This window comes from Bartonella sp. Raccoon60 (genome assembly GCF_002022585.1).
Classification (GTDB): domain Bacteria; phylum Pseudomonadota; class Alphaproteobacteria; order Rhizobiales; family Rhizobiaceae; genus Bartonella; species Bartonella rochalimae.
Genome location: NZ_CP019786.1, coordinates 576,717 through 634,387 on the forward strand (window position 1 = coordinate 576,717; position 57,671 = coordinate 634,387).

Sequence of the window (57,671 nt, forward strand, 5' to 3'; positions counted from 1 at the left end):
AATATTTCTCAAATGGAATTTGCTTTAACTTATCCAGTATCAGTGCGCTCATTACCTACAAAAGGAATAAAAGTTCATATTTGTGCAGATCAGCAGGAATGTGCATCTTTAGCTAAGAATCACGGTTTAGTTGATGTAAAATTTTTTGAGGGAGAATTTTGTATTTTACCATGGAAAAAACGTGGAGTACGTGTAAAAGGTTTATTACAAGCACATATAATACAATCGTGCGTTATTACATTAGAGCCGCTGGAAGATATTATTCGTGAAAATATTAACATTGTTTTTGTTCCTGAAGACTCGAATTTAGTTAAGCCTAAAATATCAGAGGGTACGGGTGAATTATTTTTAGATGTGGAAGGATCAGATATACCAGAAGTGTTTTGTGGAGATAAAATTGATATTGGTGCAGTTATGGAAGAATTTTTAGAATTATCAATTAATCAATATCCACGTAAAAAAGGCGTTAATCTAGATACGATCAAAAATTTAGAAAAAATTAAACAAAATTCGTCACCATTTTTTGTTTTAAAAGAGTGGAAGTGATTGTAAACATATAAATTATCTGTTGTATACTTGTATAAAAACAGTATCTTCTGGAAAGAAATTGTAGCGATGATTTTTATAATTGTTTAATAGCAAACCGTCGCAATTTAAATTTAAAGATATAGGGTAAGCAAGCGTGATTAAAATTGCTGTGGATGTAATGGGTGGTGATTATGGTCCAGAAATTACTCTTGCAGGAGCTGCAATTGCTCAGAAATATTTGCCAAATATTCATTTTTTGTTTTATGGGATAGATAAAGTTGTTGAACCGATTTTAAAAAAATACCCTCATTTGGTTGCTGTGTCCTGTTTTTATCCTACGGAAGGTTATACGCGTATGGATGAAAAACCTAGCCAAGCACTTCGTAATGGGCGTGGGAAATCATCAATGTGGCATGCGATTGAGTCCGTAAAAAATGGCAAAGCTGATGCTTGCGTTTCCGCTGGTAATACTGGTGCTCTCATGGCAATGTCTTATTTTTGTTTAAAAATGATGGCAGAAGCTGAACGTCCTGGTATTGCTGGTATTTGGCCAACTCTTCGTAGTGAAAGTATTGTTTTGGACATTGGCGCAACAATTGGAGCATCTGCTAGTCAATTGGTTGATTTAGCAGTTATGGGTGCTGGAATGTTCCGTGCTTTATATCATATTGAAAAGCCAAGCGTTGGTTTATTAAATGTGGGGGTTGAAGAAGTCAAAGGCTTGGATGCAATAAAAAAAGCGGGGATGATGTTACGTAAAGTACAATTAGATAGCTTAGAATATAAGGGATTTGTTGAAGGAAATGATATTGGAAAAGGAATCGTTGATGTTGTTGTCACTGAGGGATTTTCCGGTAATATTGCTTTAAAAGTTGCAGAAGGAACTGCTCGGCAGATGGCTGAAACCTTAAATATTGCTATGCGTAGTTCTATTTTTTCATATATTGGGTATTTTTTATCACGAAGTGCTTTTCGTAAATTAAAACATAAAATGAATCCATATAGGGTTAATGGTGGTGTCCTTTTAGGTTTAAATGGTGTTGTTATCAAAAGCCATGGTGGTGCTAATGCTAACGGTTTCGCTTCTGCTATTCGTGTTGGTTATGAAATGGTAAGTAATGGGATCTTAAAAGAAATAGCTACAGATTTACGCCTCTTTCATGAAAGCAAAGAATTATTTTTAGGTAATGAAGATGAAGCTGGGACAAATATGGAGGTAGTATGATAGATATTTGCAGTATAGAGGAGAAGGTTAAGGCAACATGATTCGATCAGTTCTGTGTAGTGTGGGAAGTGCCTTACCAAAAAAAAACGTATCGAATGATGAGATTACAAAGTTGGTTGAAACATCTGATTCGTGGATTGTTCAACGCACAGGAATTCATCAACGTTATATTGCTGATAGTAATGAAACTACTGTTTCTTTAGGAGTACAAGCTGCACAAGACGCTTTGAAAAATGCTGGTATGACGGTGAAGGATATTGATTGTATTATTTTAGCAACTTCAACACCTAACCGTACTTTTCCTGCTTCTGCTGTTGAAATTCAGCATGCTTTGGGAATGAAACATGGCTTTGCTTTTGATATTCAAGCTGTTTGTTCTGGTTTTATTTTTGCATTGGTAACGGGAGATGCTTATTTGCGCTGTGGAGTAGCAAAAAGGATTTTGGTGATTGGATCTGACACATTTTCTCGAATTTTAGATTGGCAAGATCGTACAACATGTGTTTTATTTGGCGATGGTTCAGGTGCAGCTATTTTAGAAGCGCAAGAATTTGAAGGCACTTCCGCTGATTCTGGTATATTATCGGCTAAATTGCGTTCTGATGGTGAATATGCAGATAAGTTGTATGTTGATGGTGGCCCTTCAACAACACAAACAACAGGTTATTTACGCATGGATGGACGGGAAGTTTTTAAACATGCAGTTAGTATGATAACTGATGTAGTTGATGATTGTTTTGCAGCAGTTGGGATGAAACCTTCTCAATTAGATTGGTTTGTACCTCATCAAGCTAATAGACGTATTATTGAAGCATCAGCTAAAAAGCTAGGAATCACCAAAGATCAGATTGTTATTACTATTGATCAGCATGGTAATACATCTGCAGGATCGGTACCGTTAGCTTTAGCGACTGCTGTTCAAGATGGAAGGATTAAAAAAGGAGATCTTATTATGCTAGAGGCTATGGGTGGAGGTTTTACATGGGGAGCAATTCTTATCCGCTGGTAAGCTATAGCAGCTTGACGATATTTAAATAAAACGTATAAATTTCTTCGTAATTTTTAATATTTAATAGGTGAATAATGACAAGTAAGACAGTAACACGTGCAGATTTGGCTGGCGCGGTTTGCAGAAAAGTAGGCTTGTCACATACTGAATCAGCCGATTTAGTTGAGTTAGTCTTGGATGAAATATGCAATTCACTCGTCAGAGGTGAAATGGTTAAATTATCTTCTTTTGCAACTTTTCAAGTTCGTGATAAAAGTGAACGAGTTGGACGCAATCCAAAAACAGGCGTTGAAGCATCGATTCCACCACGGCGTGTGGTAACATTCAAGGCTGCAAATGTGCTCAAGAAAAGAATTTTGGATACGCATCGCGCAAAGAAAAAATAATTTTATATTAATAGACAATATTAAGATGTTTGTTCTTTGTTAAAGAGTTTTACATTTATTAGACTCTTTTCTCTTATATTTTAAGCGAAGAGTTTCTTATTGGAGAGATTTTATATTGTGATTAGTCTCAGTATGAAGTTGATCAGTAACTGTAAAATATTGATATAATTTTAGGTGAGGTATTATAAAATGGATAAAAGCCCCGATGCTTTTCGCACAATTAGTGAAGTAGCTGATTTATTGGGGATTCCACAGCATGTATTAAGATTCTGGGAAACAAGGTTTCCTCAGATTAAACCATTGAAGCGTGGGGGGAGGCGTCGTTATTATCGCCCTAATGATATCGATTTGCTCAATGGTATAAAACAATTACTTTACGGACAAGGTTATACTATAAAAGGTGTGCAACGTATTTTAAAAGAGAAGGGGGCTTCTTTTGTTGTTGACCTTGGCAAAGGTGATCTTAATGCTATGAATATTTTAATAGAAAAAAAATGTGCAGAACAAGAATCTGAATCTGTGCCAGCTAAGCCAAAAAAAATAGCATTTGGGCTTTTGGGTTTTATGAAGAATGAGGGAGAAGCTACTTTGGGGACTATAAATAATTACCGAGATAAAACTGATAAAGCCTTATTACAGGAAGTGCTCTTTGAGTTAATTGAGTGCAAACGTATTCTTGACAAAGCTCGATAATAACAACCTATTATATAGTATTTTTATTTTATGATATTAAGCGTTGATTAACAACGTAAATCTGGTGGTGTTGCTTCATCTAGCAATTGCGCAAATACTTTTTCTACAGGTAAAAAGGTTTGCTCTATACTTCCTAAACGGCGCATATTAACACTATTTGTTTGAGCTTCCTGTTTGCCACATACCAAAATTACAGGAACTTTTTGTAAAGAGTGTTCGCGTATTTTGTAGTTAATTTTCTCGTTGCGGGAATCTAGTTTTGCTAAAAGACCAAGAGCTTTGAGTTTTTTTGTTATTTTTTTTGCATATTCATTCGCATCGGACGTAATCGTCGCCACAACAATCTGTTGAGGTGCAAGCCAGAATGGTATGTGACCAGCAAAGTTCTCAATTAATATACCTAGAAAACGCTCCATTGAACCAAAAATAGCTCGGTGGATCATAACAGGTTGGCGTTTTTCTGAATCCTTATCAATGTAAAATGCTCCAAAGCGTTCAGGTAGATTAAAATCTACTTGTGTCGTTCCACATTGCCACTCGCGGCCAATAGCATCTGTTAGTGTATATTCAAATTTGGGTCCATAAAATGCACCTTCACCAGGAAGAATGCTTATTTTAACACATCCTGAAGATTTTTCTTCAATAGTTTTAAGAACAGATGTCATGATATTTTCAGCATGGTCCCATAATTCATCTGAGCCAACACGTTTTTCTGGTCGCGTTGAGAGCTTAAGACTGATTTCTTTAAAACCAAAATCTGCGTAGGTTGATAAAATCAAATCATTGATACTAAGGCATTCATCAGCTAATTGTTCTTCAGTACAAAAAATATGTGCATCATCTTGTGTAAAGCTACGTACTCGCATAAGTCCATGTAAAGAACCTGAAGGCTCGTAACGATGAACAAGGCCAAATTCAGCTAGTCTAACGGGTAAATCACGATAGGATTTTAAACCGTGTTTAAAGATCTGTACATGGCCGGGACAATTCATTGGTTTTAGAGCGTAAGTATATTCATCATTCCAGTCATCGGCAGCTGGAATTGTTTTAAACATATTTTCTTTATACCATCCCCAGTGACCTGATATTTCCCAGAGTGACTTATCAAGAACTTGTGGTGCCTGAACTTCAGCATATTTATGATTGTCGAGACGACGACGCATGTAACTGATCAAATTTTGGAACATTTTCCAACCTTTTGGGTGCCAAAAAATCATTCCTGGGCTTTCTTCCTGAAAGTGGAATAAATCCATTTCTCGTCCTAAACGGCGATGATCCCGTTTTTCGGCTTCTTCTAGCATATGAAGATAGGCTTTTAAGTCATTTTCATTAGTAAATGCTGTACCATAAATTCTCGTTAACATAGGATTATTGGCATCACCACGCCAATAAGCGCCTGCAACTTTCATCAATTTAAATGCATTACCAATTTGGCCAGTAGATTGCATATGGGGGCCACGGCAAAGATCAAACCAGTCGCCCTGATAATAGACTTTCAAATCTTGATCATCAGGGATAGCATCAATAAGCTCGACTTTATAGAGTTCATTTTTTTCAGAAAAGATCTTTTTAGCTTTTTCACGAGACCAAATTTCTTTTCTAAAAGGTTTATTGCGTTGAATAATTTCACGCATTTTTTTTTCAATAGTAATCAGATCATCTAATGTAAAAGGTTGTTTACGTGCAAAATCATAATAAAAACCATTTTCAATAACAGGGCCGATTGTCACTTGTGTTTCCGGAAAAAGCTCTTGTACTGCTTCAGCTAAAACATGCGCGCAATCGTGGCGTATTAATTCAAGAGCGCGTGGATCATCGCGGGTGATGATTTCTACTTGTCCAGATTGTTCTAATGGGTCTGAAAGATCTCTAATAACTCCATTAAGACTATAAGCAACTGCTTTTTTTGCAAGAGACTTAGAAATAGATTCAGCTAATTCTAAACCAGTTGTTTCTGTTTGGTAATCGCGCTTTGAGCCATCAGGAAAAGAAAGAGAAATAGAGCGAGACATAAAGAACCCTTTTAATCCAATTCTGCTAACGAATGCAGATGGTTTCGTGAACATTTAGCAATAATCAATTAAAGCTAATAAGCTGATTCATCAATTCTTTTTTATGCATTATGCGTTAAAAAAGAAAGAATTATTTATTACGTTTAATAGAAATTTTCCAATAGTACCAAGGCTTGTAGGAATTTTCAATAGAGGTTGGTACTGGATCAAAGCCAGTTGTTCCAAAAGGACAACAACGTATAAGACGAAAAAGTCCCATCCATGCGCCTGCCCATAAACCATGGCGCGCAATTGCTTCGTAGGTATATTCTGAACAGGTTGGTCTGTGACGACAATGAATACCTATAAAGCTAGATAGAGTTATTTGGTAAAAACGTATGAGTCCAATACCAAGTAATCGTCCAGGTGTTTTCTGCCAAGGTCCTGTATAGTTTCTTGTGTGTTTTTTATTTGTTTTGACGTGTTGTTTAGCCATTCATTTTTTCTTCAATTTGTTTAATACAATCTATAACTGCATCAAAAGTAAGCATTACCGATGCATGACGTGTTTGATAGTTTTTAATAGGTTTTAAACAGGCAAATTCCTCAAATGGAGGTGAAGGGGGAGAGCCATCCTTTATTAACATATGCTGAATAATTTCATATAATATTTTAAGATCTTGCGTTTTTTGACCAATGATATGATTTGCGAGAATAGAAGATGAAGCTTGTCCAAGTACACATGCGCATATCTCATGAGAAAAATCTATGATGGTGCTATTTTCTACTTTTAGGTCTACGGTAACAGTCGATCCACAAAAGCGTGCATATTTTTTTGATGTTGCATCTGGATTGTTAAGGCGACCAATTCTGCTTATATGTGCAGCATGTTCAAGTATTTTATTACTATATATGTTGTCAATCATAAGTTATTATCTGACTTTCAAGAGTTATTGCTATTTAAACTTTTAATTCATTTATATAAAGATTATAAAAATGCATATGTACATATATATGTCTTACTACGTAATAAGTTGGAGTTTTTAAATGTGTGATATCATAAAAGGAGGAGCAACTAATTCATTTTTCTCTGAGCAAAAAAAGCCTAGTGTTGAAGAAGTGGAAATGGCAATTCACACATTACTGTTATGGATAGGAGAAAATCCAAATCGAGAAGGGCTATTAGATACTCCAAGTCGTGTTGCTAAAGCATATCGTGAGCTTTTTAGTGGTTATAACGAATCAGTTAAAGAAATTTTGGCTACAGTTTTTGAAGAAGTCTCAGGATATAGTGAACCAGTTATATTGAAGAATATCTCTTTTTATTCACATTGTGAACACCATATGCTTCCAATTATTGGTAAAGCTCATGTTGCTTATCTTCCTGATAAAAAAGTTGTTGGGCTTTCAAAAATTGCGCGTATTGTAGATGTTTTTTCTCGTCGTTTACAAACACAAGAAACCATGACAGCTCAAATAGTTGATGCTTTAAAGACACATCTAAAGCCTCGTGGTATTGCTGTAGTGATTGAGGCTGAACATATGTGCATGGGTATGAGAGGAATACGAAAGCAAGGTGCTACGACTATTACAACAAGTTTTCATGGGTATTATCAAACTAATCAAATGGCACAAGATAGTTTTATGTCATTGATACGCTAGGTAATATAGAAAATATGCATTTTAAGGATTTGCATTGTTAAATTGAAGTAGTGTAAAATAAATTACGGTGATATAAAAATAAACTTGTACCCTATTGTATGATTTGTTAAATGCGAAGACTGATGTATTTTCTTCTGTCGTGTGCGGTCGTGGCGGAATTGGTAGACGCGCAGCGTTGAGGTCGCTGTGGGGCAACTCGTGGAAGTTCGAGTCTTCTCGACCGCACCATTTATATCTTTTATGATTGGTATTTAAAGTAAGATAAAAGCTGTAATAGTAGGCATTCAATGCTTGTTTGCACATTTTAAAAATGTTTTATATAATAATTCCCTTTTTGCAGGTTATTAGAAACTGTATCTTATGTTATCATTATAGGTACGAAATATGAGTTCTTGTTTATCTGATAAGATTAGGTAGTGTTGCAGTGAGAAGTATGTTACTGTTGAGGCATTTAGTTCTTTTTATTTGTGCTATTTTGTTGGTTGCATGCGGTAGCTCGCGTGCTGTACTTTGGCATGGAATACATGCGACACCGTCTATGGTTGCTACACAGCGAAAGGTTGAAGGGCAAATTCTTCCGAAAGCTATTATCCCAGTGTACGTTGCTACAAGTCGTATGATGCAGGATAATTATTCTCAACCTTATGGAGCAGAACGATCAAATACAGTACATTACAATCGTGTTGATGTAGGAATTCCTCAACAACATGTGAAAGGTATGGTTGAAACAAATGCCTATAAGCCTAGTCATGATAAATATTTTGCAGCAGTCGCTTTGCAAAAATATGATAATAAAGAACAGTTTAAACAGCAATTAAATGTTGCGTTAGCAAAAAAAGCAAAAGGAAAAAAAGAAATTTTCCTTTTTATTCATGGTTACAATAACAATTTTGCGGATGGCACATTCCGTACTGCTCAATTTGCTTACGATTATTCCTTGAATGTTGTTAATGTGCACTATTCATGGCCTTCGGCTGGTGCAATACCTCTTTATATTTATGATCGTGATAGCGCTAATTTTGCGCGTGATGGACTGATAGAACTTTTGATTACTATCAGTGAAACAGATGCTGAGAAGGTTTCAATTATAGCTCACTCTATGGGTAATTTCGTTACGATGGAAGCATTTAGAACTCTAGCGTTACAAGGAAAATATAAAATCATTCAACGTAATACGAGTTTTTTAATGGCAGCACCTGATATTGACCTTGATGTATTTGAGCGTCAACTTAATGATATTAAAATATTACCTCAGCCAACAGCCATTTTGGTATCTCGTAAGGATAAAGCTCTTGCTGTTTCAAGTCGTCTTACAGGTGGACATCCTCGTGTAGGAGATGGTTCAAATATTGAAATATTGCGGAAGAATGGAATAGCTATTCTTGATTTATCTAATGTTGATGGTGGGACGCATAATGTATTTGCATCTTCTCCAACATTAATGGCTCTATCTCGAGAAGGATCTTTAGCTTCAACAATTATGCAAGAAACAGAATTATCACCTAGTGAGGCGATTCTTGCTGATGGTAACAATATTTTAAAGAAAACAGCGAGTTTTATTCTTTATACGCCTATACGCCTCTTATCTCCATTAACTAATTATTAAATATAAAAGATCAAATATAATAATTTAATATTAATAAATTAGAAAAGAGATTTTTTTAGCACTTTTTTTAGAATAACTCTATAGGATTTGAAATGAATAGTGGAATAAATGTATACAACTAATCATTAGGTAGAGTTATAATGGTTCAACGAAAATACTATACTAAAACACTTACATTAGTTGATTATTTGTCTTATTCTGCTGTTAGACTATTAAATATTTATGCTATGCTTTTGAAAATAAAAAAAGCTAATATAAATGGAGCACCGGATTTATTGCATAAAATTGATTCCACTAAACAGCAGTTAGATGAAATAAGTTATGCTCTTGTTTTAGAATATCGCAAACGTCAAGAAAACGAGCATTTTTTAAAACAAATTTTAATGTCAATTTCCGATCAAATTTTTTCACTTAATAATGGTTTTAAAGAAACTAGTCGCCTTTTATTTCAAGAAATACGAACGATTCAATCACAAATTCAGTATTTTTATGAAGGTGCGGAAAAACAAAATTCATTAACTGATAATCAGGAGATATCTTACTCTTCATCCAAAATTGATGATATTATTCAACGATTACAAAAAGCACGGCAGAATCTTGCTTTTGAGAATCCGCATCTCTTTGAAAAATAATAATGCAGTTCAAAATACAAGCTAAAATTATGGTAATTTATAAATTTTATAAGTGGATTAAATTAGATAACATCACTAAAAAAAGAGACATAGATTTTCTGTACTTATTGTTAAATAATTTCATAAAAAAGAAAGAACATTTCATTTAACAAAAATAAGTATTAGGAGTTGATATTGTCGAAAAAATAATTCTAAAAAGATATTATTACCTTCTATCATATTTAAAGGTATTTTAATTTGATTCTTTAATTATAAAAATTTGAGGAAAAATTTATTGGATCCTAGACGAAATCATTAATATGGCTAAAAGTCTAATTTAGGCTTGATTATGAAATCCAACTAAAATTTATATATTGGCTATTTTATATATTTAAAAGCTAAAAATATATTCAGTTTTTCTCTTTCTTTAAAATTCGCTTTAAGGCTAAATGAAATTCTTTATAATTATAAAGGATAAAAGGATTAGAAAAAAGCTTTTATCTATTCCTTTTATTTATTCTAAATTAGCAATATAAATAAGTTGTGATACTCATAAAATTAAAGTATATCACTTTAATCATTAAAGCTAATAATTCTATGAAGGCAAAAAATCTTCTGTAACAATCACATATATTTTAATTTAAACTAAGCTAAATTATTTTGATGGGAAATATTTTTCTACCAATGCGTAAATAATTGCTGCGGTCTCAATATCTAAAAGTCCATTATAGTTTTCTTGACGAAAATGGAGCTGGAACGCCATAATCAAATTTTTATACTCACTTTCAGTATTTGCACCTGAAGTATCGTATCCATACTTTTTCAGTTTAGCTATAACTTCTTCTTTTGCTTTTGCGAAAAATGAAGGATCTCTAGTAAACTCTTCTTGATAAAAATCTTTTTGTACGGCATCGTACCACGCTCCTATACCTGAATCATAAAGTTTTTTCCACGGAAAAGCTGCACCTGGATTCATTTTTCTCCCAGGAGCAATATCACTATGGCCAACAACATTAGTTGGTGAAATATCTGGATAACGTTGAAGAATGTTAAATGCAGGTTCTTTAATTGCATCAATTTGCTTTGGATGAAAAGGCGGGAATGTAAACTTCCCGTTGTTATCGGTTGCTAGATTAACTGTTTCAATTCCAATAGCTGTATCATTTAAATTATTACGTCCAGCCCATGAACTAATGCCAGCATGCCAGGCTCGCTCATTTTCATCAACCAAATAAAAATGCGCATATCTTTAAAACCTGCATCAATGTATGTCTGTTCTGAAGGATCAGGAACAAGATAATGGGCGCTGACTGAAGGTCCTGTGAGAGTTATAACAGATGATTTAAAGTTGGCTGCAGTGTAATGCATTACTAGAAAGCGAACCCGACGATTAAAACCCTTTACAGTACGATAGCTATTATAATCGATTTTATGCATAATACCCCCCTTTATTTAATTTTAATTATAGTATAACGATATTATATATTATTACAATAATTAATTTTATTTATTATAAAAATAATAACCAAGACATATTATCTAATTAATAGAAAAAAGAAGAATACGATAGAAGTAATTTAATAATTATTTTTTAAAATATACTTATAATTGTCCAATATAATTATTAAAAATAAATCTTTTTTATTGCTATTATATACATTAAAAATCCATATGATAATATAGTTCATATTCATTTTGAGATCTAGAAAGTTCAGTTATTCTCTTTAGCAATATGTGTTTTAATTAGGAGGAGATCAAAAATAAGAATATTTATGGTACTGATGTTGTTTGTATTTGATTTGGGAGTTATCTATAGAAGTCAACAGGTTGTTCACTTTCGAGATATTTGCGGATTAGGGATATTGGATGTAACAGGAGATATAGCCTTAAACGCTTATACCTGTTTATTAACTAACGTAAGGCTTTATAGTGGTTAACATATAAGTATAAGCTAATTTATTGAGACTAAATATTTCTGGTAAATTGCATTGTAATATTTAAGTTATATAAAATTAATAATTATTTTTATTGTAAATTATTACTACATATTATTCTTGATATCGCTTAATAAAACAAGATTTTAGATCATTTCAATAGAATATAAATTTCACTGATACAATAATCACTTCTTTTTCTAAAAGATTTATAAATACTCTTATCATAAAATTACAAGATATATATAATATTCTAATTTATCAGCAGTTATTTTTACACTAGCTGCTATAAGTACCATAATGAGAAACGCTATCGAAGTGATCAATGAGATTTGAAATTAGAATAAATTGAATGATACAAGTTATTATAGAAATATTTAATTATAAAAATTTTTTATAAGATCATCAAAATTCAGGTATAAAATTTTATATAATCTAAAGAGAGATATTCTTTAATCCATTTTCTTTTTTACCTTCTATATATTTAGCAAGAGCATCAGTTTCTTGTTTAGTAAAAAAAAGGCCAAGTTTTGAACGGCGCCATAATATGTCTTCACATGTTTTTGCCCATTCTTTTTCCATTAACCATTTCACTTCTATTTCATAAAGCCCATGTCCAAAATATTTCCCTTTATCCACATTCCCATTCGCAAATATTATAAATGTTTCTGAACCATAGGAACAAGCAAGCCTACGGCAAGTAAAAGCATCTAGATCTGGAAGTAAAACAGAAATTCTGTTTTCAATCATATCTAATCTATTATATGGAAAATCGCCTCCAGGAAGAACAGAGTTCAGTGTCCATGGTCCTTTCTTAGGACCAAGCGCTTTTTCAATAAATTTCATTACATCTTCAGCCAATGTGCGATAAGTCGTTATTTTTCCACCATACAAATTAAGAATTTTAGGTGTATTCTCTGTTCCTATTTCTTTGAGGACATAATCACGTGTTATTTCTTGAGCCATTGAAGTACCATCATCATAAAGAGGACGAACACCCGAATAAGTCCATATAATGTTTTCACGCAATATCGGTTGTGTGAAATATTCGTTTGCTACTGCGCAAATATAATCGATTTCTTCATCACTAATAGATACATCAGTAGGATTACCTTGATAATCACAATCTGTTGTTCCGATTAATGTAAATTCTTCCTGATATGGAATAGCGAAAATAATACGATTATCATTATTTTGTAAAATATAAGCGCGATTATGCATATCAAGTTTTGGAATCAAAATATGGGATCCCTTAACAAGCCGCATTGGAGGAAGTTCTGTAGAGTTTAAAACATTTTTTAAAACATGATTAATCCAAGGACCAACCATATTCGCAATATAAGAAGCGGTAACGCAGTATTTTTTATCATTTAATTTATCATGAAGAGTAATAAGCCATTTGCTCCCTTCTATTTTTAAGGATAGAACTTCTGTTCGTACTTTTATATCGGCTCCCCATTTTTCTGCATCTCGCGCATTAGCAATGACCAAGCGAGCATCATCTACTATCGCATCAGAATATTCGAAACCTTTATGATAATTTTTTTTAAGAGAAGTACAAAAATTTTTTGAAAAATTAATCATTTTGGTACGCTGAAATATTTGATTCCAACCGCCAAGATAATCATAAATAAAAAGTCCTAAACGTAATATCCAAGAAGACCGTAATTTTTTATGATAAGGTAGGATAAAGCGCATAGGATGTACAATGTGCGGAGCCATACGCCAAATAATTTCGCGTTCTTTCAATGCTTTACGAACTAATCTAAATTCATAGTGTTCAAGATAACGAAGACCACCATGGATAAGCTTTGTTGATGCACTTGATGTACCGGATGCAAGATCATTCATTTCAGCTAAGCCAACATTAAATCCACGACCAGCTGCATCTCTGGCTACTCCGCACCCATTTATTCCACCACCAATAATAAATAGATCATAATGCACCATGGCTTTCATTGTTTTTTCTTTTTTCATATTAAGTTGGCCTACAGGAGTTAATGATGCCAATATTTGAGCGATTAAGGTAAATGCTTTATATCAAATATTTTGATATTTCTTTTAACAAAAAAATACGAAAATATGCATGAAAATATTCTGTTTATCAGATAATAGAGAACAGGTTATCTCCATAATTCGCTAAATTATATATTATAATTTAATTGGTTTGTTGCATAAATATGATACTTTATCATATAAGTTTATAAATACTTAAGCTAAATACAAAGACAGATAAATGATCGATCAAGCTCAACATTTAAAATTACCATTCATGAAAATTTTTTTAATGGTGTTTATTTTGAGCGTTTTTATGTATTTGTTTTTGTCATACGCGCAAACAAAAGAACAAACATCGAACCATCTAACCATAGAAAATCTTAAAATACAACTTTTAGAAGATTCTGATTTTTTGTCGAAGTTTAGCGAAAAAAGCACAAAAAGCATCAGTGATGATTATATTCGACAGATTATAAGAGACTATCTCCTTAATAATCCGGAGATTATGATTGAAATGCAATTTATCCTTCAAGAAAAATTTGAACAACGCCGTCAGCAGGAAGCTCAAAAACAATCTGAAATCATTAAGTTATTAGAAAAGGAAATTTTTCAATCTCCTCATGATGCTATTTTAGGAAATCCAAATGGAAAAATAGTGCTTGTTGAATTTTTTGATTATAATTGTAGGTATTGTAAACGTTCCTATTCAGATTTAATAAGTCTAATACAAGAATATCCAGATCTACGAATAGTTATCAAAGATTTACCAATTTTAGGGCCTGATTCCGTAGAAACACATATTATTGCTTATGTTTTTAGAAAACTCTTTCCAGAGAAGTATTTTCAGTTTCATAAAAAACTCTTAATGAGCCAAGGCCGTGCAAATGAAGCTAAAGCTATAAAAGTAGCAGTTTCTTTAGGAGCCAATGAAAAAGAGCTACGGAATGCAATCCAAAGCTCAAACTTACAGAAATTCTTTCAAGAAAATCTTAAAATCGCTTCTGCCTTGAATATTCTTGGTGCCCCCGCTTATATCATTGGAGATAAAATATTTAGTGGAGCTGTAGAAAAAAGTATTTTGCAAGCAGCAATAGAAGATGCACAATGAACTTTTCTTTTCTCAATGAGATTATTGAGAAATACACCAATATATTGATTCTTTGATTTTTTTGTTAACAGATTTATAAGTGTGGATTTGTATTGCAGTTTAATTTAATGACAATGTGAACACAATGATTAGGGGAAACTTCATTAAAATTTAAAAGATATTTAGTCATAAGGATAGTAAGTATTAGAAATTTTATCGGTCAAGGAGTTAGGAATAAAATGGCAATAAAAAAAACAGATACTCAGCAGTGTACTGGGATTGATACAGCAATTATCCGCGACCTTGCTGAAATTTTGAATGATACAAATTTGACCAATATTGAAATTGAACAAGACGGATTTCGCATTTGTGTAGCGCGCCAAAACACTTCTTCTTCTGCACAAACAATTTATGCACCTATGTCTGGCTCTATAGTAGGTCCTTCTTCACTTCCGACAACTGAAGATTCTATAAAAAAAGAAAAATCAAAAAATGAGGTAGTATCTCCAATGGTTGGTACAGCATATCTTGCTCCTGCGCCAGGTGCACAACCTTTTGTAAAAGTAGGGCAAAATGTTTCTAAAGGCCAAACTTTACTGATTATTGAAGCAATGAAAACGATGAATCAAATTTCATCACCGCATTCAGGTACTGTGACTGCTATTTTAGTTACAGATGGTCAACCAGTTGAATTTGATGAACCACTTATTATAGTGGAATAAAACGAGGGGCAGTCATGATACAAAAAATCCTCATTGCTAATCGAGGAGAAATTGCTCTTCGCATTCTGCGAGCGTGTAAAGAACTTGGAATTAAAACTGTAGCTATTCATTCAACTGCTGATGCTGATGCTATGCATGTTCGGCTTGCTGATGAAAGTGTGTGTATTGGTCCTCCACATTCTCGGGATTCTTATTTAAATATTTATCAAATTATTTCGGCGTGTGAAATTACAGGAGCGGATGCTGTTCATCCAGGTTATGGATTTCTCTCTGAAAATGCAAAGTTTGCAGATGTATTGGAAGCTCATAATATTACATTTATTGGTCCAACAGCAGCACATATTCGTATTATGGGTGATAAAATAGAAGCTAAAAAAACTGCTAAAAGCCTTGGTATTCCTGTCGTTCCAGGTTCTGATAACGCTATAGTTGAAGAAAAAGAAGCTCTGCGCATTGCTAATGAAATTGGCTATCCAGTTATTATTAAGGCTTCTGCAGGTGGTGGTGGACGGGGTATGAAAGTTGCTCATTCTGAGCAAAAACTTTTAGCAGCTTTCAAAACAGCACGTTCAGAAGCTAGTGCTGCTTTTAATGATGATTCAGTTTATATTGAAAAATATCTAGAAAAACCACGTCATATTGAAATTCAGATCATAGGTGATGGAGCTGGTAATGCTATACACTTAGGAGAACGTGATTGTTCACTTCAACGGCGCCACCAAAAAGTATGGGAAGAAGCGCATTCTCCTGTACTTAATGAAGCTGAGCGGAAAAAAATTGGTAATATTGTTGCAAATGCCTGTGCAAAACTTGGATACCGTGGGGCGGGTACCATTGAGTTTCTTTACGAAAATGGTGAATTCTATTTTATCGAGATGAATACACGTTTACAAGTTGAGCATCCTGTAACTGAAGCAATTACAGGTATAGATTTAGTTCATGAACAAATTCATATTGCATCTGGTTTAGGGCTTTCAGTTGCCCAAAAAGATATCCACTTTTCTGGCCATGCTATTGAATGCCGCATTAATGCTGAAGACCCAATTAATTTTACACCATCTCCAGGACTTATTACCCATTTTCATACACCTGGAGGGCTAGGAGTTCGTGTTGATTCAGGGGCTTATTCAGGCTATCGTATTCCTTCCTATTATGATAGCTTAATCGGAAAACTGATTGTTCATGGTCGTACACGTTTGGAATGTATGATGCGTTTACGGCGTGCTTTAAGTGAGTTTGTGGTTGATGGTATCAAAACTACATTACCTTTATTTTGTGATCTTATTGACAATAAAGATATTGCTAATGGTGATTATGATATTCATTGGTTGGAAAAATATCTTTCTGATAAATCAGTCTCTTTCGATTTATAAGGAGTAAATTTATAAACAATACTTGTTTATCAATATAGGCATTATAATACACATCCGATTAATTTGGCTTAGATATATCTTTCAATAGTAAATCACATTCATAATTTTTTATTTGCCTTTTTGTAAGTTTATGCTATTTCCAATATAATGTGCCCTTATAGCTCAGTTGGTAGAGCACCTGATTTGTAATCAGGGGGTCGGGAGTTCGAGTCTCTCTGGGGGCACCGTTTTTTGTATTTAACATATTGAAATATAATATTTTTTTTTGGAATGAATGCTAGAATTTTTTTTCCACACTACTTTATTTAATCTATATAGTTTTGATAATATCCTTTGGAGCATTGTGTTAGATATAAAAAGGCTTTTCATCAGCATAATTCTGGTTTTCATTTTGTATTTTATGATTTTACCTACCGTGCCAGTAAGCATATGAAAAAGTGATATTGGTGTGGTGGTGCTCTTTACATATTTTATATAAATAAAATTTTATGCATTATTAGATGTATCAAATTATAGATGTTTTCCAAAAAGTTAGATAGATTCTATTGAAAATAGTATTCTCAATTTTCACTTACAAAATCTTATAAATTAGAGATATTTTAAAATGCTATATATTTTATGAAATATGTTGAATCATAACATTGAATTTTACTATTTAAGATATATTAGTTGATTAATGAGAAAAACTAGATATGCGGATATATATAGATTCAAAAATTATTTTAGAAAAAAGATAAATCATCAAATAAGAAGTTATATGTTTTATTTTTTCAGCAATGAGAGAGAATAAAATATCTATATGAGGAGAAGAGGAAGGGGAGGTTATTTGTTTGCTTAATAAGATAATAATAGAGATATATGAATAATATTCCTATGACATTTTATCATTCTCCACCATTAGTAAAATTTGCTGTGGCACCAATGTTGGGTTGGACAGATCGGCATTGCAGATTTTTTTATCGTCTTTTGACGAAAAAGGCGTTGCTTTATACTGAAATGTTCGTAGCTGATACTGTGATTTACGGTATCCGTAAAAAATTATTGGCTTTCAGTGATGAAGAACATCCAATTGCAATACAATTAGGAGGATCAGATCCAAAAAAATTGGCAGAAGCTGCACGTATTGCCGAAGACTTTGGTTATGACGAAATTAACTTAAATGTTGGTTGTCCATCAGATCGTGTTCAGGCAGGTATATTTGGTGCTTGTTTAATGTTGCATCCTGATATTGTAGCGCGAGCTGTAGAAGAGATGAAACGAACTGTTACTATAGCTGTGACTGTTAAATGTCGTATTGGTGTAGATGATCAGGATGAAAAATTGGCTTTAGACTTTTTAGCTGATCGTGTATGGAATGCTGGCTGTGATGCGCTATGGGTACATGCACGCAAAGCGTGGTTAAAAGGATTAAGTCCAAAAGAAAATCGTGATATTCCACCACTTAATTATAAAAGGGTTTATAATTTAAAGCGTAAATATAAAAATAATTTTATTGGATTAAATGGTGGAATAAAATCAATTAGTGAAATTAAAGAGCACTTAAGATCATGTGATGCCGCTATGGTTGGACGACAAGTTTATCATAATCCTATTTGGCTGAACCTTATTGATTCTGAAATATATGGTGAACCGCAGAATAATCTTAGTGATTATGATCTTATTAATGCTATGTGTGATTACACCGCCAAACATATAGCTTCAGGAGGACGTCTTTCTCATATTACACGACATATGATTGGTTTGTTTCAAGGGCGTGATGGTGCACGACGATGGCGACAAATATTATCACATAATGCAACAAAGACGGATGCTAATGTGCATATTTTAAAAGAAGCTTTTGCTGCTATCAGTTAAGATAATTTGATCAATATTTTAATATTATATAATAAATTAAGTTATAATTTATGAATAATTATTAGAAAATTGCAGTTCTTCAAGAAAGAGATAAAATAAATATCTTAGTTGATCAGAGTTAATCTTTGTTAAAGGTTAAAAAATGTAAAAGTTTACTGCAATAATTGTATACAGCGATATATCAGTTTCATCTTTTAAAAGAGTTTCAACATTTGCTCTCTATCATCCTAGATACTTATTAAGTGGCGCATCTTACATTTGTAATATGAAAAAAAACAATAAATTATTTATATCCTATCTGTAAAAAAAGTTCTAATTATATATTGTAGATTCGAAAAGGTATTTTCATGATTGCTAGGCCATTTGATGATTTTCGTGCTTTATTAATAAATTTACCTATTGCTGATGAATTTACAATAACTTTAGCAAAAAAACGGCAGGCACAATTAGTGAAAACAAAGGGTGCACTAGGAAAATTGGAAGATATTGCAGTTTGGTATGCGGGTTGGAGAGGAGAAGAAAAACCAATTATAATGAAGCCTCTAGTTGCTATTTTTTCTGGCAATCATGGGGTTACTGATGAGGGTGTTACACCATTTCCACAATCTATAACACAACAGATGGTACAAAATTTTACAACAGGTTGTGCTGCGATCAATCAGATTTGTGTAGCTTATGATCTTGGATTGAAAATATATGATTTGGCATTAGAATATCCAACAATGAATATTACAAAAGATGCGGCAATGGATGAGCGCAGTGCAGCCGCAACAATGGCATTTGGAATGGAATCAATAGCCGGAGGAACAGATCTCTTATGTGTTGGAGAGATGGGAATAGGCAATACGACTATAGCTTCAGCTTTATGTCTTGCTTTGTTTGGTGGAGAAGCTGAGGAATGGGTCGGATCTGGTATGGGAGCTGTAGGAGAATTTTATCAGCGCAAGGTTATGGCTGTAAAAACAGCAGTCTCTTTACACAAGAACTATTTAAATGATCCTTTTGAAATTATGCGTCGCTTAGGAGGGCGTGAGATTGCTGCTATGGTAGGGGCTATTTTAGCTGCAAGAATGGAAAAAATTCCAGTTATTTTAGATGGGTTTATAGCGACAGCAGCAGCAGCAGTGCTGTATAAAATAAATCCAAGTTCTCTTGATCATACACTTGTTGGGCATGTTTCTTCTGAAACAGCTCATCGTAAACTTTTAGAAAAAATTGGGAAAGAACCACTTTTGGATTTAGACATGTGTCTTGGTGAGGGAACAGGTGCAGCTATAGCAGCTGGTATTGTTAAAGCGGCCGTCTTAGTTCATACGCAAATGGGACCGTCTGAGTAGAAAAACTGAGTATTAAAAAGTAAGAATGTGATCATAAATATTAAACAACTTTAAAAATATAATTTTCTAGAAAATAAAAACTTTATTAAACTATAAAATTCAAGTTTCCTAAAATCGTTCATTTTTTCGCATAATATTTTGATGGTATAATTTTTAAAAATCGATACCTCAGATTACTTTTTTCATTTGAGTTAGTTGATTTGATATTTTTCAGTTTTTAAAAAGGATATCAAGACTGAATTGCAGATTTTATGATATCTAAACTTAGAACGTATCAGTTGGAGTTTTAGTGATTATTAATTATTTCAACATATGCTGAGTATATTAGCTTTACTAGTGGCTATTAATACAATTAGGTAATAATCTTATAGGTTATAAATTTCAAATCTTCTTTTAGTGAATTCATATTTAAGATTAGATGCTATTCAAATTAAATAATAGCATTTTAGTTAAGTAGAGCTTTTATTAACAATTTCACTGGGATATTAGATGTTACAATATTAGATAAAGAATGCTGCTTTATGCATGGTGAACTCAGCTTTATATTATAAAGCTATCATGATTAATTTATTATATTTGATATTGATAATTCCTTACACTGTTTATAGGGGCTATAAACTTTGTTAAAGTTAACTAATTTGATAAAAAATTAATATACTATCAAATTCATAAGAATTTACGGACTAAACAGCGAAGATATACAATAAGCTCATCATTAAACCATGGGTGTTTTTTTAACCAAAAAGTATTTCGCCATGATGGGTGGGGTAAAGGCATAACATTATATCCTCGAGGTTGACGTATGGATAGTATGTTTTTCCAATCACTGACGGTTTCCGAGACAGTTTTATATTTTAGGTTTGTGATATGCCATTTGTGCGCATAACTTCCAACAGCAAGAACAAGTTTTATTTGCGGCATAGCCTGAAATACTTTTTCATGCCATATTTCTTGACATTCATTTCTTGGAGGCAAATCAGATTTATTTGGGGCATAGCCAGGAAAACAAAATCCCATAGGAACAATAGCAAATAGAGATCTATTGTAAAATTCATCACTGGTTACACCGAGCCAATTACGTAATCTTACGCCAGAACGATCATTGAAAGGGATCAAACTTTCATGCACACGCAATCCTGGTGCTTGACCTGCAATTGCAATAGAAGCAGTATTAGATAAATAGACAACAGGCCTTGGTTCATGGGGAAGGGGAGGAAGATAATGTGGATGTTTGATACAAACACGGCAAGAATGAATATCTTTTTCTAATTTTATAATATGCTCACATTGTTCTTTATTCATAATAAATAAGAAATTAAAAAGATATTTTTATGGAATAAAGAGATTACTTTATTTTTTTATGCGGGGATGAGTTTTACGCCATTCTTGCGGATTTTGAAAACTTAACTGCCATATTCCTTTTTTTTGTCTTTTAGCTTTTTGTTCTTCTTTAGGATAGTTATAAAAACTGACAGCCCAACCATTGCGTACCATCGCTGCGTTAATGCTATTAACTTTTTTTGTTCTACATATGGCAAGAATACGATGATAGTTGTCTTTTTTAGACCAGTAACATGTAACAGATTGATGAGCTATAAGTTTTTCTAATTTTTTTTTTGCTTGCAAGCCGCATGCGTAGCGTTCTTTTTTTATGCCGCAAAATTGATTGAGTTCAGGAGCATCGATTCCTGCAAGTCGAATTATGTTATCAGAAATCTTAATTGAATCACCATCAATGACCAATGCCTTACCTTTTATAGATTTTTGGGGAACAGAAATTATGTTATTGATTTGTGCTGCAGTACATCTCGAATAAATTGTTCCATGAATAAGAACAATATTTATTATAACAATACTGAAAATAATAAGTTTTTTGCTAAAAATATTCGGATTAGAAGGAGAATTATTTATTTTCATGAGATAAAAATTGTAACAATATATTTATGGGATGAGTTAAGATAAAATACTGGTAATTTGTAATAACTGTTTCATTTTGAAAAATATTCATTATGCTCTATCTATAAATAAATATATACAATAGCAAGATGGTAGGGAAGACAGGCTGTTGTTTCTCATCTATGAATTTTATCCTATAGAAAATTAATTAAATGATTATGTGATAGTAAAGGTGGAGTATTTGATAAAGTTTTATTTGTAGATCCAGCTCCTTTAAGCATAAATAAAAACTTATATAAGTCTTCTCTTGGGCATAAATATCAATCTGATCAGGTAGATTATTTATGTATTTTTGTTCATCGAACAAAGAGAAACAATTTGCGAATAGCGCAAATTTTACGTATATAGGCGCTTAAAATTCCTTCTGATAAAAGATCTAATATCATTTTCATCAGCCCATATACAATGTCCTTTTTTACCTATGATGATTGCTATTCTGATATATTGACATATAGAAAGAACTTCTTGAGAATATATTTGCCTTTAAGCAACAAATTTATCATTATAGGTAGCTTGAGGGTCTGAAAGAATACTTGCTAATTATTTTATATGACTGACACGTGGAAGATGATTGATATCGGAAAATGCAGCGTCAGTGAGAAGATTAAATAATTATTTTCCAATAATAATTAATTATGAGTACTTAGGTTTGTATTGATCAAGATAGTTTATATAACTAATACACTTAGTAATATATCACTCTTTGAGACTGCTGTGAGTAATGAATTTTTGCAAAATAAAGGTTGAGACTTTAGCTAGAAAAGCTAGACATTTATCTTAAAAGAATACAATCACATTCCCCTTTTTTATTAGGGGGTTAATAATAAAAGAGCTTTTGTAAAAAAGCCAAATTATCAAGAACACTGCAATATATTCTGCGTTTTTATTTACACGGCATTCTTAATTTTAATAATTTAAACGAAAGACTAATTATTTAATTTTTGTTTCTTTAAAATCAACATGCTTTTTAACAATTGGGTCATATTTACGTTTACTCATTTTATCTGTCATTGTGCGGCTATTTTTCTTTGTTACATAGAAAAAGCCAGTATCTGCAGTTGATAAAAGCTTAATCTTAATAGTTGCTGCCTTAGCCATAATAAGAGTCCTATTATAGTAAAATAATATTACTTCGCTATCAAAATTTATTTTTGATGCAATTACATTTTATATATGACACTACGGATGTTCTACAAAAAGTCAAGAGTTGTTTGATTTTCTCATTAATTGAATAAGCACTAAAATAATATATAAGCTAAAAAAACAGGCAATTGCCAAAGAAAAACCAAATGGTTTTAAAATATCCATTGTTTGACCAATAATAGCTGGTCCAATCAGTATACCAATTCCATAGCAAAAAATAAAAGCAGAATTAGCTGCAGCAAGCTCTTGTCCTTTAAGGCATTCACCAAGTTGTGCTAGGCCAATTGTATAAAGACCTGCTGGTATTCCACCAAGGAAGAAAAGATCAATCATCAAAATCAGTTTATGTTCTGCTATCTGCGGTATAATGAGAGTTCCAATCAATCCTAAAATAGCGCATCCTATAAGAGAATAGCGCTTATCTTTTAAATAATCACTTATGAGGCTGATAGGAATTAAAAGGAGAATATTACCAAGAGCAAGAATTTCCATAAAATGTATGGTTTCATTTGTATTATATCCAATTGATAAGCTAAAAGGTGTTATAAGTGTTAACGTTCCCATTTGTATAGCGCCATAAATAAGTGCTGCTATTGTTGAGGTAGGAATACGTAAAATATGTGAAAAAAACGCCGTATTTTCCTTACTCTGAAATTTGGGGCTCAATTTCCAGGCAAAGAGAAGGGGTATGATAGCAATTATAATAAGAAGGCAGCCGGCACCAAAAGGTATAAAATTTTGTGTTCCTATTTTTTCTAGCAGCATTGGGCCTAAAATAAATCCAAGACCTAAAGTAATAGCATAGATAGAAATTACTAAACTGCGTCTGTGAGGTGGAGATGCATTATTAATCCAGAATTCTGATAGAATAAATATAATTGTCATAGCGAAATGTAGTGTAAATCGCAAAATAAACCAAATCCATATTGATTCAAAAAAATAGAATCCTAAAAAACTTAGAGAACCAATAATCATCATAAGCAATATTGATTCGACGACACCGAAATATAAGGCGATTCGGGCAGTTAGAGCAGCTGCAATAATTGTTGCAATTCCTCCGACTCCTCCACTATAACCGATGATACTATTTGATAATCCTTTTTCAGTCATTAGCAACGAAATAAGTTGTGTTCCCATTCCTAATGCTACACCGACAGTACCAATGGTCGTAATCGAGGCAATAATTGCATGCAAAGAACTATTTGGGAAGTTGAAGGTTTTGTTCATCATGAGGGGAGTTTAATTAAAATTATAGTGTTATATTTGGATCATATGATTAGTAATAAATTTTGTTGAAAATAGAAAAAGAAAATTGCGATTAAAAAAATAGCATTTACAGCGTAGCACATAGTCTGTGGGGTAATTGTGTAGATTTTTAGATGATAAAAGGTAGATAAGTCTATATGTTGCATATTTTATGGTATATTTAATGTAAAATTTTTTGACCTTTTCTTAATCAAAAGAGAATCATAGAAATTTATCATATAGAGCTAAAAAAAGAAACAGTATGCATCAAATAATAATAAAATGACAAGAGATTTTTAAATAATCCATTACTTTAAAAATGTTGGCTATATAGTTCTTCTTAAATTAAGACATCTTTTTAAAAAGATATTAAAAATGAAGATTTTTCTTAAACAACTTTTTGTATAATAAGCTTAAAATATTTGATACTAATGTTATCAACAATCAATTAGTTTTTAAAATTAAATATTATTATGGATTTATCATAGCTTTTAATCTTTGTGTGCAGAGATATAATTCTAATTTTGCGATCTTTTATTGAAGGTTATCTTTTTTTATCAGAAACATAATTGCGTTTTTTCACTATAGATTTATTTTTGTGGTAGGAGATAGGTAAAGAAGTTATGAGACGAGGTTTTGTTAACATTTCAAAACATAAAGCACCAGAAAAAGGTTGGACTTCTAAAATTTTTACTTCGACTACATCACCAAGTTGATAACATTTACGGCTACGTTTTCCTATAAGGGTATGCTGTACTTCGTCAACATAGTAATAATCACTTTTAAGTGTAGAAATAGGCACAAAACCATCTGCATTTAATTTATCAAGTGCGATAAAAAGACCTGCTTTTGTAACTCCTGAAATACGGGCTGTAAATGAGTGTCCAATTTTATTAGCTAAATAATGTGCAACAAGTCGATCAACAGTTTCTCGTTCTGCCATCATTGCGCGGCGTTCGTATAAAGAAATTTGAGTGGCGATTTTTGCAAAATTTTTCTCTTGTTCATCTGTGAGCCCATCATTACCCAATTTCAGAGCTTTTATAAGCGCTCGGTGAATAATTAAATCAGCATAACGGCGAATTGGTGAGGTAAAATGTGTATAGTTAGGCAGATTTAAACCAAAGTGGCCTATATTTTTAGGACTATATTCGGCTTGAGATTGTGAGCGCAAAATAATCTGATTTACTAACTCCTCTTGTTGCGTATTCATAGTTTTTGTAAGAATATTATTAAGCTGTGCCGATGTAAGTTCAGCTCCTCGTGCAAGTGAAATTCCTAGACTTTGAAGAAAGTTCTGGAGCATTTCCTGTTGTGCAAGAGATGGCTTACTATGAATACGATAAATGAGAGGTTGATGATGTCCTTTTAATGTTTCAGCAGCTGCAACATTCGCTTGTATCATGAACTCTTCAATTAATCGATGTGCTTCTAGATGAGATAACATCACAACATCTTGAATGTATCCATTTTGATCAAGAATAATCTTTTTGTCTGGTATTTCTAATTCTAATGGTTGTCGGTGATTGCGCGCAATTTTAAGGCAGGAATAAGCACCCCATAATGGTTGTAAAATGTTTTCAAGTAAGGGAGCTGTTTTTTTATTTGTCTTTCCTTCAATTGCACATTGTACTTCTTGATAGGATAATTTGGCTGCCGTACGCATTACAATACGATGGAAACTATGTTTACGTTTGTTTCCATTCGCATCAAAAATCATACGAACAGCTAGTGCAGGTCTATCTTTTCCTTCGTGCAATGAACAGCGATCATTAGAAATACATTCTGGAAGCATTGGTACGACACGATCAGGAAAATAAACAGAGTTTCCTCGTTTTAATGCTTCCTGATCTAGAATACTTCCTGTTTGTATATAGCAAGAAACATCCGCAATTGCGACAATGATAATCCAACCTCCGCTATTGGCAGGACTTTCATCCTTTATTGCATAAACTGCATCATCATGGTCTTTTGCATCTGGGGGGTCAATTGTAATAAACGGTAATTGTCGCCAATCTTCGCGGTTAACAGCGTTATCAGGTTTTATATTTTCAGCTTGTTCAAGGACATCTGAGGGAAAAATATGAGGAATTTCTTTTGATATAAGGGCAATCATTGAAAGATTTGTTTCATTATCAATGTGCCCTAAAATATTTCTTACTTTTGCTTGTTTGAATCTGTAGTTAGTACTATTTTTAATTTCAATTTCGACAAGATCACCAGCTTTAATATCTATGTTCGTAGAAATATCAATAATAAGCTCGTTATTTTTACGTTCTATGGGATCTATATGCCATTCGCCATTTTCTAATTCTCTCACTATACCAAGCATATTTCTTTTTTTCTTATCAATCTTGCGGATGATTCGTCCTGTATAAGAAAGATTTTGCAAAACTTTATTTCGAAAAATTTTTACAAGGATGTGATCTCCAATACTAATGCTTGCTCCTCTTATGTGATGAGAAGAAGAAATTTGAATATTAGGCTTTGGATCATTGGGCCATTCAAGAGGTTCTGCAATAAAGTCACCATCTTTATCAAGAGCACTAACTTTGACTAAAGTAATTGATGGTAATCCCTTTTTGATGCTTAAATTTTTACGTTTTTTTGGTATTGCATAGTTATCTTTTAAGTTACGCAATATATCTTTTAACCACATATGAGAATCACTATTCAAGTTAAAAGCTTTAGCAACTTTTCGTTTACTCGATTGGTTCGGATTATGAGTGATAAAGGATAAAATTTCTGATTTACTAGGTAGCTTCTTAGTATTAGATAGTTGAAAATATTTTGTTTTTTTCTCGCTTTTAGCCAAAATTTATGCTTTCTTTTTGCGGGGTGAGGATTTTTTTGGTGTTGCCTTCTTTTTTGAAGTAGCTTTTTGTTTTGTTTTTTTTATCGATGCTTTAGCTAATATAAGTTCTAATGCTTCTGCAAGTGTGACTGTAGCTGGATCTTTATCCTTTGGTAAGGTAGCATTAATTTTATTCCAGTTAACATATGGACCATAAAGACCATTACGTATAGTAATTAGTCCACCTTCTGGGTGATCTCCTAGTGTTGCCAGCGTAGCAGGTGTTATTTTACGTCGGTTTGTTGTACTCTCTTTTTTTTCAGCAAGTATTGTAACAGCGCGATTAATGCCGATATCAAAGACTTCATCTGTACTAAAAAGATTTGTGTATTGTCCATCATGAGCAAGATAAGGACCATATCGTCCAATTGCGGCTGTAATTATTTTTCCTGTTTCAGGATGAATGCCAACTTCACGAGGTAAAGACAGCAAAGCTAAAGCTTTATCAAAATCAATATTTTCTATGTGCCACCCTTTAGGCAAACTTGCACGCTTAATTTCTTTACCTTCGCCAAGTTGAATATATGGACCAAAGCGGCCATGACGAAGGGAAATATCTTTCCCTGTTTCAGGATCAATACCGAGCATAACAGGTTCATCATTGTGCACCGCTTTGCTTTGTTCTTCTGTATCTGAACCTAATTGGCATGTATATTTACATTCAGGATAATTAGAGCAACCAACGAATGCACCATAGCGCCCTAATTTTAATGATAATTGGCCATTTGTACAAAGGGGACAAGAGCGGCAATCACTTCCGTCTTCACGTGTCGGGAAAGCAAGAGGAGCTAACGTTACGTTTAAAACATCAAGAACGTTCATTATGCGGAGTTCTTGGATACTCGTAATAGATGCATTAAATTCATCCCAAAAATCGCGTAAAACATCTTTCCAGGAAAGTTTTCCATCGGATATAAGATCTAATTTTTCTTCAAGAGCTGCTGTAAAACCATATTCTACATAGCGATTAAAAAAATTTTCAAGAAAGGCTGTAACAATACGTCCTTTAACATCAGGGATAAGTTTGCGTTTATCGGTTATGATATATCCACGATCACAAAGTGTGCTTAATGTAGATGCATAAGTTGAAGGCCTACCAATTCCCAATTCTTCAAGTTTTTTAATTAATGCAGATTCAGAATAACGAGGAGGTGGTTCTGTCGTATGTTTGACCGATTCAACTTTTTCTTTTGTAAGTGATTCTCCAACATTAATCTGCGGAAGATGTGTTGATTCATCCTCATCACTATTTTCTTCTTCTTTTGGATCCGTATAAGCAGAAATGAAGCCATCAAAACGAATAACAGAGCCTGTTGCGCGTAAATGAGCGTGATTTTCTTCTTGAGATGCTTCAATTTCGACAGTTGTACGTTCAATTTCAGCAGAACACATTTGGCTGGCAATTGCGCGTTTCCATATTAATTCATAGAGTTTTGCTTGATCACTATCGAGAAAATTGCACACTTGATTAGGATGACGTGTAAAATCTGTAGGACGAATAGCTTCATGTGCTTCTTGTGCATTCTTAGCTTTTGTTGAATAAAAACGTGGTTTTTCAGGAAGATAATTTCTTCCAAAAGAATCAATAATCGCTTTTCGTGCTGCATCAATAGCTTCTGAAACCATTTGCACTCCATCAGTACGCATATAAGTAATAAGTCCTGCTGTTTCACCATTGATTTCAACACCTTCATAAAGCTTTTGAGCAACTTGCATTGTGCGAGAAGCTGAAAAACCGAATTTTGAAGAAGCAGCTTGTTGTAATGTAGATGTTGTAAAGGGTGGAGAAGGATTCCTTTTTATAGGCTTGGCTTCAATACTTAACGTGCGATAATTTGCTTTTTCCAACATAGAGAGAATTTGATCAGCTTGTTCTTGGGATTGAATATCAAGCTTACCAAGTTTGTTATGGTTAAATTCTATTAACCGTGCATGAAAAATATTATTTTGGAGTGTTTTCAAGTATGTTGTAATTGACCAGTAGTCTTCTTTAATGAATTGCTCAATCTCTGATTCGCGATTGCAAATGATACGTAAAGCAACTGATTGAACACGACCAGCAGAACGAGCACCAGGTAATTTGCGCCATAAAACAGGTGAGAGAGTAAACCCAACCAGGTAGTCGAGAGCTCGACGTGCAAGATAGGCATCTACAAGCGATATATCAATATCGCGTGGATTTTTCATGGCATCAAGAACGGATTTTTTCGTGATTGCATTAAAAACAACTCGTTTAACACGTTGATCGTTTAAAACTTTTTTTTGTTTTAGAACATCAAGGATATGCCATGAAATAGCTTCTCCTTCACGATCAGGGTCTGTTGCTAAGATAAGGCTATCGGCTTCTTTGACTGCTTTTGCTATTTCATTCAAACGTTTTGCTGAAGCAGTATCAATATCCCACTTCATAGCAAAATCTTTATCAGGAAGAACAGAGCCATCTTTTGCAGACAAATCACGTACATGCCCAAATGATGCTATGACTTTGTATTGAGATCCAAGGTATTTATTGATTGTTTTTGCTTTTGCTGGAGATTCAACGATAACAATATCCATAATTTTATCCGAATGTTGAAACAAAATTCCCTTTATAAACTTCTTTCAAATGAATAGCTAATGACAATTGGTCAAGAGCACATAAAAAAAAACTATATTATACAACTTTTGATTGTTATTATTAGAAATACACCTTATAAAAGAAATCGTATAACTTATTTTCCACAGCCAATATAAAAAGCATACGGCAAAATACTAAGATAACATCTATTGAGAGGTGGGGAGAATGCTCAAGGATAAAAGATTATGTTTATAAATCACTTAAAGATTATCCACTATATTACAGATATGTCAAAACAAATGAGCCAGATGGCACGTCAAGCTCATAGTCCACTTTTAGCATTGCTTTTGGATATGGCAGCTGAAGAGGGGCAAAGCATTATTAATAGTTCTGAGGCTCTTGGAGAAGATCCTAAGTCGACAATGATACGTAACCGCCAGAGTGCCGAATAAGCTTTCCAGCAAGATCCAGTTCAATTAACAAGAGGTAGAGTTTTTGTAACGAAACACCTGAATAAATGCTGAGTGTATCTAAATCAATTGGAGTGCTTGATAGAGCCGAAAGGACAGCTTCACGTTCTATATCATCTCCAATCAAAGAAGTCTCATTCGTTATTTGCTTAGGGAGACTAGTATTTTCTTGTGGAAATTGAATTGAATATGTTTCTTCAAAAAAGCTAAGTTGAGGATCGGTTGTATTCGATGTTAATGGTGTGAGTGTTTCTATAATATCAGAGGGATGTGTAACCAGCAAAGCACCTTCTTTAATAAGATTATTTGTACCAATTGCTCTTGGATCAAGTGGAGAACCTGGAATAGCGAAAATCAATCGTCCCATTTCAACAGCTTGGCGTGCTGTAATTAAGGAGCCTGATCGCATGGCCGCTTCTACCACTAAAAGACCAAGCGATAGAGCTGCAATAATACGATTTCTTCTTGAGAAGTCGATAGCACGGGCTTTCCAACCAATGGGCATTTCACTAATAATTGCTCCACCATTAGCAAGAATATCATCATAGAGTTTTTGATTTTCGGGAGGGTAAATGTGATCAATACCACCAGCCATAACTGCAACTGTGCCTGTTAGCAAACTTGCTTGATGAGCAGTGCTATCAATTCCACGTGCAAGTCCAGAAATAATCGTAAAACCAGCATTACCAATAAAATGAGCAAACTGATTAGTTAATTTTTTGCCGACTGCAGAGGCATTTCGAGAACCAACAATCCCAACAGAAGGTTTTTGAAAAATCGAGCAACCACCTTTTATGGCAATAAGTGGAGGTGATGCTTCTACTATTTTGAGAAATGGTGGATAATCTGGTTCTCCTATACCGATAAACCTAATACCTTGTTTTTCAGCTTGTTGCATTTCTTTTTCGGCATCATCTAATGTCGCGATTCGAATAGGTTTACGAAGCCCTCCATTTTTACTAAGCTCAGGAAGCATAGCAAGAGCATTTTCTGCTGTTTTATAATGGTCAATCAAATTACGAAAAGTAACTGCTCCAATATTTTCGCTGCGTAATAACCGCAACCAATTTAATCGTTGCTGATCAGTAAGCAAAATTCCTTTATTTATTCCTATTTGTGGTATCAATTTTATTTTCTTCCCCTGCTAATAATCTGCGAATATTAGTATGATGTTTTATAATAACGAGTATGCTCATTATTATTACTATGCAAGCAACATAGAAAGAAGGGGAATGATAGTAAATAAAAATTGGAGTAATAATTACAGCTGCAAGTGCAGAAAATGAAGAATAGCGCGTTAATATAAACGCTCCTATCCAGACAATAATAAAAATAAGAGCTGCTAACCAATCAAAACCTAAGCAGACACCTAGATAAGTTGCAACTCCTTTACCTCCTTTGAATTTAAGCCATATGGGATAAATATGCCCTAAGAAAGCTAAAAATCCAGCCAGAAGAGCAATTTCTACAGTAGGAAATAGAAATTTTGTCACCCAAATAACAAAAGTGCCTTTTAATATATCGCATAGAAGAGTAAGAGTTGCGATTTTTTTATTTCCTGTTCGTAAAACATTTGTCGCTCCGATATTTCCAGAACCAATTGTTCTTATATCGCCAAGTTTATAAAATTTTGTAAAAAGTAATCCAAATGGTACAGAACCAATGAGATAAGATATCAGGAAAATAAGACATGTATTGAATTGCAAAAGTGTTTCTACTTCACTCATTAAGAATCTCATTTGCTTTGCTGATTAATTTTAAATACTGATTGTCCCTTTACAAAAGTTTGAAGAACACGTCCCTGAAAACGAGCATTTTCGAAGGGAGTATTTTTTGAACGTGAATGTAGCGTATCTACAGATAAGACCCATGGCTCATCTAAATCAACCAAAATAAGATCTGCATGAGCGCCTTTCATAAGCGTTCCAGCATTGAGACCAAAGAGTTTTGCAGGTGCTGTTGATAAAAGTTCAACTAATCGTACAAGAGGTACAGTTTCATTGTGATAAAGGCGTAAAGCCGCACTTAATAAAGTTTCCATGCCAATAGCACCTGGCGCAGCCTCTTGAAATGGCAAGCGTTTTCTATCAATGCTTTGAGGATTGTGAGAAGAAGAAATAATATCTATTGTCCTATCTTTTATTGCTTTAATCATTGCTATACGATCTTCTTCTGCACGTAATGGGGGCATTAAGCGGAAAAAAGTACGATATTCACCAATATCATTTTCATTTAAAGATAAGTGATTAATAGATACACCAGCTGAAATTTTTTCACTATTTTGTTTTGCTAAACGAATAGCGTCAGCAGACATAGCTGTCGATATCTGTGCTGCGTGGTAACGTGTTTGTGTTAGAATAGCTAGCCGTAAGTCTCTTTCGAGTGGAATGACTTCTGCCTCACGCGGAATTCCAGAAAAACCAAGCCAACTCGCTAATAAGCCTTCATTCATAACGCCTTGATCAGAAAGATCGTGGTCTTGTGTTTCATGAATCAATGCAATATCGAAATCACGTGCATAAATCATTGCCCGCCGCATCACAGCTGAATTTTGGAGTGTCTTTTTTCCTTCACTAAAGGCAACTGCTCCTGCATCTTTCAATAAACCAAATTCAGTGATTTTTTGTCCTTGCAGACCTTGCGTGATAGCAGCAACTGGATAAATATTAACTAATGACGTTTCATGCGCTGTGCATGTAATAAATTTAATAAGAGCTACATTATCAATTATCGTCTGTGTATCAGGCATCATAAGAAATGAGGTAATACCACCGGCTGCTGCAGATTGGCTTGCTGAAGCAATAGTTTCAGGGTATTCAGCTCCTGGTTCTCCGATAAAGACTTGAGCATCAACAAGTCCAGGAAGAATTGCTTTATCTTGTGCATCAATGGTTTCTGCTCCTTCTGGTATTCCTTGATTCAAAGCTTCTTTTCCAGCGGCTACAATCAGTCCATTTTCAATGATAACTGTACCGATTTCATCAATTGCGCGTGAAGGATCAACAATGCGGGCGTTTTGAAAAACTATTGGTTTTGTCATTTCTTTTCTTTACTCCAGTTATGGCGCAAATCTAATAAAGCCTCCATGACCGCCATGCGCACAGCAATACCCATTTCTACTTGTGTGTGAATCATACTTTGTGTACTATCTGCTATATCAGAAGCAATTTCTACACCACGGTTTATTGGGCCAGGGTGCATGATAATGCAATCATTTTTAGCATACGCTAAATTTTCTTTATGCAAACCAAAATAATGGAAATATTCACGAATAGAAGGGATAAAAGCACTTGTCATACGCTCGCGTTGTAAGCGTAGCATCACGATAACATCAGCACCTTTTAGACCTTCTTTCATTGTATTAAATACTTCAACACTCATATTTGAGATTCCAGGAGGGAGAAGTGTTGATGGGGCAACAGCACGAACACGAGCTCCTAAAGCATTGAGGCTGATAATATTAGAACGGGCGACGCGTGAATGTAAAATATCACCACAAATTGCGACAGTTAATCCTTCAATATGACCTTTTATTCTTCTAATGGTTAGAGCATCTAATAAAGCTTGTGTTGGGTGTTCATGTGCACCATCACCTGCATTAACTACGCAACAATCAACTTTTTGTGCTAAAAGCGCTGCAGTTCCAGCACAGCTATGGCGAACAACGAGTATATCAGGTTTCATAGCATTAAGAGTTGTGGCTGTGTCAATTAATGTTTCTCCTTTTTTTACAGACGAATTACTAATAGCCATGTTCATCACGTCTGCCCCTAATCGTTTGCCAGCTAATTCAAACGAAGATTGAGTTCTTGTGGAAGCTTCAAAGAAGAGATTAATTTGTGTATACCCATGCAATATAGATTGTTTTTTATTAATTTTCTTGGAAAGAAGTACGTTCTCATCTGCGCGATCAAGTAATATATTAAGGTCTTGTACAGTGAGGTGTTTAATCCCTAAAAGATGTCGGTGAGGAAAAATTGGAAAAGTAGTATTATGAGTCATAGTATTCTTTTCTATAGATCTCTAAAGAGCGTAAATCAGCATTTGTTTAAATATAATAAATGTTTTTAGCTGTAAAAAGGCAAATAGTCTATGATGTGAGTGATTCTAATAATAGGAATATACTATATGAATGTTGTATTCACGCAGAATTTACAGCGAAAAAATGCATTTCTTAGTGATACGCTTATGTTTCGTATTGCGTCTACTTTACCTACTTCCTTGTTGGCAGGCTTTGAGGAAATAGGAACTTTTGTGGCTAGTGATGAGGCGTGGGATCTTGCACGTTTAGCTAACAGCCACCGGCCCCGGTTGCACTATAATAATCGATGGAAACAGTCAAAAGAAGAATTAGATATTCACCCTTCTTATCATACTCTTCAGAGGTATTCTAGACAAGCAGGTTTAGTTTCTTCGCTTTGGGAAAGTGCGACTTCAGAGAATGGAGTACGTTATCAGGCGCGTGCTATTCGCTTGGCTTTATTGGCCGGTTTGGAAACAGGACATTTGAATGAGATCACTGTAGCAAGTGCTGCTATTGCAGTTTTAATTGGTGATATTGAACTATTTAAAAAATGGCAAGATGCACTTTTATCACGTCAGTATGATTTATCTTCTAAGCCTATTGATAATAAAACAGGCGCCTCACTGACTTGTGCTTTTGATAATATTGAGGAAAGTGAGAAATATACTTTCAATTTTCCAGCTGTTCAAAGGATTTCTTTTGATGAGAAAATGGGGCGTGATCTATACCGTTTAAACATTATAAAAACCAATGTTGTTAATCCGATGGCTGACGGATATGTTGTAAGCGCAGAGATAGATGGCCTTTTAAGCTGCTTTTTAATTCCACGGTTGCAAGAAAATGGCTTATTAAATGGTACTATATTAATTCGTTATTTAATTCAGCGGTCTGGAGAATGTTCAGCTCCAGAGGGAGTTATTGAATTCCGAGGTTGTTGTGGTTGGCTTTTGGGTAACGTAGGAGAAGGGGCTAAGGTGATTAAGGATATCGAAACGATGATGCGTTTCGATCAAGCTATAATATCTGCAGGTGTTTTGCGGTCTGCACTTCAATTTAGTATAGATTTTCTTCGGAAGAAAATGCCAAATCAACCCTTTCCACCATTAACAGAGCGTATTTTTGCTGATATTGCACTTGATATAGCTGCTTCGCAAGCATTGGTTATGCGTTTAGCCCGAGCATTTGATAATGCTGTAGATAATCGTTCTGAGGCAGCTTTTGCAAGAATTATGACACCTATTATTGCTTGTCATGTCAGTCAATTAGTGATTCCAATTGTTGGTGAAATTATTGCGCAGGTTGGTATAGAGAGTTTTACGGATAGTAATCCCTTGTTGCAAATATTGCGTGATAGTCCTGCACGAATAGTTAAAAATAGTGGTATGAATCAATTGGTAAGGGATGCAATTCTTATAGGAGATAAAGCACCTGGATTATTTCAGCAATTATTAGAAAAAATTGCAGCTGATATTGGACAAGCTGGTCCACGAGCGATTGAGATTATTAAATCCGCTGTGAATATGGCTTCAACGAATGAGGGAGCTGGTAGGTTTTTTGTTGAGCAGATGGCATATGCATCTGCTAGTGCTGCGTTACGTTATACAGAAGTAGAATATATTGTAAATGCTTACATGGAAAGCCGTCTTGGAGGACAATGGAGATCATCTTATGGTATGTTGATTGCACGATATAATCCAACGCAATTATTAGATATTCTCTATCCTACTGTTTGATGGCAGAGTCTTAATTCTATCGAGAGCACCTTGTAAAATGAAAGCAGCAGCAGCTGAATCAATACGTGATTTTCTCTTAGAGCGTGACATATCCATTTCTAAAAGAAGACGTTCTGCAGCGATTGTTGATAATCGTTCATCCCAAAAAACAAAAGGAATTTCTGTATATGTTGCCATATTACTAACAAAAGTTTTAGTTGCTTGAACACGTGGGCCATTGCTTCCATTCATATTAAGAGGTAAGCCAATGATAATAGCCCCTACATTTTCATTGTTAAAAATCTGTATAAGCGTGAGAGCATCTAATGTGAATTTTTTTCGATAAATAACAGGTCGCGGATTTGAAAATGTTAAACTAATATCAGAAATAGCAATTCCAATTGTTTTGGTACCCAAATCTAAGCTTGCTATTGTCTGCCCAAGTGAAAGATATGTCATAACTTCATTTATGCTGATAATGGCCATGTTTATATGCTTAGAGTATCATAATATTTTCGTTAGTTGCTATAAAAATTGGGGTGTAAATATCAATATTCTTGCACTTATAGATGTAGACTTGTATAGCCAAAAAATGAATAGGCTAATAATATTAGAGTAAATCAAGTAGGAAGATATAATATGTCTGTTGAGAGTAAAACAGTCAAGCGGGTGGCAAAATTAGCACGTATTGCTATCCATAATGATGAAGTTGAACGTATAACAGAGGAGTTTAATACCGTTTTAGATTTTGTAAAACAACTTAACGAAGTTGATGTTGATGGAGTTAAGCCACTAACATCAGTAATTCCAATGACGTTACGAAAACGTGAGGATGAGGTTACGGATGGTAATAAGGTTGTGGATATTATAGCAAATGCGCCTTTAGCAGAAGAAAATCTTTTTCTTGTTCCAAAAGTAGTCGAATAATTTTTTATATTTTAAAACTCGAGAATCAACATGACCGATTTGATAACCTTAACAATTGCACAAGCTCGTGATGCTTTAAAAAAGGGAGACTTGAAAGCAATTGAACTAACAGAAGCTTATTTGAAAGCAATTGAATTGGCTAATCCAATTCTGAATGCTTATGTAGCAATAACTGCAGAACAAGCAACAAAAATGGCAGTTGAATCCGATATCCGTTTAGCGAAAGGAAAGGCTGGCATTTTAGAAGGTATTCCACTGGGAATTAAGGATCTCTTTGCAACACAAGATATACATACTCAGGCTTGTTCATATATTTTAGACGGTTTTAAACCAAAATATGAATCAACTGTAACTGCTAATTTATGGAAAGATGGAGCAGTTATGTTAGGTAAGCTGAATATGGATGAGTTTGCTATGGGATCATCTAATAAAACATCATGTTATGGCCCAACTATTAATCCATGGCGAAAAAAAGAATCAGATGAGAAGCTTGTGCCTGGTGGTTCATCAGGAGGTTCTGCTGCTGCTGTGGCAGCTCATCTTTGTGCGGGAGCAACAGCAACTGATACTGGTGGATCAATACGTCAGCCAGCAGCTTTTACTGGCACTGTAGGGATAAAACCAACTTATGGTCGGTGTTCGCGTTGGGGGATGATAGCTTATGCCTCATCACTGGATCAAGCGGGACCTATTGGACGAGATGTGCGTGATTGTGCAATTATGTTAAAATCAATGGCTTCCTTTGATAGTAAGGATTCAACTTCAGTTGATTTACCAGTACCTGATTATGAAAGCTATCTTGGTCAATCGATCAAAGGAATGAAAATTGGTATCCCAAAAGAATATTATATTGAAGGGATGTCTGAAGAAATTGTTGATCTTTGGCAAAAAGGAATGAATTGGCTAAAAGATGCAGGAGCAGAGATTATTGATATTTCTTTACCTCATACAAAGTATGCTTTGCCTACTTATTATATTTTAGCTCCTGCTGAAGCATCTTCTAATTTAGCACGTTATGATGGTGTTCGTTTTGGGCTTCGTATACCAGGAAAAGATGTCATTGAAATGTATGAAAATACCCGTTCAGCTGGCTTTGGTGATGAAGTCAGACGGCGTATTTTGATTGGAACTTATGTTCTCTCTGCGGGGTATTATGATGCTTATTATCTTAAAGCTCAGAAAGTACGAACTTTAATTAAACGTGATTTTGATCATTGTTTTGGGCTTGGTATTGATGCTATCCTAACTCCTGCAACGCCAACATCCGCTTTTAGTATTGCAGATGAAAAAATAAAGAATGATACAATAGCCATGTATCTTAATGATATTTTTACTGTGCCAGTTAATATGGCTGGCTTACCAGGGATTTCTGTTCCTGCAGGTTTATCATTAGATGGTTTGCCTCTAGGATTACAATTAATAGGTAGATCTTTTTCTGAGGAAGTGATTTTTAAAATAGCATATATTATAGAACAAGCAGCAGGAACATTAAATGCTGAAAAATGGTGGACATAAAAGATATAGTTTATAATTTTAATGCTAATAAAACTAATTATAAATAACAATTAAATATATGAAACTTATTCGTTTTAAAGCTATTTCTAATGAGTTATGAACAAAAAGAAGCTTTTAATTAACTTCATAATCATTAGAGTTAAATAATAAGGAATAGGCACTGTAATTTTTAATTGCCAAGATATGCATCTTTGACACGTGGATCGGAAAGCAAAGCTTTAGCTTCATCGTGAAATAATATTTTTCCTACTTCTAAAATATAAGCATAATTAGCAATGGAAAGTGCTGCAGATGCATTTTGTTCAATAAGAAGAACAGTTTTCCCCATATCATTAATTTTCTTTATAATCGAAAAGATTTCACGTACGAGAAGGGGCGCTAAACCGAGAGATGGCTCATCTAATATAACTATATCGGGATTACTCATAAGGGTGCGACCTACGGTTAACATTTGCTGTTCACCGCCTGACATTGTACCGCTCAGTTGCTGAGATCTTTCACGCAAGCGTGGAAATAAATCAAATATCCATTCGATATTGCGAGTAACAACAGTTTTATCATTACAGATATAAGCGCCTAGCTGAAGATTTTCTAAAACGGTAAAGTGAGGTATAATACGCCTTCCTTCAGGCGTTAAGGCAATACCTAATCGTAAAATTTCTTCCGGTTGTTTTTTTATGATAGATTTGCCTTTATATATAATTTCTCCGTGAATCGATCGATTGAGGCCTACAATAGAATGTACAGTGCTGCTTTTACCAGCTCCATTCGCTCCAATTAGAGTAACTATGCTGCCTTTTTTTATAGACATAGAAAGGTCTTGAACAGCTTTAATTGCACCATAATGAACATGAAGATTTTTTATTTCAAGAATATTCATGATATATCTTCACCGAGATAAGCTTTAATAACTCTAGGATTATTGCGTATTTCATTGGGTGTGCCATTAGCAATACAACGACCATATTCTAATACACAAATATATTGACAAAGCTTCATAACAACTTTCATATCATGTTCAATCAAAAGGATTGTAAGATCAAATTCTTTTTTGATTTTTTCTATAAATTGCCTTAATTCATCGCTTTCTTGTGGATTCATACCGGCTGCGGGTTCATCAAGAAGAAGCAGTTTTGGTTTTGTTGCTAAAGCTCGAGCAATTTCTAAGCGTCGCTGTGCTCCATAGGAGAGGGTGGTTGCTTTTTGATGAGCGAGATGATCAAGCTGAAGCTTTTTAAGAAGTTCCATTGCATTGTTATGAATTTGTCTTTTCTCTTTAAGCGCACTTGGTAATAATAAAGCTGCATTAAACCATGGTTGTTTCTGTCGAATATGAGCACCTACCATAATATTTTGTAAGACTGTTAATCCTGAAAAAAGGCGTATGTTTTGAAACGTTCGTGCAATATGAAGCTTGCAGATAGTATAAGGTGGGAGGCCACAGATTTTTTTATTATCTAAAAGAATTTCTCCATTTGTTGGCGCATAAAAACCAGAAATCATATTAAAAATAGTTGTTTTTCCGGCACCATTTGGACCAATTAATCCAGTAATTGTTCCTCGTTTAATAGCCATATTAACATTGTTTACAGCAATTAATCCACCGAAATGCATTGTAAGATTATTGAGTGAGAGAATCGTACTATTCATGATTTTTTCTCATTTTGAAAAGATTTCTTCTTATTAAAAGATTGGAAATCCAATTCCATGAAAATTCACGTTGGCCTAATAACCCTTTTTGCCAGTATAAGATAATTGCCAGCAATATAATTGAAAAAATAACCATTCGTAGGCCTGGTAATCCCGGAATATTTATAAAGCCTAGGTTTAATGGACTTTCAACGATACGAAGCCACTCAAGCATTATTGTGATAATAATGCTGCTTATAACGCTTCCTGTAATAGAACCAAGACCACCAGCCACAACAATCATTAAAATATTAAAGGTTAGGATAAAATTGAACATTTTGGGATCGACAGTTGAAATAAGAGCGGCGGTTAATGCACCACCAATACCTGCAAAAAATGCACCAACCGTAAAAGAAAAACAGCGATAGAAAAAAGTATTTACTCCCATTATTTTCGCAGCGATTTCATCATCGCGAATAGCACGTAAAACATTACCTGTATTGCTTTGTAATAAAAGAGTAATGAAAATTATTGTAAATGCTAACCACCCAAAATTCCACCATAACGTAGCATATTGAGGTATTCCTTTGATTCCTAATGAACCATTTGTTAAAGGCGTGGCATTAATAATGACAACACGAATAATTTCTGCAAAGCCTAGTGTTGCAATTCCAAGATAATCACCACCAAGGCGTAAAATAGGGAAAGCGATTAGCAAACCTATAATTGCAGCAGATAATCCGCTTATAATCACAGAAACAAAAAACGATAGTTGCAAATTTTTTAAGGGTTCAGCTATCGGTTCTAAAATCCACATCATTTCTTTTTGTTCAGGAGAGAGAAGAAAAATTGCGCATGCATAAGCACCAATAGCCATAAAACCAGCATGTCCTAGGGAAAACATCCCTGTAAATCCATAAGTCAAATTGAGTGAAATTGCTAATATTGCATTGATAGCGATAAGATTAATAATACGCAGTGTATAGTCATTAAAATAGTTATCAGCATAAAATAAAAAGCTAATAAAAATTATAATGCTAACAAATGATAGAAAAATGTTTAATGATTTTGTCATTAAATTTTCTCCTGGTTTTTCTTACCCATTAAACCAGTTGGCATTATTAATAAGATAAGAATCAAGAGGATAAAAGCAAAGGCATCTCTATATCCAGATAAAGTTGGAGAGAAGGCAACAACCATAATTTCAATAAATCCTAATAGTAAGCCTCCGAGCATTGCTCCTGGAATTGAGCCTATACCTCCAATAACGGCTGCAATAAAAGCTTTTAATCCAGGAAGCAAACCCATATAAGGATGAATTTGAGGATAACGTAAAGACCACATAATACCCGCTATGGCACCTAATGCAGAACCTATACAAAATGTAAATGCAATAATCTTATTAACAGAAACACCCATTAAACGAGTTGTTTCAATATCATATGATATTGCACGCATAGCAAGACCCGGCTTTGTTTTGTTGATTATCCATAATAAAATAATAACAAGAATGAATGAAACAATAGGAACGATGAGAGACATGGGAGCAATTCGAATGATACTTTTTGCATCCTGTCCGAAAGACCATAAGATTGGTGTTACAAGAAAATCTGGTTGTTTTACAGCTTTTGGAATGCTGCTAAAAAACATGATTGCAAGACTTTCAATAAGAAAAGAAATGCCAATTGCGCTGATAAGCACTGAAATACGTGGAGCGTTACGCAAAGGTTTATAGGCTAACTGATCAACAAAAATTCCCACTGCACCGGTAATAAAAATGGAAAAAAAAATAGCTAAGATCCAAACGGGTTTAAAATCTTGCAGAGAAATTTGTGAGTAATAAATAAGTCCTGAAACAAGAATAAAAAAGATAGAAATCCAACAAACTTTTTGTTGTTTCTGAAATCCAATAAAGATTGAATAATAAATAAAAACTGAGAACAATATAAGTAAAATAGCAACCCATGTAGGCATAGAGCTAATTGTAGAAAAGGAAAAAAAATATGCTCCCAACATCATGAGATCACCATGAGCAAAATTAATCAACCTCAGAACACCATAAACCATGGTATAACCGATTGCAATAAGCCCATAAAGTGATCCTAATGTCAGCGCATTAAAGAGATATTGAATGAACATTTCAGTGCTCATCTCTTATTCCTTATGTATTAATATGAAATATGATAGCTCTAAATAATTTAATCTTGGAATACATTAACTAAGCTTATAATTTTAATTGAGCAACTTATTAGTTTGCATTGTTTTTTGTAAGTCAGTAGACTGTATTTCGTGTAAGTAAATACGCTTTCCATTTTTTATTTCAATTATACCAATAGAAGCTTGAGGATTATGATTTTCATCTATGGATATAGTTCCAAAAGGGGTTTGAAAATCTTTTAATTTACTCAATTCAGCTGTAATTTGCTCACGATCAGCACTGCCAGCATTTTCAATGGCTTGCATAAACATCATATATGCTGTGTACCCCAAAACTGAATTGATATTTGGTTGTTTATTGGGGTAAGCAGTTTTCCATTGATTTGTAAATTCTTGTGCGGCTTTTGACATGTTTGGTATAGCTTCATTGTAAGGAAGTGTTGTATGCAAAAATCCTTCTGCAGCTAGTCCTGCAATGGCAATAGTTTCTGGATTATCCATAGCATCTCCACCCATAATGCGAAATTTTGCCCCCAATTCACGTGCTTGCTTTATAATTATGGCACCTTCAGCAAAATAAGATGGGATGAATAAGATATCAGGTTTTTGTGCTATGATTTGTATAAGAGCGGCTGAGAAATCTTGGTCTCCAGAGTTATAATTTAAATTTGAGATAATTTCACCGCCTAACTTTTTGAATGAACTGGTAAAGTAACGTGCAAGACCAATTGCATAATCGTTAGATATATCTTTTAAGATAGCTGCCTTTTTGGCATGTAAAATTTGGGTTGCATAAGTTGCAGCACCTATAGCTTGATAAGAGTCAGTGAAGCATGCACGAAAATAATACTTTTTGCCTTGTGTAACCAGTGCATTTGTTGATGAAGTTGCGATAGTAGGTGTTTTTGCTTTTTCAGATACTTCTCCACCTGCTAATGACAGTGAAGAACCATAGGTTCCAATGATTCCATTAACTTTGTCATTGGCGGTTAAACGCGCGACAGCATTGACTGATTCTACTTTATCAGATTTATTATCAATAACAATCAGCTCAACTTTGCGTCCTAGTATTTCTGGATTTTTTTTATGTGCTAATTGTATACCATCAAGTTCAAGTTTTCCTCCAAACGCATTTTGTCCAGTTAATGGAAGATAAACACCAATTTTAATAGGATTTTCTGCAGAGGCATTTGTCAGAAATGCACTTATTATAAAAGCTACGGTAAGGATCTTTCTCAATTGCATTACGCACTTTTCCTTATTGTCAGTTATAATTTTTATTATAAATTGTGTACATTATCTTGAACTTTATTATCATGCAAGTTATACATCTTATAAAATTGATCAGTGTGTACGAGTGTGTGCAAAAAGTCTTCGAGATTACCATTATATTTATTTATGTGTGTAAACCTTCTTGGATGAAATTTTATGATTTATGAGCTGACATTACGAAGTAGATACGACAATATGGGGAAATCTTATCTTTGGTCTTGCTTGTTGATGTAACTACAATGTTTACTTACGCAGAAGAATCAATTTGTAGAATTCAAACCTACAGGATCACGTTTGGTTATGACAAGTAAGGATACATTAAAAGATTGTTCTCCATCTGAAGATGGTCTCGATATTTGTGGTGAAATTATTGAAATTAGTGGTGTCATTAAATGGTTTGATGGCAGCAAGGGATACGGATTTATTATTCCTGATCTTCCCGGTCTTCCTGATATATTATTGCATGTGACAGTGATGCGGCGAGATGGTTTTCAAACAGCTTTAGAAGGAGCTAAAGTTATTTGTGTTGTAAAACAAACAGAGAGAGGGCTAAAATGTATCCAAGTTAAGTCTATTGACTGCTCATCAGCTACTCATCCTTCAGAAATTCCAGTGCGTACACATGTTGTAGTAACTCCTGAAAGTGGTTTAGAGCGTGCAATTGTTAAGTGGTTTAATCGCGAAAAAGGATTTGGTTTTCTTAGCCGGGGGCAAGGAACGGAGGATATTTTCATTCATATGGAGACATTACGTCGTTTTGGTTTAGCGGAACTCCGTTCTGGTCAGGTTGTCCTTGTGCGTTTTGGTAAGGGGGAAAAGGGCTTGATGACAGCAGAAATTTATCCTGATATAGCGCTTCCATTTGTTACAAATTAAATTTCTAATGTTATTAAGGAAAAGTATCATCTCTGTTTTTTAAGTTGTGTAATTTATCTTAAAGAAAAATAGTGATGATGTAGGATAAGAGTTTTGAAATTCTTAAAGAGGAAACAAATTATTCAATTTATTCTATTTTTATGCGCTAATATTTCAAGTGCTGTTATAGCAGGAAAGCCTATAGAGATTCCTACTGATCCAAATTTTTTAATAATTAATACGGAACAGAATGCGATTTTTTATGAGGTAGAGATTGCATTTTTAAGAACTCAAGCGAGCGCTGGTTTGATGTATCGTACTGATTTTCCTCGTAATCGTGCTATGTTGTTCAAGAATTTTCTTGGTAGTATGCCAGAAGATAAACAAGAAATGCTTATGTGGATGTCTCATACATCTTTACCTTTAGATATAATTTTTTTAAATTCAAAGGGAGTTATTGTTTCAATTGTTGAAAATACTCTTCCATTTTCAAAAAATATAATTTCGTCAAAAGTACCTGCAGCTTTTGCTATAGAACTTAATGCCGGTGAGGTTGCTGATAAAAAGATACAGCAGGGTCAATGTGTGATGCATCCTGTTATTTATGAGAAATGTGAAAGTGATAAACTATGACAGCAGAAGAGATTCGCTTTTTTGAACATGATGGTTTGCGTTTTGCTTACTGTGAAGAAGGACAGGGTGCTCCTATTTTATTGATTCATGGTTTTGGATCTTCTGCGCGTATAAATTGGTATGCAACAGGTTGGTTTCGTACTCTCATTGCGGCAGGCTATCGTGTTATTGCTTTTGATAATCGTGGCCATGGTGATTCGGATAAGATCTATGATCCTTTATTTTATACACCTCAAGCTATGGCTAGTGATGCGGTTAAATTGCTTCAACATTTAGAGTTATCCAAGGCCCATGTTATGGGATATTCTATGGGAGCTCGAATTAGCGCATTTATGGCTCTTTTGTATCCGACATATGTGCATAGTGTTATTTTGGGTGGTTTAGGAATTGGTATGGTAACGGGGGCAGGTGATTGGGAGCCTGTTGCTCAAGCTCTTTTAGAAAAAGATGTTTCAGCAATTACTGATCCTCGTGGTTTGATGTTCCGTAAATTTGCAGAACAAACTAAGAGCGATAGACGTGCTCTTGCTGCTTGTATCATGACATCAAAACAAGAATTAACAGAGCATGAAATTTATAAAATTAAGCAGCCTGCACTCGTTGCAGTTGGTTCATTAGATGAAATTAGTGGTGAAGCTGAGCCATTAGTGGCTTTATTGCCACATGGTGAGGCACTACAAATTCCTGGGCGTGATCATATGCTTGCTGTTGGAGATAAAGTTTATAAAAAAGGTGTTATCGATTTTCTTGCTCGTCATCCTATTGTTTAATTATTGTTTAAAAGATATTCGAGATATTAAAGAAATAATCTATTATTTTAAAAGTGCAGGTATTTTACGTGGAGAAAGAGTTGATAAGTTACTTGCGATATGCCTATCTAAATATTGTCCACATCGTTCAATAAGTTCTTCATTATATCCACTAAAAAAGTGGTTAGCTCCTTTTAGGATTTCTTGTGTAATAGTAATTCCTTTTTGCATTTTTAGTTTATCGACAAGATTTTGAACATCTTTCGAAGGTGCGGCTTTGTCGATATCACCGTGAATGATTAAGCCGGATGAAGGACAAGGAGCAAGAAATGAAAAATCATAAATATTTGGTTGTGGAGCAACTGATATGAAGCTCTCAATTTCAGGTCTGCGCATGAGAAGTTGCATTCCAATCCAAGCACCAAACGAATAACCAGCTACCCAACAGTTTTTAGAATTAGGATGCTGTGTTTGCACCCAATCAAGAGCGGCGGCAGCATCTGAAAGTTCGCCTATACCATAATCAAATTCTCCTTGACTTCGACCAATGCCACGAAAATTGAAACGCAGTGTAGTAAAACCACGTTGTTGAAACATATAAAATAAATCATAAACAATTTTATTATTCATTGTTCCACCGAATTGAGGATGAGGATGTAGAACAATCGCAATTGGTGCATTTTTTTGTTGAGAAGGTTGATAACGTCCTTCAAGACGACCTGTGGGACCATTAAAAATGATTTCTGGCATTAAATGCTCCTTAAAAGCTATGAATGTTTTCATTGACCTTGGTCGAATTTTACAATAAAATCCACCTTGTTTAGGTATTTTCTTTAATTAATTACTAGATATCCTTTTTTGAAGGCGTTTTTCAAGAAAATTGCATTATTTTTTTTAAAATCAATTTGTGGGATAGATAATTAGGATTTAAAATGGCTGTAAAACGCCGGTACCTTGATCATAATGCAACGACACCGCTCACAAAAATGGCACGAATGGCATTATTAGAATCTTTAGGGGTATTTGGTAATCCATCATCTGTTCATACGGAAGGGCGTGCTGCTAAAGCACTTTTACAGAAATCCCGTAGACAAATTGCTGATAGACTTAAGGCAAATCCAGATAATGTTGTATTTACATCTGGTGCTAGTGAAGCAGCGATGACTCTGTTGACACCTTTTTATCATATTGGAAGGTCTGAAGTGCAGTTTTCGCATCTGTACATTGGTGCAAGTGAGCACCCGTCCATTGCAGAGGGAGGGCGTTTTTCTAAAGAATTGATTAGTATAATTGATGTTGATCAGCATGGTTTGATCCAGCAGGATAAGTTAAAATCTTTATTAATAGAACATGATAAAGCGAAAGGTTTACCGCTTATCGCTATTCAAGCTGCTAATAGCGAAACTGGTGTTATCCAAAACATTCAAGAAATAGCGACTATTGTTCGGGATGCTGGAGGTACTCTCATTGTTGATTTAGTTCAATATATAGATAAATATCCCATTGATATTAATCATTTTGGAGGTGACTTTTTTATACTATCAGCCCATAAAATTGGAGGACCTAAAGGGGTTGGTGCATTTGTTTCATGTGGAGATCTTCTTATGCCTTCTCCTCTTATTACTGCTGGTGGACAAGAAAAAGGACACCGTGGAGGGACAGAAGCTTTACCGCTTATTGCTTCTTTTGGAGCAGCAATGGAAAATTGTTTTACTCAAGAAGAAATAAAAAAATTAATCTATTTACGTAACAAATTGGAAGATGGTTTACTAAAAATTAGTCATGATGTTATAATTTTTGGTAAGAACGTTCAACGTTTGCCAAATACTACTTATTTTACTGTACGGGGTATAAAAGCTGAAACAATGCAAATTGGTTTTGATTTAGCGGGATTTTCTGTATCAGCAGGTTCTGCTTGTTCTTCAGGAAAAGTAAAACAAAGCAAAGTTTTGGAAGCAATGGGATATCATATATCAAATGGTGCAATCCGTGTTTCAACGGGACGTTGTACAACTTCTAAAGATATTGATGATTTTTTATTGATTTTTGCTCAAATTATAGGTAACAAAAGGCAGCATTAATCAATTAAGAGATTAAGCATTATTCTTAAAAAATAGAGTAAGCTTGATTGGAATTTTCCTATTTTGCATATTAAAGTCACCTATTTTTATTTTGTGAAGTAAATAAGATATTTATCATTTATCACCGGTTTTTGACACCGAAAAAAATGGAGAAAACCGATGCCGGCAGTGCAGGAAACAATACGCCAGGTAAGTGAAATAGACGTTGATCAATATAAATATGGTTTTGAAACGAATATTGAAGTAGATAAGGCTCCAAAAGGGCTAAATGAAGATATTATTCGATTTATTTCCGCTAAAAAATGTGAACCTGAATGGATGTTGACATGGCGTTTGAAAGCTTTTCGCCGGTGGTCTAAAATGGAAGTACCTCGTTGGGCACGAATTAAATATCCAAAAATTAATTTTCAAGAACTTTATTATTACGCTGCTCCTAAAAATCATACGGGACCAAAATCTTTAGATGAGGTTGATCCTGAGTTATTAGCAACTTATGAAAAACTTGGTATTCCCTTAAAAGAGCAGGAAATTTTAGCTGGAGTAAAAAAACAGACGGATCTTTCTACATCTGATGATAATATCTACGCATCAGGACAAGTAGCTGTTGATGCTGTTTTTGATTCTGTTTCAGTTGTAACAACATTTAAAGAAGAATTAGCACGTGCCGGCGTCATTTTTTGTTCTATTTCAGAGGCTATCACTGAGCATCCTGCTTTTATTCAGGAATATTTAGGAGCAGTTGTACCAGCTGGTGATAATTATTACGCTGCCTTAAATGCTGCTGTCTTCACGGATGGCTCGTTTGTTTATATTCCCAAAGGAGTACGTTGTCCTATGGAACTCTCAACCTATTTTAGGATTAATGAACGCAATACAGGACAATTTGAGCGAACATTGATTATTGCAGATGAAGATTCGTATGTCTCTTATTTGGAAGGGTGTACTGCGCCCCAGCGTGATGAAAATCAGTTGCATGCAGCTGTTGTCGAGCTTATCGCTCTAAAAAATGCAGAAATTAAATATTCAACAGTACAAAATTGGTATCCTGGTGATAAGGAAGGAAAGGGGGGAATTTATAATTTTGTAACTAAACGAGGGGATTGTAGAGGAGATAATTCCAAAATTTCGTGGACACAAATTGAAACAGGTTCTGCGATTACTTGGAAATATCCGTCTTGTTTATTACGGGGTAATAACTCACGCGGAGAGTTTTATTCTATTGCTGTTGCAAATGGTCACCAGCAAATTGATTCCGGTACAAAAATGATCCATTTAGGAGAAAATACATCAAGTCGTATTATCTCAAAGGGTATTTCTGCTGGTTTTTCGAATAATACTTATCGTGGACAAGTTACTGCACATAAAAAAGCTAAGAATGCACGTAATTTTACTCAATGCGATAGTTTGTTAATTGGTAATGATTGCGGTGCTCACACAGTACCTTATATTGAAGCAAAAAATGCAACAGCTCAGTTTGAACATGAGGCAACGACATCAAAGATCTCTGACGATCAACTTTTTTATGTTATGCAACGGGGGATTCCTGAGGAAGAAGCAATTGCATTAATCGTTAATGGATTTGTAAAAGAAGTTATTCAAAAATTACCAATGGAATTTGCTGTTGAAGCGCAGAAACTAATTGGCATTAGTTTAGAAGGCAGCGTAGGCTAATTGCGCATTGCATAAAATACAGCAAAAACAGGATTAAGCTATGTTAGAAATAAAAAATTTGCACGCCCGTATTTCTGAAACTAATACAGAAATCATTTGTGGTTTAAATTTGACCATTCAAGATGGTGAAGTCGCTGCTATTATGGGGCAAAATGGAGCAGGAAAATCTACTTTATCTTATTTGCTTTCTGGTCGTGATGACTATGAAGTAACAGAAGGTGATATTCTTTATAATGGACAATCAATTTTAGGAATGGGTCCAACAGAGCGTGCAGTAAGCGGTATTTTTTTAGCATTTCAATATCCAATGGAAATACCTGGTGTTGCAACAATGGAATTTTTAAAAGTTGCAATAAATTCTCAACGTAAAGCTCGAGGTGACAAAGAACTTAAAATTTCTGAATTTATTCAGTATGTTAAGAAAACCGCTTCTGAACTTGAAATAGATATGGCTATGCTTAAACGTTCACTGAATGTTGGTTTTTCAGGTGGAGAAAAAAAGCGTACTGAAATTCTTCAAATGGCTCTGCTTGAACCAAAACTTTGCATTTTAGATGAAACGGATTCTGGTTTAGATATTGATGCTTTAAAAATTGTTGCAGATGGTGTTAACAAATTGCGTAATCAAGAACGTTCATTTTTGGTTATTACTCATTATCAACGTCTGCTTGATTATATTACGCCTGATACAGTGCATGTTCTTTATAAAGGTCGTATTATTAAAAGTGGCGATAAATCTTTAGCATTGTATTTAGAGCAAAATGGGTATGCTGATATTATCAGTAAAACTGCTTGAGGTTATTGAATATGAGCATAAACTCACAACAAAAATTGATTGCAGTTGAAGAAGATATTATCAGTAATTTTAATCAACGCATTGATCATTTACCCGGCGATGAAGCAGTGCAAGTTATCCGTAAGAAGGCGATTGAATTATTTCAAAAAACGCGTCTTCCTTCGCGCAAAGTAGAATATTGGCATTATACTGATTTACGCGTTTTATTAAAATCTGTCAGTGAATTTTCAGAATTTAATGATGAACAAACGATTGATAAATTACTTCCAGAAAATATTGTTTTTTCTATTGAAAATGGTAAAGCGCTTACCTCAAATAAAATAGAGGGTGTTGAAGTAGAGAATCTTGTAACGGCATTAGATAAAAATAGTGCTAAACTAAATTCAATTATTTCTGATGAAAATTTTATTGGACAATTAAATACAGCCTTCGTTACAGATGGGTGGTTTTTCAAGATTTCTGATAATATTCAATTGGATGTGCCAATTGAATTGCAAAATATTCAAATGGGAGGGCAATCACATACTTTTTCAAGCATCAAAGTCGGAAAGAATAGTCAGGCTGTAATTATTGAACGCCAGATAGGCAATGATAAAGATACTTTCGTTAGTTCAGTCTTTTCATTAGATCTTGCTGCTAACAGTAATATAACATGGATTCTTATCCGTGATAGGGGAGAAAGTGCTACACAATTTAGCCAATTTCGTGCTGTGCTTGCTGAAAACGCTGAATTAACACTTTATGTGATTAATATAGGTAGTCAACTTAATCGTCAAGAAATTGATATTGAGTTGTTGGGAAAAGAGGCTAATTTTCAATTACGAGCAATAAATTTATTGTCTGGAAAAATGCACAGTGATCTTACGATGACTGTACGTCACGTTGAAGAAAAATCAATTTCGAAAGAAATTATACGTAATGTTATCATAGATAAAGCACGTGGTGCTTTTCAAGGGGTAATACGCGTTGCACAGAAAGCGCAAAAAACAGATGCCCGTATGGCTTGCAATAGCCTTATTCTTTCAGATGATGCAGAATTTGATGTAAAGCCTGAACTAGAAATTTTTGCAGATGACGTTGCTTGCGCCCATGGAGCAACAGTTGCTAAAATTAATCATGATCATCTTTTTTATCTAATGGCACGCGGTATCTCTTTTAAAACTGCCTGCGAACTTTTGGTAAAAGGGTTTATCTCAGAACTTATTGATGACATTAAGCAAGATAACATGCACACTCTTTTGAGTACTATCACTAATAAATGGTTAGTAACGAACATCTAAGGCAAAAAAATGGAAAATAAGGTAAAAACATTAAATTATAATGTAGAAGAAATTCGCCGTGATTTTCCTATTTTGCAAAATAGTATTTATGGTAAACGATTAGCTTATCTTGATAGCGGAGCATCTGCTCAAAAGCCGCTATCTGTCCTTAATATCATGGATAATTTTTACCGATATCATTATGCTAATGTGCATCGAGGAATGCATTTTTTATCAAATACAGCAACACAATTTTATGAAGATGCTCGTGAAACAGTTCGGGCTTTTTTAAACGCTCAAGTAGTTGAAGAAATTGTTTTTACGAAAAGTGCAACAGAAGCTATTAACACTGTAGCTTATGGTTGGGGGATGCCTAAATTAAAAGAGGGTGATGAAATTATTCTCACTATTATGGAGCATCATTCAAATATTATTCCTTGGCATTTTATTCGTGAACAAAAAGGTGTGAAACTTATTTTTGTACCAGTTGATAAAGATGGTGTTTTACATATTGAATCTTTTCAAAACGCTTTAAGTGATAGAACCCGTCTTGTTGCTATTACACATATGTCCAATATATTGGGAAGCATATCTCCTATAAAAGAAATCGTTAAGTTAGCACATCAAAATGCTATTCCTGTTTTGGTTGATGGTTCTCAAGGAGCGGCACATTTAACGGTGGATGTACAAGATCTCGATTGTGATTGGTATGTTTTTACTGGTCATAAAGTTTATGGTCCTACAGGTATTGGTGTTCTTTATGGTAAAAAGTGTCGGTTGGAAGAAATGCGTCCTTTTCAGGGCGGAGGACAAATGCTTGAAGAGGTGACACTTGATAAGGTTTCTTATAATTCTCCTCCATATCGTTTTGAAGCTGGTACACCTCCTATAGTTGAAGCTATTGGATTAGCGGCAGCTATTGATTATATACAAGAAAAGGATAGAAATGCGATTTATACACATGAAATGGCGCTTTTAAATTACGCTCATGAAAGACTTGAAACAGTTCAGTCATTACATATTTATGGACGTGCTTTGAATAAAGGTGCTATTATATCCTTTGAGCTTGAAGGTATCCATGCACATGATGTTGCTATGTTTGTTGATCGACAGGGAGTTGCTATACGTGCAGGAACACATTGTGCACAGCCTTTATTACAACATTTTGGTTTAACATCTATCTGTCGTGCGTCATTAGCAATGTATAGTAATCGGGAAGATATCGATCAATTGGTTGAAGCATTAGAAAAAGCAAGGATATTTTTTAATGGTTAGATTAATTAAAAAATGCTCTTCAGCTGAGCCTGTTGGTTTAGAAAGTGATAAGCAAGAGTCTTGTTTATCAGCAATTCCAGAATCTGAGATTAATCGTCTGACAAACGATATTATTGCTGCTCTTAAAACAGTCTACGATCCGGAAATACCTGCTGATATTTATGAGCTAGGATTGATTTATCGGATTGATATTGAAGATGATCGTTCGGTAAAAATTGAAATGACACTTACAGCTCCTGGATGTCCTGTCGCAGGTGAGATGCCAGGTTGGGTAGAAAATGCTGTAAGTGCAGTTGAAGGTGTTTTAAGTGTTGAAGTAATTATGACATTTGATCCTCCGTGGACACCTGAATGTATGTCAGAAGAAGCACAAATTGCTGTTGGATGGTATTAAAAATAAAGCAATAATAAAATATTGATTTTGTTATATTTTTATCTTATTTATCACTTTTTTGAGCTTTTTTATTGTTTCGATAAACTAGCTTTTTGCGATCAGCGTTCTTTGTATAAAGAACTGCTATGTTAGCAGCTAAAAATTTCTTTGAGTTGAAATACTATTGCATCTAAGTTTGCAGTTTTTGTTGCAGCTACTTTTCTTAAGCCATCAGTTAATTTCTAGTACTAGCAACAGTAATGGCAATGGAAGCTATCATTGATAAGACAGAACTGGAGATGGGGCTTTAGACAATGGCAAGACTGGGATTGATAATCATGAAAGTAGAGTTGGCTGTGAAAGTGATTTTTGTGGTTGTTGTGCACGCTTAAGAACAAAGAAAAAGTTTCTTGGAAAGAGTATGGTTAGTATTAGAAAAGGTGTTTATGTCCTTAGTCCTTATGCGGTTAGTGCCTATTGCTAAACGCTTGCAAGAGCAATGTTTGTGATCTTGTTGAGGAAAGAAATATTTTGTGGTGGTGATAGTGGTTTTAGAAGCTTTTTTGTAGCCTGAGTGAAGGCTCTTCGTTTTGGTAAGAAGACTAAACGGCAAAAATAAACAGCGACTATCATTAAGAGAGCAATAATATAGCTGGTTGTATTAGTTAGTATTGAATATATTTGGAGAAAAGCGATTTCATGGTCATTATCCCAAATTTAGTAAGGAAAATCTTTACAGCATAACAAACAAGGTGCTCATAATATGTAGGTGGAAAAGTGCATAAAAAATCGAATCGTAAAGAGAAGCTCAATGCTTTTGATACTTAACACAAACTAAAAATCACCTTGAAAGCAAGTTTTGATTTTTAATGCGTATAAAGGAAAATATAAAGTGCTATTCCCTAACCTTTATTTATCCCTAACCTTAAAAAAGATAAATAAAATCAGTATGTTACATTTGTCTATAAGAAACATGGTGGGCGATGAGAGACTCGAACTCCCGACATCCTCGGTGTAAACGAGGCGCTCTACCAGCTGAGCTAATCGCCCAATTTAATAATTCACAATTGGATGAGCACTTTATTAAGGAAAAAAAAAATTAAAGGCAAGAATAAAAAATGTTATTTATTAATGTTTTTTAGAGAATTGGATGAGTTTTTATTGTTTATTTAATTTTTTTTTTAAAATGTTTCATTTTTCTTGACAGAACCGAATGAACATCCTACACGACGATTGGTACCATATTAATTGGTTCCAAGAAGTGCGCGGGTGTAGCTCAGTTGGTTAGAGTGCTGGCCTGTCACGCCGGAGGTCGCGGGTTCGAGCCCCGTCACTCGCGCCATTTCGATTTTTTATTTCCTAATTTCCTTAGCATGTGGTTTTTTGTGGGTTATAATAATTATAGCGCATCCTATAGAATTTTTAGCTGATGTTTAATTTTTCCTTTTTTATATAGTTTTATGAGAATAAGGGCTTGCGTCTTTCTTTTTTCTGCGGTACCTATAATAAAACAAATACTGCGCGGCATGCCCTTTAAGCTGTACGAGCGGAATTAGCGTGATGAGTGTTATAATTTTATCTAGACAATATTAGGTGATTACGCTAATTCAGAACCTCATTAAGGCGGAAAAGGATTATGATCCATTTATTGAACTCTTATTTACCGGTATTGATTTTCATTGTTGTTTCAGTAATTATTGCTGGAGTTCTTTTAATCATACCTTATATTGTGGCTTATCGTGCTCCTGATCCTGAAAAACTATCGGCTTATGAATGTGGATTTAATTCATTTGATGATGCTCGAATGAAGTTTAATGTTCGATTTTATCTCGTTTCAATTTTATTCATTATTTTCGATCTTGAAGTTGCTTTTCTTTTTCCTTGGGCTGTTTCGTTTTCTTCAATAGGTATATTTGGTTTTTGGTCGATGATTGTATTCTTAGCGATCTTGACGATTGGGTTTATATATGAATGGAAAAAGGGAGCTCTTGAATGGAATTAGCGTTTAATAATTCAACGGTTGTTGCTCCAAAAGCAAAAGGAATCATTGATCCAAATACAGGTAAGTTGGTAGGTTCTAATGATAAGTTTTTTAGTGATATTAATGCCGAATTAGGGGACAAGGGTTTTTTAGTAACTTCAGTAGATGCTTTGATCACCTGGGCCCGTACCGGTTCATTGATGTGGATGAGCTTTGGTTTGGCTTGTTGTGCTGTTGAGATGATACAATGCTCAATGCCTCATTATGATAATGAACGTTTTGGATATGCGCCGCGCGCTTCACCCCGTCAATCAGATGTCATGGTAGTTGCTGGTACTTTAACAAATAAAATGGCACCTGCTTTACGCAAAGTTTACGATCAGATGCCTGAACCGCGTTATGTGATTTCTATGGGTTCCTGTGCAAATGGTGGGGGGTATTATCATCATTCTTATTCCGTTGTGCGTGGATGTGATCGTATTGTCCCAGTGGATATTTATATTCCAGGATGTCCTCCTACAGCAGAGGCGTTGCTATATGGTATCTTACTATTGCAGAAAAAAATCCGTCGTACTGGGTCTATAGAGCGATAGGGACTTTATAATAATGAGTGAAACATTAAGCGAGCTTTCTAGCTATTTGAAAGATAAATTGGGGGATAAGATAGAAGAAAGTATCCTTGCATTTGGCGAATTGACAGTTGTATCACGTCTTGATGCAATTACTGATGTTTTAATGTTTGTTCGCGATGACTCTCGTTGTCAATTTATTAGTATTACAGATATTAGTGGTGTAGATTATCCTTCTCGTGAAAAACGCTTTGATGTGTCTTATCAGTTATTATCTCCGCGACATAATTTACGTTTACGTGTAAAAGTGCGTACTGATGAGAATGTTGCTGTTGCTTCTGCTTGTTCGATTTATCCTGGAGCAGAATGGTATGAGCGTGAAGCCTACGATATGTATGGCATTTTATTTTCAGGGCACCCGGATTTACGACGTATTTTAACAGATTATGGATTTGAAGGGCACCCTTTGCGCAAAGATTTTCCTGTAACAGGGTTTGTCGAATGTCGTTATGATAATGAAGTCAAACGAGTTATTTATGAGCCTGTTGTTTTGCGACAGGAAATGCGTAATTTTGATTTTCTTTCGCCTTGGGAAGGTAATGAACATATTTCGCTACGTGGTAAAAAATCACATGTTGAAAAATAATACTATAATTGAAGTTGTGGTAAAGATTGTAAGTTTTTAAAAATAATTAAGCCTTTTTAGTAAGAATAGTGTATAGAAAGTTGTAATTGTATATGAGTTAATTTTATTCGCAGTAAATAGTTATTTTGTGTCATGCATCATAATAGCATAGCATTCTTTGTGTTCAGTTTTTAGGATGCATTGAGAGAAGTAAGGGGTTAATAGTGGCTGAGGTCAATGTCCGAAATTTTAATATTAATTTTGGTCCACAACATCCTGCTGCGCATGGTGTTCTGCGTATGGTTTTAGAATTGGATGGTGAAGTTGTTGAACGTGTGGATCCACATATTGGATTACTGCACCGCGGCACAGAAAAGTTAATGGAAACAAAAACTTATCTTCAGGCAGGACCTTATCTTGATCGTTTAGATTATGTTGCTCCTATGAATCAAGAGCATGCTTTTGTGCTTGCCATTGAAAAATTGTTGGGTGTTGAAGTTCCTAAACGAGGACAGTTAATTCGCGTTCTATTTTCTGAAATTGGGCGTATTCTTAATCATTTGCTTAATGTAACCACACAAGCAATGGATGTTGGTGCCTTAACACCGCCGCTTTGGGGATTTGAACAGCGTGAAAAATTGATGATTTTTTATGAGCGTGCATGTGGCGCGCGTCTTCATGCAAATTATTTCCGTCCTGGTGGTGTGCATCAGGATTTACCAGAAACTTTGATTGAAGATATTGGTAATTTTATTGACCCATTTCTTATTGCTCTTGATAAACTTGATGCACTTATAACACCTAATCGAATTTTTAAACAGCGGAATGTAGATATTGGTGTGGTAAATATTAACGAAGCTTGGGCTCGTGCTTTTTCTGGAGTGATGATTCGTGGAGCTGGTGTGCCGTGGGATCTGCGTAAAAGCCAACCTTATGAATGTTATGATGAAATGGAATTTGATATTCCTGTAGGTAAAAATAGCGATTGTTATGATCGTTACCTCATTCGTATGGAAGAAATGAGGCAATCAACAAAAATTATGCGGCAATGTGTGGACCGTTTGCTTTCTTCTGAAAAAAATGGACCAGTTTCAAGTCTGGATCGTAAGGTTGTGCCACCAAAACGCAGTGAAATGAAAAGTTCGATGGAAGCGCTGATTCATCATTTTAAACTTTATACAGAAGGTTTTCATACTCCTCCTGGTGAAGTTTATGTCGCTGTAGAAGCGCCAAAAGGTGAGTTTGGTGTTTATCTAGTTTCTGATGGAACCAATAAGCCTTATCGTATTAAATTACGTGCTCCTGGTTTTGCTCATCTTCAAGCTAT

At 34.4% G+C, this 57,671-nt stretch carries 51 protein-coding genes, 4 tRNA genes and 1 pseudogene (2 of these 56 cut by a window edge); 33 read left to right on the forward strand and 23 right to left on the reverse strand.

Features of this window, described 5'->3' with window-relative positions:
* The 5 genes from Bra60_RS02545 to Bra60_RS02565 form a co-directional block, all read left to right on the forward strand.
* On the forward strand, positions 1 to 546 hold the 3' portion of the coding sequence (locus Bra60_RS02545; protein ID WP_078688506.1) for a YceD family protein. Its footprint begins 12 nt before the window's first position; 546 of the gene's 558 nt are visible here — the last part of the coding sequence; its start codon lies off the left edge, out of view; the stop codon is at positions 544 to 546.
* 136 nt (positions 547 to 682) lie between these two features.
* Positions 683 to 1,753 (forward strand): phosphate acyltransferase PlsX, encoded by a 1,071-nt coding sequence (gene plsX / locus Bra60_RS02550; RefSeq protein WP_078688507.1) that lies wholly within the window; start codon positions 683 to 685, stop codon positions 1,751 to 1,753.
* A gap of 37 nt (positions 1,754 to 1,790) precedes the next feature.
* Positions 1,791 to 2,762, forward strand: a complete 972-nt coding sequence (locus Bra60_RS02555; protein WP_078688508.1) for a beta-ketoacyl-ACP synthase III — start codon at positions 1,791 to 1,793, stop codon at positions 2,760 to 2,762.
* Positions 2,763 to 2,836: 74 nt separating this feature from the next.
* Positions 2,837 to 3,148 carry an integration host factor subunit alpha gene (locus tag Bra60_RS02560; RefSeq protein ID WP_035005927.1) on the forward strand — a complete coding sequence of 104 codons (312 nt, stop codon included), beginning with the start codon at positions 2,837 to 2,839 and terminating at the stop codon, positions 3,146 to 3,148.
* A gap of 189 nt (positions 3,149 to 3,337) precedes the next feature.
* Positions 3,338 to 3,841, forward strand: a complete 504-nt coding sequence (locus tag Bra60_RS02565) for a MerR family transcriptional regulator (RefSeq protein WP_078688509.1) — start codon at positions 3,338 to 3,340, stop codon at positions 3,839 to 3,841.
* Between the two features lie 47 nt (positions 3,842 to 3,888).
* Here the strand turns inward: Bra60_RS02565 and thrS are convergent, their stop codons facing one another.
* The 3 genes from thrS to Bra60_RS02580 all read right to left on the reverse strand — a co-directional run bounded on the left by thrS (position 3,889) and on the right by Bra60_RS02580 (position 6,758).
* Positions 3,889 to 5,853 (reverse strand): threonine--tRNA ligase, encoded by a 1,965-nt coding sequence (gene thrS / locus Bra60_RS02570; protein WP_078688510.1) that lies wholly within the window; start codon positions 5,851 to 5,853, stop codon positions 3,889 to 3,891.
* A gap of 130 nt (positions 5,854 to 5,983) precedes the next feature.
* Entirely contained in the window at positions 5,984 to 6,328 is a 345-nt protein-coding gene (gene yidD, locus Bra60_RS02575; protein WP_035005923.1) for a membrane protein insertion efficiency factor YidD, read from the reverse strand.
* Positions 6,321 to 6,758 (reverse strand): iron-sulfur cluster assembly scaffold protein, encoded by a 438-nt coding sequence (locus tag Bra60_RS02580; RefSeq protein WP_078688511.1) that lies wholly within the window; start codon positions 6,756 to 6,758, stop codon positions 6,321 to 6,323. The genes yidD and Bra60_RS02580 overlap by 8 nt, the downstream gene beginning before the upstream one ends.
* Positions 6,759 to 6,879: 121 nt before the next feature.
* On the opposite strand from Bra60_RS02580, the gene folE reads away from it, so the two are divergent.
* From folE to Bra60_RS02600, 4 genes are all read left to right on the forward strand, one after another.
* On the forward strand, positions 6,880 to 7,494 hold the full coding sequence (folE, locus tag Bra60_RS02585) for a GTP cyclohydrolase I FolE (RefSeq protein WP_035005920.1): 615 nt from the start codon (positions 6,880 to 6,882) through the stop codon (positions 7,492 to 7,494).
* A 143-nt stretch (positions 7,495 to 7,637) separates the two neighbouring features.
* A tRNA-Leu gene (locus Bra60_RS02590) sits at positions 7,638 to 7,722 on the forward strand.
* Between the two features lie 205 nt (positions 7,723 to 7,927).
* Positions 7,928 to 9,100: an alpha/beta hydrolase gene (locus Bra60_RS02595; RefSeq protein ID WP_371326058.1), complete on the forward strand. Its 1,173-nt coding sequence runs from the start codon at positions 7,928 to 7,930 to the stop codon at positions 9,098 to 9,100.
* Positions 9,101 to 9,240: 140 nt separating this feature from the next.
* On the forward strand, positions 9,241 to 9,732 hold the full coding sequence (locus Bra60_RS02600; protein WP_035005916.1) for a hypothetical protein: 492 nt from the start codon (positions 9,241 to 9,243) through the stop codon (positions 9,730 to 9,732).
* Positions 9,733 to 10,366: 634 nt separating this feature from the next.
* Here Bra60_RS02600 and Bra60_RS02605 read toward each other — a convergent pair.
* Both Bra60_RS02605 and glpD read right to left on the reverse strand, forming a co-directional pair.
* Positions 10,367 to 11,148 (reverse strand): annotated as a pseudogene (locus tag Bra60_RS02605) (N-acetylmuramoyl-L-alanine amidase).
* A gap of 932 nt (positions 11,149 to 12,080) precedes the next feature.
* Positions 12,081 to 13,622: a glycerol-3-phosphate dehydrogenase gene (gene glpD, locus Bra60_RS02610; protein ID WP_078698045.1), complete on the reverse strand. Its 1,542-nt coding sequence runs from the start codon at positions 13,620 to 13,622 to the stop codon at positions 12,081 to 12,083.
* A 259-nt stretch (positions 13,623 to 13,881) separates the two neighbouring features.
* On the opposite strand from glpD, the gene Bra60_RS02615 reads away from it, so the two are divergent.
* The 6 genes from Bra60_RS02615 to cobT all read left to right on the forward strand — a co-directional run bounded on the left by Bra60_RS02615 (position 13,882) and on the right by cobT (position 20,016).
* Positions 13,882 to 14,751, forward strand: coding sequence for a DsbA family protein (locus tag Bra60_RS02615; RefSeq protein WP_078688513.1), 870 nt, complete (start codon positions 13,882 to 13,884; stop codon positions 14,749 to 14,751).
* Between the two features lie 218 nt (positions 14,752 to 14,969).
* A complete protein-coding gene (gene accB, locus Bra60_RS02620; RefSeq protein WP_078688514.1) occupies positions 14,970 to 15,452 on the forward strand; it encodes an acetyl-CoA carboxylase biotin carboxyl carrier protein in 483 nt (160 codons plus the stop codon).
* 14 nt (positions 15,453 to 15,466) lie between these two features.
* On the forward strand, positions 15,467 to 16,825 hold the full coding sequence (gene accC, locus Bra60_RS02625; RefSeq protein WP_078688515.1) for an acetyl-CoA carboxylase biotin carboxylase subunit: 1,359 nt from the start codon (positions 15,467 to 15,469) through the stop codon (positions 16,823 to 16,825).
* Between the two features lie 151 nt (positions 16,826 to 16,976).
* Positions 16,977 to 17,049: transfer RNA gene (locus tag Bra60_RS02630), tRNA-Thr, on the forward strand.
* Positions 17,050 to 17,698: 649 nt separating this feature from the next.
* Positions 17,699 to 18,679, forward strand: coding sequence for a tRNA dihydrouridine(20/20a) synthase DusA (gene dusA, locus Bra60_RS02635; RefSeq protein ID WP_078698208.1), 981 nt, complete (start codon positions 17,699 to 17,701; stop codon positions 18,677 to 18,679).
* Between the two features lie 347 nt (positions 18,680 to 19,026).
* On the forward strand, positions 19,027 to 20,016 hold the full coding sequence (gene cobT, locus Bra60_RS02640) for a nicotinate-nucleotide--dimethylbenzimidazole phosphoribosyltransferase (protein WP_078688516.1): 990 nt from the start codon (positions 19,027 to 19,029) through the stop codon (positions 20,014 to 20,016).
* A 666-nt stretch (positions 20,017 to 20,682) separates the two neighbouring features.
* Here cobT and Bra60_RS02645 read toward each other — a convergent pair.
* From Bra60_RS02645 to topA, 6 genes are all read right to left on the reverse strand, one after another.
* Positions 20,683 to 21,318, reverse strand: a complete 636-nt coding sequence (locus Bra60_RS02645; RefSeq protein ID WP_078688517.1) for a uracil-DNA glycosylase family protein — start codon at positions 21,316 to 21,318, stop codon at positions 20,683 to 20,685.
* A 48-nt stretch (positions 21,319 to 21,366) separates the two neighbouring features.
* Positions 21,367 to 21,933, reverse strand: a complete 567-nt coding sequence (locus Bra60_RS02650) for a thermonuclease family protein (RefSeq protein ID WP_078698046.1) — start codon at positions 21,931 to 21,933, stop codon at positions 21,367 to 21,369.
* Between the two features lie 969 nt (positions 21,934 to 22,902).
* Positions 22,903 to 23,070, reverse strand: coding sequence for a 50S ribosomal protein L33 (gene rpmG / locus Bra60_RS02655; protein ID WP_035005904.1), 168 nt, complete (start codon positions 23,068 to 23,070; stop codon positions 22,903 to 22,905).
* A 102-nt stretch (positions 23,071 to 23,172) separates the two neighbouring features.
* Complete coding sequence (locus Bra60_RS02660) at positions 23,173 to 24,345, reverse strand: MFS transporter (RefSeq protein ID WP_078688519.1); 1,173 nt, start codon at positions 24,343 to 24,345, stop codon at positions 23,173 to 23,175.
* 559 nt (positions 24,346 to 24,904) lie between these two features.
* The gene (gene rnr / locus Bra60_RS02665) at positions 24,905 to 27,175 is read right to left on the reverse strand and encodes a ribonuclease R (protein ID WP_078698047.1); all 2,271 of its coding nucleotides are present in this window, start codon (positions 27,173 to 27,175) and stop codon (positions 24,905 to 24,907) included.
* A 3-nt stretch (positions 27,176 to 27,178) separates the two neighbouring features.
* Positions 27,179 to 29,770, reverse strand: a complete 2,592-nt coding sequence (gene topA, locus Bra60_RS02670; protein WP_078688521.1) for a type I DNA topoisomerase — start codon at positions 29,768 to 29,770, stop codon at positions 27,179 to 27,181.
* 246 nt (positions 29,771 to 30,016) lie between these two features.
* On the opposite strand from topA, the gene Bra60_RS02675 reads away from it, so the two are divergent.
* On the forward strand, positions 30,017 to 30,223 hold the full coding sequence (locus Bra60_RS02675) for a hypothetical protein (RefSeq protein ID WP_035005898.1): 207 nt from the start codon (positions 30,017 to 30,019) through the stop codon (positions 30,221 to 30,223).
* On the opposite strand, the gene dprA is transcribed toward Bra60_RS02675, so the two are convergent.
* Genes dprA through Bra60_RS02695 form a run of 4 tightly spaced genes read right to left on the reverse strand, consistent with a single transcriptional unit; the run spans position 30,183 to position 34,243 of the window.
* On the reverse strand, positions 30,183 to 31,364 hold the full coding sequence (gene dprA / locus Bra60_RS02680) for a DNA-processing protein DprA (RefSeq protein ID WP_442856040.1): 1,182 nt from the start codon (positions 31,362 to 31,364) through the stop codon (positions 30,183 to 30,185). The two genes, Bra60_RS02675 and dprA, sit on opposite strands and share 41 nt — an antisense overlap.
* A complete protein-coding gene (gene plsY / locus Bra60_RS02685) occupies positions 31,342 to 31,968 on the reverse strand; it encodes a glycerol-3-phosphate 1-O-acyltransferase PlsY (RefSeq protein WP_035005896.1) in 627 nt (208 codons plus the stop codon). Before plsY ends, dprA begins: the two co-directional genes overlap by 23 nt.
* 8 nt (positions 31,969 to 31,976) lie before the next feature.
* Positions 31,977 to 33,281 (reverse strand): dihydroorotase, encoded by a 1,305-nt coding sequence (locus Bra60_RS02690; protein ID WP_078688522.1) that lies wholly within the window; start codon positions 33,279 to 33,281, stop codon positions 31,977 to 31,979.
* On the reverse strand, positions 33,278 to 34,243 hold the full coding sequence (locus Bra60_RS02695) for an aspartate carbamoyltransferase catalytic subunit (RefSeq protein WP_078673724.1): 966 nt from the start codon (positions 34,241 to 34,243) through the stop codon (positions 33,278 to 33,280). The genes Bra60_RS02690 and Bra60_RS02695 overlap by 4 nt, the downstream gene beginning before the upstream one ends.
* A gap of 126 nt (positions 34,244 to 34,369) precedes the next feature.
* On the opposite strand from Bra60_RS02695, the gene Bra60_RS02700 reads away from it, so the two are divergent.
* Complete coding sequence (locus Bra60_RS02700) at positions 34,370 to 35,998, forward strand: acyl-CoA dehydrogenase family protein (protein WP_078698048.1); 1,629 nt, start codon at positions 34,370 to 34,372, stop codon at positions 35,996 to 35,998.
* On the opposite strand, the gene ruvX is transcribed toward Bra60_RS02700, so the two are convergent.
* The gene (ruvX, locus tag Bra60_RS02705; RefSeq protein WP_078688524.1) at positions 35,972 to 36,463 is read right to left on the reverse strand and encodes a Holliday junction resolvase RuvX; all 492 of its coding nucleotides are present in this window, start codon (positions 36,461 to 36,463) and stop codon (positions 35,972 to 35,974) included. The two genes, Bra60_RS02700 and ruvX, sit on opposite strands and share 27 nt — an antisense overlap.
* A 153-nt stretch (positions 36,464 to 36,616) precedes the next feature.
* Here ruvX and gatC point away from each other — a divergent pair, with 153 nt between their 5' ends.
* Both gatC and gatA read left to right on the forward strand, forming a co-directional pair.
* On the forward strand, positions 36,617 to 36,904 hold the full coding sequence (gene gatC, locus Bra60_RS02710) for an Asp-tRNA(Asn)/Glu-tRNA(Gln) amidotransferase subunit GatC (RefSeq protein WP_078698049.1): 288 nt from the start codon (positions 36,617 to 36,619) through the stop codon (positions 36,902 to 36,904).
* Positions 36,905 to 36,934: 30 nt separating this feature from the next.
* Complete coding sequence (gatA, locus tag Bra60_RS02715) at positions 36,935 to 38,419, forward strand: Asp-tRNA(Asn)/Glu-tRNA(Gln) amidotransferase subunit GatA (protein ID WP_035005886.1); 1,485 nt, start codon at positions 36,935 to 36,937, stop codon at positions 38,417 to 38,419.
* Positions 38,420 to 38,588: 169 nt separating this feature from the next.
* Here gatA and Bra60_RS02720 read toward each other — a convergent pair whose 3' ends face one another.
* From Bra60_RS02720 to Bra60_RS02740, 5 genes are all read right to left on the reverse strand, one after another.
* Complete coding sequence (locus tag Bra60_RS02720) at positions 38,589 to 39,299, reverse strand: ABC transporter ATP-binding protein (protein ID WP_078688527.1); 711 nt, start codon at positions 39,297 to 39,299, stop codon at positions 38,589 to 38,591.
* Positions 39,296 to 40,069 (reverse strand): ABC transporter ATP-binding protein, encoded by a 774-nt coding sequence (locus Bra60_RS02725; RefSeq protein WP_035005883.1) that lies wholly within the window; start codon positions 40,067 to 40,069, stop codon positions 39,296 to 39,298. The genes Bra60_RS02720 and Bra60_RS02725 overlap by 4 nt, the downstream gene beginning before the upstream one ends.
* Positions 40,062 to 41,123, reverse strand: coding sequence for a branched-chain amino acid ABC transporter permease (locus Bra60_RS02730; RefSeq protein ID WP_078688528.1), 1,062 nt, complete (start codon positions 41,121 to 41,123; stop codon positions 40,062 to 40,064). Before Bra60_RS02730 ends, Bra60_RS02725 begins: the two co-directional genes overlap by 8 nt.
* Positions 41,123 to 42,199: a branched-chain amino acid ABC transporter permease gene (locus Bra60_RS02735; protein WP_078698050.1), complete on the reverse strand. Its 1,077-nt coding sequence runs from the start codon at positions 42,197 to 42,199 to the stop codon at positions 41,123 to 41,125. The genes Bra60_RS02730 and Bra60_RS02735 overlap by 1 nt, the downstream gene beginning before the upstream one ends.
* An 81-nt stretch (positions 42,200 to 42,280) precedes the next feature.
* Positions 42,281 to 43,450 (reverse strand): ABC transporter substrate-binding protein, encoded by a 1,170-nt coding sequence (locus Bra60_RS02740; RefSeq protein WP_078688530.1) that lies wholly within the window; start codon positions 43,448 to 43,450, stop codon positions 42,281 to 42,283.
* A gap of 327 nt (positions 43,451 to 43,777) precedes the next feature.
* On the opposite strand from Bra60_RS02740, the gene Bra60_RS02745 reads away from it, so the two are divergent.
* From Bra60_RS02745 to Bra60_RS02755, 3 genes are all read left to right on the forward strand, one after another.
* Positions 43,778 to 44,353, forward strand: a complete 576-nt coding sequence (locus Bra60_RS02745) for a cold-shock protein (RefSeq protein ID WP_078688531.1) — start codon at positions 43,778 to 43,780, stop codon at positions 44,351 to 44,353.
* A gap of 93 nt (positions 44,354 to 44,446) precedes the next feature.
* The gene (locus Bra60_RS02750; RefSeq protein WP_236823961.1) at positions 44,447 to 44,965 is read left to right on the forward strand and encodes a DUF192 domain-containing protein; all 519 of its coding nucleotides are present in this window, start codon (positions 44,447 to 44,449) and stop codon (positions 44,963 to 44,965) included.
* A complete protein-coding gene (locus Bra60_RS02755; RefSeq protein WP_078688532.1) occupies positions 44,962 to 45,735 on the forward strand; it encodes an alpha/beta fold hydrolase in 774 nt (257 codons plus the stop codon). The genes Bra60_RS02750 and Bra60_RS02755 overlap by 4 nt, the downstream gene beginning before the upstream one ends.
* 42 nt (positions 45,736 to 45,777) lie before the next feature.
* On the opposite strand, the gene Bra60_RS02760 is transcribed toward Bra60_RS02755, so the two are convergent.
* Positions 45,778 to 46,464, reverse strand: coding sequence for an alpha/beta hydrolase (locus Bra60_RS02760; protein ID WP_078688533.1), 687 nt, complete (start codon positions 46,462 to 46,464; stop codon positions 45,778 to 45,780).
* 182 nt (positions 46,465 to 46,646) lie between these two features.
* Between Bra60_RS02760 and Bra60_RS02765 the strand changes: the two genes are divergently transcribed.
* The 6 genes from Bra60_RS02765 to Bra60_RS02790 all read left to right on the forward strand — a co-directional run bounded on the left by Bra60_RS02765 (position 46,647) and on the right by Bra60_RS02790 (position 53,190).
* Positions 46,647 to 47,795, forward strand: a complete 1,149-nt coding sequence (locus Bra60_RS02765) for a cysteine desulfurase family protein (RefSeq protein WP_078688534.1) — start codon at positions 46,647 to 46,649, stop codon at positions 47,793 to 47,795.
* A gap of 159 nt (positions 47,796 to 47,954) precedes the next feature.
* Positions 47,955 to 49,466: a Fe-S cluster assembly protein SufB gene (sufB, locus tag Bra60_RS02770; protein ID WP_078688535.1), complete on the forward strand. Its 1,512-nt coding sequence runs from the start codon at positions 47,955 to 47,957 to the stop codon at positions 49,464 to 49,466.
* A 40-nt stretch (positions 49,467 to 49,506) separates the two neighbouring features.
* Positions 49,507 to 50,262: a Fe-S cluster assembly ATPase SufC gene (gene sufC / locus Bra60_RS02775; RefSeq protein WP_078688536.1), complete on the forward strand. Its 756-nt coding sequence runs from the start codon at positions 49,507 to 49,509 to the stop codon at positions 50,260 to 50,262.
* Between the two features lie 11 nt (positions 50,263 to 50,273).
* The gene (gene sufD, locus Bra60_RS02780; RefSeq protein ID WP_078688537.1) at positions 50,274 to 51,542 is read left to right on the forward strand and encodes a Fe-S cluster assembly protein SufD; all 1,269 of its coding nucleotides are present in this window, start codon (positions 50,274 to 50,276) and stop codon (positions 51,540 to 51,542) included.
* Positions 51,543 to 51,551: 9 nt separating this feature from the next.
* The gene (locus Bra60_RS02785; RefSeq protein ID WP_078673735.1) at positions 51,552 to 52,796 is read left to right on the forward strand and encodes a cysteine desulfurase; all 1,245 of its coding nucleotides are present in this window, start codon (positions 51,552 to 51,554) and stop codon (positions 52,794 to 52,796) included.
* Positions 52,789 to 53,190, forward strand: coding sequence for an SUF system Fe-S cluster assembly protein (locus tag Bra60_RS02790; protein WP_035005866.1), 402 nt, complete (start codon positions 52,789 to 52,791; stop codon positions 53,188 to 53,190). The genes Bra60_RS02785 and Bra60_RS02790 overlap by 8 nt, the downstream gene beginning before the upstream one ends.
* A 953-nt stretch (positions 53,191 to 54,143) precedes the next feature.
* On the opposite strand, the gene Bra60_RS02795 is transcribed toward Bra60_RS02790, so the two are convergent.
* Positions 54,144 to 54,219 (reverse strand) — tRNA-Val (locus tag Bra60_RS02795).
* Positions 54,220 to 54,434: 215 nt separating this feature from the next.
* Between Bra60_RS02795 and Bra60_RS02800 the strand changes: the two genes are divergently transcribed.
* The 5 genes from Bra60_RS02800 to Bra60_RS02820 form a co-directional block, all read left to right on the forward strand.
* A tRNA-Asp gene (locus tag Bra60_RS02800) sits at positions 54,435 to 54,511 on the forward strand.
* Between the two features lie 294 nt (positions 54,512 to 54,805).
* Positions 54,806 to 55,171, forward strand: coding sequence for an NADH-quinone oxidoreductase subunit A (locus Bra60_RS02805; protein ID WP_078688538.1), 366 nt, complete (start codon positions 54,806 to 54,808; stop codon positions 55,169 to 55,171).
* Entirely contained in the window at positions 55,162 to 55,743 is a 582-nt protein-coding gene (locus Bra60_RS02810; protein WP_078698051.1) for a NuoB/complex I 20 kDa subunit family protein, read from the forward strand. The genes Bra60_RS02805 and Bra60_RS02810 overlap by 10 nt, the downstream gene beginning before the upstream one ends.
* 13 nt (positions 55,744 to 55,756) lie before the next feature.
* Entirely contained in the window at positions 55,757 to 56,365 is a 609-nt protein-coding gene (locus tag Bra60_RS02815; protein WP_078688540.1) for an NADH-quinone oxidoreductase subunit C, read from the forward strand.
* A gap of 203 nt (positions 56,366 to 56,568) precedes the next feature.
* A protein-coding gene (locus Bra60_RS02820) for an NADH-quinone oxidoreductase subunit D (RefSeq protein WP_035005859.1) crosses the window boundary here: on the forward strand, positions 56,569 to 57,671 show its 5' portion. Its footprint extends 88 nt past the window's final position; 1,103 of the gene's 1,191 nt are visible here — the first part of the coding sequence; its start codon is at positions 56,569 to 56,571; its stop codon lies beyond the right edge, outside the window.

Bases quoted from the DNA above. Each gene is read 5' to 3' on its own strand.
- Bra60_RS02555 (WP_078688508.1), top strand. From the start codon at position 1,791: ATGATTCGATCAGTTCTGTGTAGTGTGGGAAGTGCCTTACCAAAAAAA.
- Bra60_RS02560 (WP_035005927.1), top strand. From the start codon at position 2,837: ATGACAAGTAAGACAGTAACACGTGCAGATTTGGCTGGCGCGGTTTGC.
- Bra60_RS02565 (WP_078688509.1), top strand. From the start codon at position 3,338: ATGGATAAAAGCCCCGATGCTTTTCGCACAATTAGTGAAGTAGCTGAT.
- thrS (WP_078688510.1), bottom strand. From the start codon at position 5,853: ATGTCTCGCTCTATTTCTCTTTCTTTTCCTGATGGCTCAAAGCGCGAT.
- yidD (WP_035005923.1), bottom strand. From the start codon at position 6,328: ATGGCTAAACAACACGTCAAAACAAATAAAAAACACACAAGAAACTAT.
- Bra60_RS02580 (WP_078688511.1), bottom strand. From the start codon at position 6,758: ATGATTGACAACATATATAGTAATAAAATACTTGAACATGCTGCACAT.
- folE (WP_035005920.1), top strand. From the start codon at position 6,880: ATGTGTGATATCATAAAAGGAGGAGCAACTAATTCATTTTTCTCTGAG.
- Bra60_RS02595 (WP_371326058.1), top strand. From the start codon at position 7,928: ATGTTACTGTTGAGGCATTTAGTTCTTTTTATTTGTGCTATTTTGTTG.
- Bra60_RS02600 (WP_035005916.1), top strand. From the start codon at position 9,241: ATGGTTCAACGAAAATACTATACTAAAACACTTACATTAGTTGATTAT.
- glpD (WP_078698045.1), bottom strand. From the start codon at position 13,622: ATGAAAAAAGAAAAAACAATGAAAGCCATGGTGCATTATGATCTATTT.
- Bra60_RS02615 (WP_078688513.1), top strand. From the start codon at position 13,882: ATGATCGATCAAGCTCAACATTTAAAATTACCATTCATGAAAATTTTT.
- accB (WP_078688514.1), top strand. From the start codon at position 14,970: ATGGCAATAAAAAAAACAGATACTCAGCAGTGTACTGGGATTGATACA.
- accC (WP_078688515.1), top strand. From the start codon at position 15,467: ATGATACAAAAAATCCTCATTGCTAATCGAGGAGAAATTGCTCTTCGC.
- dusA (WP_078698208.1), top strand. From the start codon at position 17,699: ATGACATTTTATCATTCTCCACCATTAGTAAAATTTGCTGTGGCACCA.
- cobT (WP_078688516.1), top strand. From the start codon at position 19,027: ATGATTGCTAGGCCATTTGATGATTTTCGTGCTTTATTAATAAATTTA.
- Bra60_RS02645 (WP_078688517.1), bottom strand. From the start codon at position 21,318: ATGAATAAAGAACAATGTGAGCATATTATAAAATTAGAAAAAGATATT.
- Bra60_RS02650 (WP_078698046.1), bottom strand. From the start codon at position 21,933: ATGAAAATAAATAATTCTCCTTCTAATCCGAATATTTTTAGCAAAAAA.
- rpmG (WP_035005904.1), bottom strand. From the start codon at position 23,070: ATGGCTAAGGCAGCAACTATTAAGATTAAGCTTTTATCAACTGCAGAT.
- Bra60_RS02660 (WP_078688519.1), bottom strand. From the start codon at position 24,345: ATGATGAACAAAACCTTCAACTTCCCAAATAGTTCTTTGCATGCAATT.
- topA (WP_078688521.1), bottom strand. From the start codon at position 29,770: ATGGATATTGTTATCGTTGAATCTCCAGCAAAAGCAAAAACAATCAAT.
- Bra60_RS02675 (WP_035005898.1), top strand. From the start codon at position 30,017: ATGTTTATAAATCACTTAAAGATTATCCACTATATTACAGATATGTCA.
- plsY (WP_035005896.1), bottom strand. From the start codon at position 31,968: ATGAGTGAAGTAGAAACACTTTTGCAATTCAATACATGTCTTATTTTC.
- Bra60_RS02690 (WP_078688522.1), bottom strand. From the start codon at position 33,281: ATGACAAAACCAATAGTTTTTCAAAACGCCCGCATTGTTGATCCTTCA.
- Bra60_RS02695 (WP_078673724.1), bottom strand. From the start codon at position 34,243: ATGACTCATAATACTACTTTTCCAATTTTTCCTCACCGACATCTTTTA.
- Bra60_RS02700 (WP_078698048.1), top strand. From the start codon at position 34,370: ATGAATGTTGTATTCACGCAGAATTTACAGCGAAAAAATGCATTTCTT.
- ruvX (WP_078688524.1), bottom strand. From the start codon at position 36,463: ATGGCCATTATCAGCATAAATGAAGTTATGACATATCTTTCACTTGGG.
- gatC (WP_078698049.1), top strand. From the start codon at position 36,617: ATGTCTGTTGAGAGTAAAACAGTCAAGCGGGTGGCAAAATTAGCACGT.
- gatA (WP_035005886.1), top strand. From the start codon at position 36,935: ATGACCGATTTGATAACCTTAACAATTGCACAAGCTCGTGATGCTTTA.
- Bra60_RS02720 (WP_078688527.1), bottom strand. From the start codon at position 39,299: ATGAATATTCTTGAAATAAAAAATCTTCATGTTCATTATGGTGCAATT.
- Bra60_RS02725 (WP_035005883.1), bottom strand. From the start codon at position 40,069: ATGAATAGTACGATTCTCTCACTCAATAATCTTACAATGCATTTCGGT.
- Bra60_RS02730 (WP_078688528.1), bottom strand. From the start codon at position 41,123: ATGACAAAATCATTAAACATTTTTCTATCATTTGTTAGCATTATAATT.
- Bra60_RS02735 (WP_078698050.1), bottom strand. From the start codon at position 42,199: ATGAGCACTGAAATGTTCATTCAATATCTCTTTAATGCGCTGACATTA.
- Bra60_RS02740 (WP_078688530.1), bottom strand. From the start codon at position 43,450: ATGCAATTGAGAAAGATCCTTACCGTAGCTTTTATAATAAGTGCATTT.
- Bra60_RS02745 (WP_078688531.1), top strand. From the start codon at position 43,778: ATGACAAGTAAGGATACATTAAAAGATTGTTCTCCATCTGAAGATGGT.
- Bra60_RS02755 (WP_078688532.1), top strand. From the start codon at position 44,962: ATGACAGCAGAAGAGATTCGCTTTTTTGAACATGATGGTTTGCGTTTT.
- Bra60_RS02760 (WP_078688533.1), bottom strand. From the start codon at position 46,464: ATGCCAGAAATCATTTTTAATGGTCCCACAGGTCGTCTTGAAGGACGT.
- Bra60_RS02765 (WP_078688534.1), top strand. From the start codon at position 46,647: ATGGCTGTAAAACGCCGGTACCTTGATCATAATGCAACGACACCGCTC.
- sufB (WP_078688535.1), top strand. From the start codon at position 47,955: ATGCCGGCAGTGCAGGAAACAATACGCCAGGTAAGTGAAATAGACGTT.
- sufC (WP_078688536.1), top strand. From the start codon at position 49,507: ATGTTAGAAATAAAAAATTTGCACGCCCGTATTTCTGAAACTAATACA.
- sufD (WP_078688537.1), top strand. From the start codon at position 50,274: ATGAGCATAAACTCACAACAAAAATTGATTGCAGTTGAAGAAGATATT.
- Bra60_RS02785 (WP_078673735.1), top strand. From the start codon at position 51,552: ATGGAAAATAAGGTAAAAACATTAAATTATAATGTAGAAGAAATTCGC.
- Bra60_RS02790 (WP_035005866.1), top strand. From the start codon at position 52,789: ATGGTTAGATTAATTAAAAAATGCTCTTCAGCTGAGCCTGTTGGTTTA.
- Bra60_RS02805 (WP_078688538.1), top strand. From the start codon at position 54,806: ATGATCCATTTATTGAACTCTTATTTACCGGTATTGATTTTCATTGTT.
- Bra60_RS02810 (WP_078698051.1), top strand. From the start codon at position 55,162: ATGGAATTAGCGTTTAATAATTCAACGGTTGTTGCTCCAAAAGCAAAA.
- Bra60_RS02815 (WP_078688540.1), top strand. From the start codon at position 55,757: ATGAGTGAAACATTAAGCGAGCTTTCTAGCTATTTGAAAGATAAATTG.